Source organism: Paenibacillus arenilitoris, from assembly GCF_014705655.1.
In the GTDB taxonomy this organism is placed as follows: Bacteria; Bacillota; Bacilli; order Paenibacillales; family Paenibacillaceae; genus Pristimantibacillus; species Pristimantibacillus arenilitoris.
This window is the reverse complement of sequence record NZ_JACXIY010000050.1, coordinates 1-43,786: the sequence shown is the minus strand read 5'-3', so window position 1 is coordinate 43,786 and position 43,786 is coordinate 1. Positions and strand designations below refer to the sequence as shown.

Genomic DNA, 43,786 nt, shown 5'->3' with positions numbered 1-43,786 from the left:
ACGGAGACTTGGTGAGAAAGAAAGAGCCGGCGGAAGAGTAACCGTCGGCTAGCACGTTAAGTCACCGTTAGGTGATTTTGTTCTTGCGCCTTCGGTCCATCGCCTTGAACAGCGCTCCTTGAGCGCGGGGGGACCAGGATTAATAGGGCGAAGGCCAATGCGACGGAGAAACGAACGGCGGCGTGACTGGCGATTGGCAATCGTTCTGGCGTTGTCATCCTTTCATTTTGAACGATCTTGAAAGAAGGACAAGAGGACTAGGGAAGGCCGGTTCGGCGAAATATGCTAGGATGGTAAAGTCGAATACGAACCCGAGGCGGCGCGTAAGGTAGTCTGGATCGCGGATCATGCGCCGCTATACGAAGAAGCGAGGCGCAGAGCGGCAGCGGAGTAACGAACGGGATAGACGGATTTTGCGGTTTTTTGTCGGCAGTGGAATCGGGAAGCGAATTACACCAGTTATTGAGGCTTAAGCGGCCTCAATAACTGGTGTTTTTTTACGCCCGCGCCATTGAACGGTCAAAATTAGTCATTGACTTCTTACGGGTTGTGCGGTATTTTGGTTTTACAAACCACATAAAACCATATGTAAGCGTTTGCTATTCAGGACAAGTAAAAAGTTGTGTGTGGAGTGATGTGGTTTATAAAAAGCTGGGAGGTCGAATCAGAATGAAAGCAAAGAATCGTTTACTTATGCTTTTGTCGGTTATGTTGACCATGAGCTTGCTGTTGGCGGCTTGCTCGGGAGGAAGCGGCGGCAACGCGACGAACCCGCCGTCCGCCTCGCCGGGCGACGCGGAGGCAAGCGGGGAGCCCGAGGCGCCGGCGGAAAAGATCGAACTCGATTTCTGGACGTTCTGGGGATCCGAGACGCGCCGTCCGATCATCGAGAAGATGATCGCCGATTTCAACAGCTCGCAGGATCGGATAATCGTGAAGCATACGTATTTGCCTTGGGGCGACATCTGGACGAAAAACCTGGCGGCCATCGCGGCGGGCAATCCGCCGGACGTTATTATCAACGATATTAATACGATAGCGCAGCGCGCGAGCAGCAAGCAGGTCGTCAATCTGTCCGAGTTTCTGGCGAAGGACGACATTAAAGGCCGCTTCTTCCCGGAATTATGGAATACGGTGGAATATAACGGGGAGGCGTACGCCCTTCCGTTCAATACGGATACAAGATTCCTCTTCTACAATAAAGACGCGTTCGCCGAAGTCGGGCTGGATCCCGAAACGCCTCCGAAAACATGGGAGGAGCTGGAGCAATTCGCGATCAAGCTGGACAAGAAAAACGGCAGCCGCTACGAGCGCGTCGGCTTCTATCCGAACGGCTGGGGCAACTGGGGCTGGGACAGCTGGATGTACAACGCGGACAAAGGCATCGGCTTCGTCGATAAGGGAGGGAACGTTACGATCCATACGCCGGACAAAGTGGAAGCGCTTAAATGGATCAACAAGTGGACCGAGCGGCTCGGCGAAAGCACGGTTAACGCGTTCAAGGCGGAGTTCGGCAGCCAGCAGGCGGATCCGTTCATCTCCGGCAAGGTCGCGATGATCAACCAGACGGCCACCTTCTATACGCAGCTTCGCGACTACGGCAAGAACGTCAACTTCGGCATCGCGCCGATTCCCGAATACAAGCCGGGCTCGGGCCATATCAGCTCCGGAGGCGGCTTCGTCATCGAAATGCCGTACGGCGCCAAACATCCGGAAGCGTCGTGGGAATTCATGAAGTATATGACCGACGTGCAGGCGCAGGAATATTGGGCGATCAAAAACTTCGACAACGTCGCCAATATCGAAGCGTCGGAAAAGGCGGCGACGAACGCGGAGCTTGATGAAAAAGGGAAGCTGGTATACGGCGAGGCGGTCAAAAACTTGAAGGATACGAAAATCTTCCCGATTCCGGCGTTCGCGCCCGACTTCCGCAGCCTGCTTAACCCGCTGGCGGAGGCTGCCCTGCTCGGGCAGAAAACAGCCGAAGAAGCGCTCGAGCAAGCGCAGAAAGAAGTGGAAGCATTGGTGAAAGCGAACAAATGACAGGCGCGAGCACGACGGGCGGAGTGGCGGCTGGACGCTTGCCGCTCCTTTCCGTTTGATAGGAAAGGAGAGAAGCCGGTATGAATGAACTGCCGACCAAAACCGCGGCCGCGCGGCCTATGAAGCGGAGACGGCTGACGATGGAGAGAAGGGAAGCGCTGCAGGGGTACGTGTTCGTCTCCCCGTGGCTGATCGGCTTCCTGTTCATTACGCTGGGGCCGATGCTGTTCTCGCTTTACGCGAGCTTTACGAATTATAACATCACGTCGAGGATGGATTTTATCGGACTGGGCAATTTCGTCCGCATGTTCACGGCCGACAGCCTGTTCTGGAAGTCGCTGGGCAACACGCTGTACTACGTGGCGTTTATGGTGCCTCTCACGACGGTGTTCGCGGTGCTCCTTGCCGTCATGCTGAACCAGGGCATTCCGGGCATGCGAATCTTTCGCACGATCTTTTACTTGCCCGCCGTTTTGTCCGGCGTCGGCGTTTATATTTTGTGGATGCAGCTGCTTAGCCCTTCGACGGGCCTCATCAACACGGTGCTCGATTTCGTCGGCATCGCGGGGCCCGCGTGGCTGTTCGATCCGGACTGGACGAAGCCGTCGCTGATCATCATGAAGCTGTGGAGCGTCGGGGGCGGGATGCTGCTCTATCTGGCCAGCCTGCAAGGCGTGCCGAAGCAGTTGTACGAAGCGGCCGAAATCGACGGCGCCGGCTTGTTCAGACGGTTCCGCACCATTACGCTGCCGATGATCACGCCGATTATTTTTTTCGATATCGTCACGAGCACGATCGGCGGCTTTCAAGTGTTTCAAGAGGCCTACGTCATGTCGGAAAGCGGCGAGGGCGGGCCGATGAATTCGATGGTGTTCTACAACCTGCATATGTGGAACAAAGCTTTCGAAGTGTTCGATATGGGTTATGCGACCGGAATGGCCTGGGTGCTCTTCCTGATCGTCATGGCGTTGACCGTCGTGAATTTGATTTTGGCCAAGAAATGGGTGTATTACGAGGGAGGTGACCGCTAATGGGCGCGAAGGCGCAGACGGCAAAGCGGCGCTATTACAAAGGCTTGGCCTTCCAGGAAGGGCTTCGGAAAACCGTCGTCGCGATTCTGCTGATCGGCGGAAGCGTCATTATCCTGTCGCCGATCTGGTGGATGATCTCGACGTCGCTGAAGCCGATGGAGGAAATCATGCAATACCCCCCGACCTTCTTTCCGAAAGAAATCCATTGGGACAATTACGTGCGCGCATGGACTTCGCCAGCGGCCCATTTCTCCCGGTGGTTAATGAATACGGCTCTGATTACGGTATGCGTCGTTCTGGCGAGCGTGTTCTCGAACGCCTTCATCGCTTACGGCTTCGCGAAAATCAAGTTCCCGGGCCGGAGCTTCCTGTTCGCCGTCGTGCTGGCGACGATGATGATCCCCGGCTTCGTCACGATGATACCGCAATATATTTTGTTCGCCAAGCTGGGCTGGATGAACACGTATTGGCCGCTCATCGTTCCGTCCTTGTTCGGAAGCGCGTTTTTTATTTTCCTGCTGCGCCAGTTTTTCATGTCCATTCCGAACGAGCTGATCGACGCGGCCAAGATCGACGGAGCGAACCACTTCTATATCTGGCTGCGACTCATGGTGCCGCTCATCAAGCCGGCCGTCGCGACGATCGCCATCTTCTCCTTCAACGGGGCATGGAACGATTTTCTCGGTCCGCTCCTGTACGTGAACGACGAGAAGATGTACACGCTGCAAATCGGGCTTCAGACGTTCAAGGGGACGGAAGCGACGCAGTGGCATTATTTGATGGCCGCATCGCTCATGGTGCTGCTTCCGGTCATCGCGCTGTTCATGTTTTTCCAAAGATACTTCATCGAAGGCATGAATTTGACCGCCGGCACGAAAGGGTAGCAGTGGTCCGATACCAATCAAGAAGGAGAGAGGAACATGGCAAATCGACAAAAATCAAACGGGGTCATGACGCTGAAGCAGGCGCTCGCGGTTGCGGAATCCGGCCGGTTTGCGCTCGGCTCCTTCTCGCCGCGCTATACGCCGCTGATCGAGGCGGTATTGAAGGCGGGCCAGGCGGCGGATTCGCCGCTCATCGTGCAAATATCGGAGAAGGAGCTGATCCGCTACGGCATCACGCCGGAGGAATTCGGCGAGCGGTTCTACGAGCGGATGGCGGGGCTGTCGATTACGGTGCCGGCCGTGCTTCATCTCGACCATACGAAGTCGCTTGACGTGATCGCGGCCGCGATCGACGCCGGCTTCACCTCGGTCATGATCGACGCGTCCGAGAAGCCGCTGGCGGACAATATCGCCGTCACGAGGGAGGTCGTTGAATACGCGCACGCAAGAGGCGTGTCCGTGGAGGCGGAGCTCGGCATGATCGGCACGACCGATTTTATCGAGACGGACAAGGACGAGGAGCTGTATACCGACCCGGCCGAGGCGAAGCAGTTCGTGTTGGCGACCGGCGTCGACGCGCTCGCGGTGTCGTGCGGCACGGCTCACGGCGTATACGCCGTCCGGCAGCCGAAGATCGACTTCGCGCGCCTGCGGGCGATCCGGGCGCTTACGCCGGTCCATCTCGTGCTGCACGGCGGTTCGGGCGTGCCGGCGGAGATGATGGGCGAAGCGATCCGCCTGCCCGGCGGCGGCGTCAGCAAGGTCAATATCGCGACCGACCTTGAGCTTTCCTTCCTGTCTGCGATCGGCCGCGAGGAGCGGATCGCGAATGAAGCGTGCAAGGCGCTGCCGGATGAAACGCTTGCCAAGGGCAGGGAGGCGGTCGAGCGGACCGTCGCGGACAAGATCGGGGCGTTCCTCGGCAGCCGGGGCAAGGCCGGCTTGTACGCCGCTAAATAACGGAACCGCCGGTTCGGTCGAAATGCGCAGCGTCAGGCGAAGTTGCGCATTTTTGCTATCCGTCTAATTCTTATTCCAAAAAATCGGAGGAGACGATTAACCGTGAAAAACAAAAAGCTTCATATGATCGGCAACGCCCATCTCGATCCCGTATGGCTGTGGCAGTGGCAGGAAGGCTTCCAGGAGACGAAGGCGACGTTCCGCTCCGCGCTGGACCGCATGAAGGAATACGGCGACTTCCTGTTTACGTCCAGCTCGGCCGCCAATTACGAATGGGTCGAACGGAACGAGCCGGGCATGTTCGCGGAGATCAAGCAGCGCATCGAGGAAGGGCGCTGGCAAATCGTCGGCGGCTGGTGGATTCAGCCGGATTGCAACATTCCGGGCGGGGAATCGTTCGTCCGCCAAGGCTTGTACGGCCAGCGCTACTTCAAGGAAAAATTCGGCGTCACGGCGAAGGTCGGCTATAACGTCGACAGCTTCGGGCATCACGGCATGCTGCCGCAAATTTTGAAGAAGAGCGGGATGGACTACTATATTATGATGCGGCCGATGCCAAGCGAGAAAGGGCTGCCGGGCAGGCTGTTCCAGTGGGAATCCGACGACGGCTCGCGCGTGCTCGCCTTCCGCATTTTGTTCGAGTACTGCACGTGGGGCAAGGAGCTGAACAAGCACGTGACCCGCTGCGCGGGCGAGCTGAAGGCGCCGTACGACGAGCTGATGTGCTTCTACGGCGTCGGCAATCACGGCGGCGGCCCGACGAAGGAGAATATCGAGAGCATCCGCGCGATGAATGCCGACCCGGCCTACCCGGCGCTGGAATTCAGCACGCCGAACCGGTTTTTCGACGAGATGGAGCGCAAGGGGCTGACCTACCCCGTCGTGCACGACGATCTCCAGCATCACGCCAGCGGCTGTTATGCCGCCCATTCCGGGGTGAAGCAATGGAACCGGCAGGCCGAGAACAAGCTGCTCGCCGCCGAGAAGCTGTCGGTCTTCGCCAATTGGGTAACGGGCCAGCCGTATCCGGGCGATTACGGCCAAGCCTGGAAAAACGTGCTGTTCAACCAGTTCCACGACATCCTGGCCGGCACGAGCATCGAGCCCGCCTACGAAGATGCGCGGAATATGTACGGCGAAGCGATGTCGATCGCAGACAGGGGGTTGAATGACGCGGTGCAATCGCTCTCCTGGAATATCCATATCGCGCAGGAGGAAGGCGTGAAGCCGATTGTCGTCTTTAATCCTCATTCCTGGAACAGCAAGGCGATTGTGGAGCTTGAAATCGGCGGTATGAAGGAGACGTCGCTGCTCGTCGACGATACGGGCAAGCCCGTGCCGCATCAGACCGTGCAATCGCTCGCGACGGCAGGCGGCAGGTTCCGGCTCTGCTTCGTCGCGGATCTGCCGCCGATGGGCTACCGCACATACAGGCTGCTGCCCGAAGCGTCCGGGCCTAGGGCAGAGGCGCAGCCGCTGAAAGCGAGCGATTTCGCGATGGAGAACGACCGGTTCCGGCTCGAATTCGACCCGCAGACGGGGTATATCGCAAGCCTCTTCGACAAGAAGGCGCAAACCGAGGTGTTCCGGGAAGCTGCGGCGAGGCCGGTCGTGTTCGAGGACCGATCGGATACGTGGAGCCATAACGTGTTTCATTTCAATCAAGAGATCGGCGCCTTCAAGGCGGCGAGCGTGAAGCGGGTGGAGCATGGTCCCGTAAAGTCGGTCATTCGGGTAACGAGCGAGTATGAGCGTTCCGTCATCGTGCAGGACTTCAGCATGTACCGCGAGCTGGACCGGATCGACGTCAAGGCGACGGTCGATTGGCGGGAGCCGTTCAAGCTGCTGAAGCTGGTGTTCCCGGTCAATCTGATCTTCACCCGGCAAAGCTATGAAATTCCGTTCGGCTATATCGAACGGGCGCATAACGGGGAGGAGGAGCCGGGGCAGAGCTGGATCGATTATTCGGGCGTGACGCGGGAAGGCGGCGCCGCGTACGGCATAAGCCTGATGAACGACGCCAAGTACAGCTACAGCATCCATAACAAGGAAATGGCGATGACGGTGCTGCGCAGCCCGATCTACGCCCATCACGATCCGCTCGTTCCGGATCCTCGCGGGCACTATTCGTTCATCGACCAAGGCATTCAGCAGTTTCGTTACTCGCTCCTCCCGCATGAAGGCGGCTGGGAGCGGGCAGGCACCGTCAAGCGCGCGGCCGAGATCAATCAAAGGCCGGTCGCGGTGATCGAATCGTTCCACGAAGGCAGCCTTCCGCAGCGGGACAGCTATCTGTCCGTGGAGCAGGACAATATTATCGTCAGCGCGGTCAAGCAAGCGGAGGACAACGACGACATGATTCTGCGCTGCTACGAAACGGCGAAAATCGCGACGGAGGCCGTCATTCGGCTCCCGCAGCGGAACCGGGAAATCCGCGCCCGGTTCGGCCCGTGTGAGATCAAGACATTCCGGATTCCGAAGGACGGTGCCCTGCCGGTGACCGAAACGAACCTGCTCGAGTGGTAGTCCCGCTGCATGCCATTGAAATTTCGGAGCATTTATTGCATAGTTGGGAGTGAAAATAAGGATGTAGGAGACAGGGATATGATCGTAATCCAACGGAGAAACAAAATAAAGGAGCGGCTGTTCGAGCAGCGCAGCGTGAAGGTATCCGACCTGGTGAAGGAATTCAACGTGTCGGAGGAGACGATCCGCCGCGATTTGAACCAGCTGGAGAGCGAAGGGCTGGTCGTCAAAAATTACGGCGGCGCCATCCTGAGCGAAGAAGTGGACAGCTTGCCGATCCCGCCGGTCCAGCAGCGGACGCTGCATTTTTTTGACGAGAAGGATGCCATCGGGAGAAAAGCGGCGGAGCTTGTCGGCGAGAAGCAGATCATTATATTGGATTCGGGCTCGACGACCTGGTGCATGGCCAGGCATTTGAAGCAGAAGGATAGCCTCATGGTCGTGACGAACGGCATGAACGTGGCGGAGGAATGCAGCCAGAACGAGGAGACGTCCATTATCGTGCTCGGCGGCAAGCTGATCAAAAAGTCGATGAGCCTCGTCGGGCCGCAGGCGGAGATGGAGCTTCGGAAGTATAACGCGCATTATTCCTTCCTCGGCGCTTCGGGCATCTCGCTGCGCAAAGGCTTTACGAGCTCCGACATTTACGAGGCGGAGATCAAGCGGGCGATGATCGCGGCCGGCCAGAAGGTCGTGCTTCTCGCCGACCATAGCAAGTTCATGAAGCAGGGGCTCGTGGCGTTCAGCAGCTTCGCGGACGTGGACATGCTCATTACGAGCGATTTGGCCGATCCGGACATGCTGAAGCAGATCGAGGATACCGGCGTCGAAGTCGTCGTATGTCCGGTGAAATGAGGGAGAGAGCCGTCTCCAAGGTCATGAGGCGACCAGGGAGGACGGCTTCTCATGGCATCCGCCTCACGAGATGGCGATGCGATCTTTATAACGGCGGCTCAGCGACAAATCAGAGCTGAAATTTAGCTCTGATGCGCAAATGCATCTCGAAGTGGCGAATCAGGTCTAGAAATCAGACTTGATTCTCTTGGAACGGCGCGAATGAGCTCATGCTTCGGCTGAGTGACAAATCAGATCCGGCTCCGAAACGTGGTAAGGTTCGTTGCCGGTTCGGAGAATGGTCATAACCACGAATTGGCGGTGCCGGGAACGTCCCGTGGCACCGCCGTTTCGTGTTAATCCATGTTTGTCGTCATGCGAAGCGGATCATGCCCCGGCCTACGGACGGACGGCGGTGCCGTCGGGCAGCCTTGCCAGCGTCCAGGCCGGCAGATCGTTATGGCACGGATACTTGGCGGCCTGCTTCTCGTCGATGTCGACGCCAAGCCCCGGTTTATCGTTGACATAAGCAAAGCCGCCGCGCACTTCGGGACTTCCGGGGAACACTTCCCGCATCCGTTCGGAGAACGGGCTCCATTCCTGCACGCCGAGATTCGGGCTGCTCAGGTCCAAGTGGAGGTTGGCCGCTTGCCCGATCGGCGACAGATCGTTCGGTCCGTGCCAGGCGGTGCGCACGCCGAACGCCTCGCAAAGCGACGCAAGCTTGCGGGCGGGGGTCAAGCCGCCGATCGCGCTGACATGGCAGCGGATGAAGTCGATCAGCCGCTCCGCGATAAGCGGCATCCATTCCGCGCTATGCACGAACAGCTCGCCCATGGCGAGCGGCGTCGCGCTTTGCTGTCTGACGATGCGGAACCAGTCCAGCTGCTCGGGCGGGAGGGCGTCCTCGAGAAAAAAAAGCCGGTATGGCTCCAGCTCCTTCGCCAGCCGTACCGCTTCGATCGGCACGACCCGCTCGTGCACGTCGTGAAGCAGCTCGACCTCGAAGCCGATCGCGCTTCGCAAATGGTCGAACAGCCTCGGGACCGATCGCGCGTACGCGTCCGGGTCGTAGTAAGCGCCGGGCAGCGGCTGCTCGGGCGAGTGAAGCAGGTGGTCGCGGCCGCCGTAACCGCCCATCTGGCAGCGCAAATATTTGTAGCCCTGCTCCATGAATTTGCGCACGTTGTCCTCGACTTCATGCGGGTCGCGGCCGTCCATATGACGGTATACCGGCGCCGCCTCGCGGCATTTGCCGCCGAACAGCTCATAGACCGGGAGATTCGCCAGCTTGCCCTTGATGTCCCATAACGCCATGTCGACGCCGGCGATCGCGTTGTTCATGATCGGTCCGTTGCGCCAATAGCCGCTTACCATGGATGACTGCCAAATGTCCTCGATCCGCCGAGGATCCTTGCCGATCAGGAACGGCTTCAAATAATCCTCGACGGCGGAGCGCACCGACAGATGCCGCTGCGTGAACGTGGCGCAGCCGACCCCGTACAGCCCCGGCTCGGTCGTCTCGACTTTGACGACGATGAGATTGACGCCGTCCGGTGCCGTCAGCAGCGCCTTGACATTCGCAATTTGCAAAGGATTCATTGTCCTTCTCCTCTCCAGTCCGATTCCTCGTTTAATCCTACCGACTCCGGCATGCCGGGCAAAATCAATCCGCCGTCCAGCCGGAGCGTCGTTCCGGTTATATACGAAGCCTGATCGGAAGCCAGCCACGCGACCGCGCGCCCGACATCCGCGGGATAACCCGGCCGGCCGAGCGGAATTTTGCGGCCGAGCGCCCGGTAATACGGCTCCCGTTCCGCGATCGTAGCGATGGCGCCCGGCGCGACGCAATTAACCCGGATGCCGGAGGGCGCATAATCAAGCGCCGCCGATTGAACGGCCCGGCTTAGACCGGCCTTGACGCCGCCGTACGCCGAGTCGCCGGGATAGGCGCGCTCGGCGCGGGTGGACGTAATGTTGACGATATTGCCCCGGATTTGCTTCTCGGTCATATGGCGGCCGACATGCCGCATCATGAGGAGCGGGGCGCGGAGGTTGAGGCGCAGCAGCTTGTCGATGCTCTCCGGCTCCATCGTCCTAAAGTCGCCGAACAACGTAATGCCCGCATTGTTGACGAGCAGATCGATATGCCCGAGCGCGTCGACGGATTGCCGGGTAAGGCGTTCCGGTTCGGCGGCGTCCTCCAAATTGCCGTTGAAGACATAGCATAGAGCGCCGCAGCCTTCCCTGATTTCCTCCGCGGTCTTCTCCGCCTCTTCCTGATCGTTCCAGTGGCTGAATGCGACGTCGTATCCTTCGGAGGCAAGCGTCAGCGCAATGCCGCGCCCGATGCCGCGGCTGCCGCCGGTGACGAGCGCCTTGCGCTTGCGGATGGCTTGATCCATGCGATTCACCTCACGATGATGAATTTCGGCTCGCAACGGCCGCAGACGCCAGCTGCCATACCGTAAGCGACGGGAGGGAAGCGCCGCCGCCCTCGCAGAAGAGCGACAAGCCGAGGCTGCCGCCGTCCGGATAAATCCGGCTCGTCATGACCGCCTCGCCGTCGCCGGCGAACACTTCCAAGGAGGAGCGATCCAGAAATACGCGCAGGCTTAGCCTTCCGTCCGGATCCGGACCGACCGGGCACGGCTTGGGGCTGGCGGTAACCTGGCCCGCGCGGGAGCGGTCGACGGTCAGCTCGCGGCGATAGCGGTCGTAGAGGACGGCCGTCTCTTCGGCGCCGTTCGCGGATTGCCGGACCTTCAAGCCGAAGCGGCCGGCATCCGAAGCGGCGACATCGAAGACCAGCTCGATCTCGAGCATGGCGCCGTCGGCGCCAGCGATTCGCTTGGAGCCGGACGTAAGCGAGTGCGACGAGTGATGCAGCCTTTTCTCTCGCAGCGATTCAAGCTCCGCCAGCGGCCGGTAGCCGAGCTTGCCATCCGGGCGAAGGATTACCTCGCGCGGGAGCGTCATTGCCCCGGCCCAGCCGTACGCCTTGGTCGGCATCGGATTGAACCACATGTCCATCCAGCCGAGCAGAATGACGCGTCCGTTGCCGTCGATCAGCGTCTGCGGCGCATAGAAATCGTCGCCGAAGTCGATGTCGCCGTCCGTTTCCGGTTCGAAGACGCCCGTCTCGTAATCCATTCGCCCGATATAATACATCGTCTTGCGGACTTCCTTCAAGTTGCCGGGCCAGACGGCGGGCGAGACGACCAGTACATCTTTGCCGCCGATGGAGAAGAAGTCCGGGCAGTTCCAGACGACGCCTTCGCCCGGCGCCTTGCTTCGCGCCATAATGCCGACGTAGGCCCAGCTCCGAAGATCGTCCGAGGTATAGAGCGGGGCGCAGGCGACGCCGTCCTTCCCCGAGCCGACGGCCATGTACCAGACGCCGTCGTGCTTCCACACCTTCGGATCGCGAAAATCGGGAGAAGCGTCCGCGGGATAGCGTCCGACGACCGGATTGCCGTCGTGCTTCACGAACCGTATGCCGTCCCCGCTTACGGCGATGCACTGGGTTTGTTTCTTGACGCCGTTCTCCACGGCGTTGCCGGTATAGATCAAGGTGAATACGCCGTCGTCGTCGACGGCGGTGCCGGAGAAGCAGCCGCCGCGCTCGTAATCCTCGACCGGGGCGAGAGCAAGCGGCAGATGCTCCCAATGCACCATGTCGGCGCTCTTCGCGTGGCCCCAGTGCTTCGGGCCGTTATCCGCGCTATAAGGATGGATTTGATAGAACATATGGTATTCGCCTTTGAAGTAAATCATGCCGTTCGGATCGTTCATCCACGCGGCAGGCGCCATGAAGTGGTAGCCGAGCCGGTGCGGATCTTTCGTTGTATGCGCTTCCAAAACAGACAAAGCTTCCGTCGCTTGGGCAATGGCGTGCCGATCGGCTTCATCGCGTTCGACTTCGGTCTTCATGAAAAACACCTCATTTCAATTGATCCTTACAAGATTGATAGTAGAATCAAAACCCGTAATAGTCAATGATAAAGTGTGATGTTTTGTGGTTTTATTTTGATATTTCCGAGGTTTTATGAGGTTTTAAACCACCGGGATTAGGAAGGAGGCGTCTGCATTTCGTTGAATTCATAGCGAGCCGCCGCGCTCCATGAGCCGCCTCAGCTTCGACTCCGTCGACGATTCGGGGGCCGGGGTATAGACGCTGCAGCGCAGGTCGGCACCGCCCTGCACCTGGAACGACGTCAGGTGGAATAGCATTTTGCCCGCTTTGGCATGGCGGAACTCGAGCAGCACGTCCGGGGCCGAGCTGACCTGGCTCTGCTCCCATAAGTACCGGAACTCCGGGTGCCGCGCCGACATGCCCTCGATAAACTGCCCATACCACTCGTCCTGGACGTATTGGCCGTAATAGGCGCGGAAGATCGCGAGGAAGCCGCCGACGAAGTGTTCCCAGTTGCCCGCGAGCCTGCGAAATTCCTGCCGCTCGAACGGCAGCTGGATCAGATTGCGGCGCTCGGCCGGAATTTGGTCGAAATCCATGAAGACGTAGGAGGCGGCCTGGTTCCATCCGACGATCTGGCAGCGGCGGTCGGAGACGATCGTCGGGCAGAAGCGCAGCTCCTGTATGATATGCTTCAGAGAAGGCGTTATTTCGGACAGCTCTTCCTTCAAGGGGAGGGACCCGTGCCCGGCGTCGGCGGCCAAGGCGTACAAATATTTGCGCTCATCCTCATTCAGGCGCAGCGCGGCCGCGACGCAGTCGAGCACCGAGGACGAGACCTGAATGTCGCGGCCCTGCTCGAGCCACGTGTACCAGGTCGGACTGACCCCGGCTAGCTGGGCGACTTCTTCGCGTCTGAGACCGGGCGTTCTTCTGCGTGTTCCGGCGGGCAGCCCGGCGGACTCCGGCGTTATTTTGGCGCGCTTCGCCTTAAGGAAGGTCGATAAAGCTTGCAGCCGCGTCTCGCGGTTCATGGCGGATTCCTCCCGTTCCATCGTCTAAGGTGGTATTCATTATACTATAATAAACGGCAACTTGTAATAGGATAAAGGTTATGACAAACTACTATCCAATAAGAGCTTTCCGAAGGAGGAACTTTCGATGGAGCGTGTCGTAATTACGGGTATGGGGATCATTTCGCCGCTCGGCAACGACGTGGAGTCGTTTTGGAATCGGCTGGTCAAGGGGGAGTCGGGCATCGGGCTCATCGACGCTTTCGATACGTCGAGGCATAAGGCGAAAATCGCCGGTCTCGTGCGGGATTTCGACGCGGAGGCGCTGTTCGGGCGGAAGGAAGCGAGACGCATGGACCGCTTCTGCCAATTCGCGATTGCGGCCGCCGAGCAGGCGCTCGCGGATTCGGGCCTGCAGCTGGATACGATCGACCGGGAAAGAATGGGCGTTTACGTCGGCTCGGGCATCGGAGGCATTCAGACGCTGCTCGATCAGGCGGAAGTGCTTAGGGAGAGGGGGCCTGAGCGGGTCAGCCCGACGCTGGTGCCGATGATGATCGCGAACATGGCGGCGGCGATGATCAGCATCCGAATCGGGGCGCAGGGCCCGACGCTGTCTCCGGTTACCGCCTGCTCGATCGGCAATACCGCGATCGGGGAAGCGTGGCGGCTTATCCGCGCGGGGGGCGCCGACGCGGTGCTCGCGGGCGGGACGGAGGCGGCGATTACCGACATTTCGCTCGCGAGCTTCGGCAATTCGACTTCGATCTCGACGCGGTCCGACGAGCCGGCGAAGGCGAGCAGGCCGTTCGACGCGGGGAGGGACGGCTTCGTCATGGCCGAAGGCGCAGGCATCGTCATGCTGGAATCGCTGTCGCACGCGAGGCGGAGGGGGGCGCGGATTTACGCCGAAGTAATCGGCTACGGCAACAGCTCCGACGCTTACCATATGGTCGCCACCCATCCGGAAGGCATCGGGGCGTTCCAGGCGATGAGGCAGGCGCTTCGCGAGGCCGGACTGCAGCCGGACGGGATCGACGTCATCAGCGCGCACGCGACGAGCACCGACATCGGCGACCGCTCGGAGACGGCAGCGATCAAGCGTTTGTTCGGCGAGCATGCGTACCGGGTACCCGTCACCGCCAACAAATCGATGACCGGCCACATGCTCGGCGCGGCAGGCGGGGCGGAAGCGATCGCGCTGGCGATGAGCTTGCGGGAGGGCATCATTCCGCCGACCATCAACCAAGAGGAACGCGATCCGACATGCGACCTGGACTATGTGCCGAATACCGCCCGCGAAGCGAGGCTGGAGATCGGCATGTCCAATTCCTTCGGCTTCGGAGGCCATAACGCGGTCATCGTGCTGAAGAAATACCGCGCGTAGCCGCGTGAACCCGGATTTGATGTATGCTGACTTCTTACGGACCGGCAGGCTCTTATTTCGATGAGTCGGCCTTCTTTTCATTTTTAACGGACAGGAGAGACGCTATCGGCTCTATATTTCACCTTTAACGTTTCCGTTGGCCGAAATAAGGTCACTCAAGTCCGTTACGACTTCAAAAAGGAAAATTTCGGTCAAATAACGACTTTTAAGTCCGTAAGAATCGGACAGAGCGAAAAAAGGGATCAAGTCATGCGTGTTTGCGCCGCGGCTAGATCCTTTTTTTTCTTATTAAGCTTTTACAGCATCAGATCGAGATGCTCGAGCGGCCTCGTCAAGTTTTGCTTCATTAAAGAGGCGGTCAGCGGCCCGTCGCCTACCTCGAGCGCGGCGACGATCGCCTCGTGGTCCTCGCCCGCCGTCTTCGATTCCCAGATCGGCCGTTTCAGAAATATATATTTGTAGCGCCGGATATGCAGCTGCAGAGAGGCGCTGAAGGAGACGATGTACGGATTGCCCGCGATTTGCAAAATCGTCTCGTGAAACTTCTCGTCGAATTCCATCGCTTCATAGAGCCGATCGCTAGCGAACGCGTACTTGAAGCGATCGTTCAGCTCCCGCAGCTCGATTAGCTGTTCATGCCGCGCGTTCCCCGCGGCGAGCTCGGCCGCCAGCGCATGCAGCGCGGTCAGCGGAGCGTACAGCTGCACGATATCTTCCTTCGCCAGCGGCATGACCTTCGTTTCTTTGCCTGGAAAGGTTTGAATCAGTCCTTGCGCCTCGAGCAACTGGAACGCTTCCCGAACCGGGGTGCGACTGACGCCAAGCGCGCCGGCCAGCTCGGCGTCGTTCAGCTTCTCGCCGGGCTGCAGCGTTCCGTCTATAATCCACTTCTGGAGCTGACTGAGCGTCCGTTCCTTGGCGGATAGTCTGACGGGAATCTCGTAATCGGACGGAATGGGCATCGCGGTCCCTCCTTGATTGATTCGTCGGTCAACGATGCGATCGATCGTATGACTAACCGGTATTTAATATATCGCATATGGCTATCGTATTGCAAACCGGCGACCGCATGGAAGGACGGCATGATTGCCGCCAAGACGTGCCGACCGAATGCGCGCAGGGAAGAAAGGTATTGCATTCGCGGAAGGGCTGACCTATAATCTGCAATATATCGCATATTTCATATCACACATGCGCATCTTGAGGAGGAATCGCCTTGTCCAGTCCAGCCGCAACCGTCGCATCGCCGCCCGCAGCGGTCCGAACGATATTTCCGTTATTGTTCGCGATCAGCTTCGTCCATCTGATCAACGATACGATCCAATCGGTCGTGCCGGCCTTATTTCCTATTCTAAAAGACTCGCTCGCGCTCAGCTTCTCCCAGATCGGCCTCATTTCGCTCGTCATTAATGTGACGGCCGCCGTGCTGCAGCCGGTCGTCGGCATCTTCTCTGACACGCATCCGAGACCGATGCTTCTTCCGATCGGCATGCTTTTCACGATGGGGGGCGTCGCAGCCCTTGCCTACGCGCCCGATTTCTGGGTCGTCCTGCTGGCCGTCATGCTCATCGGCGTCGGCTCGGCCGTGTTTCATCCCGCCAGCGCGCGCGTATCGTACATGGCGGCGGGCGCGAGGAAGGGGACCGGACAGTCCATCTTTCAGTTCGGGGGCAATATCGGCCAATCGCTGGCGCCGGTCATGACCGCGGCCATCTTCGTGCATACCGGGCAGCGCGGCGTCATCTGGTTCGCCCTTGCGGTCACGATCGGAATCGTCATTCAATATATCGTGGCCAAATGGTACGGCACGCAGCTCGCGCTCGCTCCGCGCGGCGCCGGCAAAGCCGCCGCGAAGCCGGAAGCTGCAACCCGGCTGCCGATCGGCAAAATCGTGTTCGCCCTTGCGATATTGATGCTGCTCGTCTTCTCCAAAAACGTGTACATCGCGGCGATCAGCAGCTATTATTCGTTCTACGCGATCGAGCATTTCGGCTTGTCGGTCGGCTCCGCGCAATTGGTTCTCTTCGTCTTCCTGATCGCCAACGTCATCGGGCTGCTGCTCGGCGGCGTGCTTGCCGACAAATTCAGCAGGCGGAGCCTGATCTGGTTCTCCATACTGGGCACCGCCCCGTTCGCCCTGCTGCTGCCGTACGCGAACCTGGCGTTTTCGGTCGTCCTTATTTTTTTCGCGGGTCTCATACTGGCGTCCGCCTTCTCGGTCATTCTCGTGTACGCGAACGAGCTGCTGCCGGGCAAGGTCGGGCTGGTGTCGGGGGTATTTTTCGGAATGGCGTTCGGACTCGGCGGGATCGGCTCCGCGGTGCTCGGCAATTTGGCGGATTCGATGGGCATCGCGTTCGTGATCCGCTGCACCTCGTACCTGCCGCTGCTCGGCATGCTGACGATCCTGCTGCCGCGCGACCGGGAGAAGACGCGCCAACCCTGATGGCATTCGGGCCAGCACGAGCGCATATGGATTATTGATGAGAGGGAAGGCTGCTCTTCGCGCCAATACGCCTTGAGACGATTTTTCTCATTCGGACAATTTCCGCGTTGTCCCTGTGCACATACAATAATGGTGTATAGCCCAATCAGGTGCTGGAAGGAGAGTAGCGATGTGAGTAAGCGGACATTAATGATCGTATCGCTTGTCATTTACGTATTGCTGGCCATCCTGTTTGTCATCCTATCCGTCTTCCAATGAACACATAACCGAAGGAAGGGCTCCCCTTGCCGGCCGGCGCGCCGGCGGAGGGAAGCCCTTCTTTCCGTTCGGCTCCGGTCAGGACGGAACGTCCTGCCTCGAGAGCTTCATCTTCCGGTAATCCTTCGGCACGACGCCCTTCGTCTCGCGGAAGATGCGGGAGAACGTTTTGTAGGAGCCGTAGCCGACCTCCAGCGCGATCTCCGCCACGCTCATATCGGTGGTGGCGAGCAGGCTGCATGCATGCCGCAGGCGCAGGTCGTGCAGGAAATGAACGAACGTTTGGCCGGTCGTCAGCTTGATGACCTCGCTGATCCTGGAGGCGCTGAGCGAGAAGCGGTTCGCCAGATCGGACAAGGCGAGATCGTCCCGATAATGGAGATGGATATGCTGAATGATCGGCCAGACGGATGGCTTGGGTTTGGCGGCGGGAGGGAACGCGGCCAGCGCCGGGGCGTCCTTCCGGCGGTAACGGTCGAAGCAGGCCAATATTTCCTTCAGACGCACCTGCAGCATCGTCCTCCGCCAGGGTTCCTGTCCGATGTATTCGCGGTACATATCTTCAACCAAATAGCGCATCCTCTCCATGTCCCCGCCGTCCAGCTGCGCGAACGATGGCAGCGTGTTCCGGTCGATCAGCTCCAGCAGGCCGTCCTCCCGGCCGGGCTCCATGAGCAGGTCCATGCTGAACATGCAGTTATAGAGAACCAAGGTGCTCCCCGGCTCCGTGAACAGCTCATGGACCTGGTAAGGCAGCACGAACGTAAACGTCCCGGGCAGCATCTGGTGCCGGGCTTCGTTAATGGACTCGGAGCCTCGCCCCTCCACGACGAACGAAAATTCGAGAAAATCGTGACGGTGCGGCCGGAAGCCGTGGTACAACCGGTTCAGGCTGATGTGGAGCGGCGACGAGGTATTCATGTTTGGATACGTTTTCAGATAATCCGGGATATACGTCATGAAATTATGGCATCCTCCGAAAAAATGAGACTTATTTCGAAAAACCAGCACGCTTTCTGTCCTCATTTATTCTAACATAAATAACGTGGTTTGAGATTTCGAAGGAGGAATTCGAACGATGGCTAACGATAAAATCAGAATCGGCATCATCGGCGCCGGCAATATCGGCGGGGTGCATGCGAGGGAGTTTTCCAAACTGGCGGAATTGTGCGAGATTACGGCGATTTCGGACGCGTATATGCCGCTCGCGAAGGAGAAGGCGGAGCAGTTCGGCATCGGCAGCGTCGCGGCGTCGCCGGAGGAGCTGATCCAGCGCGCGGACGTCGACGCCGTCGTGATCGGCGTGCCGAACCAGTTCCACGCGCCGCTCGCCATCCAGGCGATCGAAGCGGGCAAGCACGTTCTGCTGGAGAAGCCGATGGGCATCAATTCCGATGCGGCCAGGCAAATTTTGAAGGCGAGCCAAAAGTCGGACAGCGTCGTCATGGTCGGCCATCAAATGCGCTGGGAGTCCGTTCCGATGCAAATCAAGGAGCAGGTCGAGCGCGGCGAGCTCGGCAAAATCTATACGGCGAAGACCGGCTGGTACCGCCGCAAAGGCATTCCGGGCTGGGGCACGTGGTTTACGCAAATGAACCAATCCGGCGGCGGCCCGCTGATCGATATCGGCGTACATATGCTGGACCTTGCCTTGTACCTGATGGGCAATCCGAAGCCGGTTTCCGTATACGGCGCCACGTACGCGGAATTCGGTCCGAAGCGCAAAGGCATCGGCACTTGGGGCAGGCCGAATTGGAACGGCACGTACGACGTGGAGGATCTTGCAACCGCGTTGATCAAAATGGAGGACGGCAGCACGCTGTCGCTCGAGGTCAGCTGGGCCGTCCACATGGACACGGACAATACGCCGTTCATTCACCTCATGGGGTCCGAAGGCGGCGCAAGCTACCGCGGCGCGCAGGGCAAGCTGCTGACGGAGAAGTTCGACCGCCCGATCGAGACCGAGCTTCGGAAAGCGGACAACGACGAAGGCGAACGAGCGCGCCTCAGCCGCCATTTCCTCGAATGCATCCGCGAAGGCAAGCAGCCGATCACGTCGGCGCTCACCGGATTTACGAACAACCTCGTGCTCGACGCGATCTACGAATCGTCCCGCACGGGCAGCGAAGTGAAGCTGGACTGGAATCTGTAATCGTTCCTATAAAAAACAAGAGAGGTGCATCCCGCATGCTTAGAGGATTAACCGGGGCAGGGCTCGGCCGTATCGAAAGCGACGAGCGTTTCATCGAATTGGCGGCCGCGCACGGCTTCCAGGCGGTCGATTTGGACGCCGCATCGCTAATCGCGCGGCACGGCGTTGAGAAGGCGCGCGACCTTCTGGAGTCGAACGGCCTCGTCATCGGCTCGATCGGCCTTCCGGTCGAATGGAGAACGACGGAGGAAGCGTTCCTGGAAGGCGTGCAGAAGCTGGCCGCTGCGGCCGCTGCGGCCCAGGCGCTGGGCTGTACGAGCTGCTGTACGTACATTCTGCCTTCGACCGATTGGAAGGCGGCGCACTTCATGGCGGTGGCAACCCGCCGCCTGCGCACATGCGCGCAAATTCTCGGCGCGTACGGCATCCGGCTCGGCCTCGAGTTCGTCGGTCCGCATCACCTTCGGACGCGCTGGGCCAATCCGTTCATATGGACGGTGGAGGAGACGCTGGACTGGATCGGCGCGATCGGCGAGAGCAACGTCGGCCTGCTGTTCGACGCTTACCACTGGTATACGAACGGCCTGACGGTCGCGGACATCGAAGCGCTGCGCGCCGACCAGATCGTGCATGTGCATATTAACGACGCGCCGGACGTGCCGGTGGAGGAAGCGCTCGACAACGGCCGCATTTATCCGGGCGAGGGCGTCATCGATTTGGCCGGCTTCCTGAAGGCGCTTCACAAGATCGGCTACAAAGGCGCCGTCTCGCAAGAAATATTGACGGCGGAGCCGCCGAATCAAACGCCGGAAGAGCTGTTCAAACGGTCGCAGGCCGGCTTTGACAAAGTATTCGGTGCGGCAGGCTTGTAAACAAGCGGCTTCATAGGCTGTCCGAAAGGGTTTTCTCCCTTCGGACGGCCTTATTGCGTTTAGGCGAGCGCTAATTTACATATGATTTTAAGCATAATCTTATGGGTACTGTACGGGGAGCCGATTCCGTTATGATGAATAATGACCGTTATCTATCCGAAAATATGAAAACGATAACAGGAGACCGAAACATGGAGCATAAATCGATGCAGGATTGGACGCTATGGTACGCGCAGCCGGCCTCCAAATGGGAGGAAGCGCTGCCGGTCGGCAACGGCCGGCTCGGCGGCATGGTGTTCGGAGGCGCGAAGAAGGAACGCGTTCAATTAAATGAAGATACGCTTTGGTCGGGCTTTCCTCGCGACACGAACAACTACGAGGCGCTGCGTTATTTGAAGCGCGCCCGCGAGCTGATCGCGGCGAAGCGGTTCGCGGAAGCGGAGAAGCTGGTCGGGGACAGCATGCTCGGCACGAATACGGAATCGTATCAGCCGATGGGGGACTTGTTAATCGAGCTGCACGCGGAACCGGACGCGGAGCGCGAGAGCTACGTCCGCCGGCTGGACATCGACGCGGGAATCGCGTCCGCAAGGTATAAGATCGGCCGGACTTCGTACCTGCGGGAGACGTTCGCGAGCGCCGCCGATCAAGTTCTGGTCGCGAGATACGAAGCGGACGGCGAAGAGCGGCTGTCGCTCACGGCATCGCTTGTCTCCGATCTGCGGTTCGAGCTCTCGTCCGAGGGGGACGGCGTCATCGCGCTGCATGGACGGTGCCCGAGCCACGTCGCGGACAATTATAGAGGCGACCATCCGAGGTCCGTACTGTACGAGGCGGATCGGGGGATGACGTTCCAAATTCGCCTGAAGGCGATAGCGGAAGGCGGCACGGTGGAAGTCGATGCGGACAATCGGCTTAAGGTGGAGGGCGCGAAGGCCGTCACCTTCGTACTGAGCGCCGCGACGAGCTTCGCCGGCTTCGACCGACCTCCGGTCAGGAGCCGCGCGGAGCTGGGCGAGCTGAGCGGACGCGACTTGGCTTCGGCAGCCGCGCACCGCTACGAGGAGCTGCGCGAGCGGCATGCGAGCGATCACCGCGCCTTGTTCCGCCGCGTCGATCTGGATCTCGGCCGGTCGCCGAACGGACAACGGCCGACGGACGTCCGGCTCGAAGCTTACAGGAGTGGCGAGCGGGATCCGCAGCTCGAGGCGTTGTACTTCCAATACGGGCGGTATTTGCTCATGGCATGCTCGCGGCCGGGTACGCAGCCGGCCAATCTGCAAGGGATATGGAACGACCGCGTTCAGCCGCCTTGGAACAGCGATTACACGACGAACATCAATACGCAGATGAATTATTGGCCCGCGGAGACCGGCAACTTGAGCGAATGCCACGAGCCGTTGTTTCGCATGATCGAGGAACTGAGCGCGAACGGCGCGCGTACGGCAGCTATCCATTACGGCTGCGAGGGCTGGGTCGCGCATCATAACGTCGACCTGTGGCGCGCTTCGACGCCGACGGCCGGCCATCCGAGCTGGGCGTTCTGGCCGCTTGGCGGCGTATGGCTGACGCAGCATTTGTGGGAGCATTATCTGTTCAATCCGAGCGACGCCTATCTGAGGGACCGGGCATACCCGATCATGCGGGGGGCCGCGTTATTTTGCCTGGACTGGCTGCAAGAGAACGAGGACGGGCAGCTCGGGACGTCGCCGTCGACGTCTCCCGAGAACAAATTCGTCACGGCAGACGGCGAGGTAAGCAGCGTAGCGGCGTCGTCGGCGATGGACGTGACGCTGATCCGCGAGCTCCTCGGACATTGCCTGCAGGCCGCGGCGATCCTGGGGCTTGACGAGCCGATTGCCGGACGGATGAAGGAAGCGCTCGAGAAGCTTCCTCCGCTGCGCATATCGCCGGAAGGGCTGCTGCAGGAATGGGACGAGCCGTTCCGGGAGCATGAGCCGGGTCACCGTCATGTATCGCATTTGTACGGCTTGTACCCGGGAACGTCGATCAATCCGGACCATTCGCCGAAGCTGGTCGAAGCGGCGAGATTGTCGCTCGAAAGCCGGATACGGAACGGCGGCGGACATACGGGCTGGAGCTGCGCATGGCTCATCAACTTGTACGCGCGGCTCGCGGACGCCGAGACGGCATACAAGTTCGTCCATACGCTGCTCGCGCGCTCGACGCATCCGAATTTGTTCGACGATCATCCGCCGTTCCAAATCGACGGCAACTTCGGCGGCGCGGCGGGCATCGCGGAGCTGCTGCTGCAAAGCCATCTGGATAGGCTCGAGCTGCTTCCCGCGCTGCCTGCCGCTTGGCCGGACGGGCATGTAACGGGATTGAAGGCGAGAGGCGGATTTCTCGTCGATATCGAGTGGAAGGCCGGCAAGCTGAAATCCGCCCGCATCCTATCGACGCACGGCTCCCCTTGCCGCATCGTCTGCAAGGAAGCCGTCGCGATCAGGACGTCGGACGGAGCCGCGCTCGATGCGGCGATTCCTTTCGACACGGTCAAGGACGCATGGTACGACATTACACCGACTGGATAGGAGAGGGACAACTTTCATGACGACGAATATACGGTTTCCGTTCGAAAATATACAATTGCCGCTCGAGGAGCGGGTAACCGACCTCGTGTCGCGCTTCACATTAGACGAAAAAATCGAATCGATGGTCCAGTATCAGCCGGCGATCGAGCGGCTTGGCGTCAAAGCGTACAAGCACGGCACGGAAGCGGCGCACGGCATGGCATGGCTCGGCGAAGCGACGACGTTCCCGCAGCCGATCGGGCTCGGGTGCACGTGGAATCCGGAGCTCATGAAGGAGATCGGCTCGGTTATCGGCGACGAGGCGCGCGTCTTTTACCAGCGCAACCCGGCCGTCAACGGCCTGACGCTGTGGGCGCCGACGGTCGATATGGAGCGCGACCCGCGCTGGGGACGCACGGAGGAAGCCTACGGCGAAGACCCGAAGCTGACCGGCGAGCTGACCGCCGCGCTCGTGCAGGGCATTCAAGGCGATCACCCGCATTATTTCAAAGCGGTGGCGACGCTGAAGCATTTTATCGGGAACAATAATGAAATCAACCGCGGCAGCTGCTCGGCCAGCATCGATCCGCGCAACATGAAGGAGTATTACCAAGCGGCGTTCAAGCCTGCCTTCGTGAAGGGCGGCGCGCATTCGATGATGACCTCATACAATTCCGTCAACGGCACCCCGACGATTCTGCACGAGGACGTGAATAAGGTCGTGAAGGGCGAGTGGGGCATGAACGGCTTCGTCGTGAGCGACGCGGGCGATCTGCTCGGCATCGTGAACGACCACAAGTATTACGATTCGTACAAGGATGCCGTGGCGCACGCGATTAAGGCCGGCATCGACAGCATTACGGACGACAAGGAGAAGTCGTGCGCCGCGATCCGGGAGGCGCTCGCGGAAGGACTGCTGACCGAAGCGGACCTGGACAAGGCGCTGATCAATACGTTCCGCGTGCGCTTCCGGCTCGGGGAATTCGATCCCGCGGATCGCGTGCCGTACGCCGACGTCCCGGATGCGAAGCTGTGCGCGCCGGAGCATGCGCAGCTATCGCTTCGGGCGGCGCGCGAATCGGTCGTGCTGCTGAAGAACGAAGGCGGCGCGCTGCCGCTGGACAAGGAGAAGCTAAGCAGCGTCGCCGTGATCGGGCCGCTTGCGGACGTCGTCTACCGGGACTGGTACTCCGGCACGCTGCCGTACAAGGTTACGCCGCTGGGCGGCATTAAGCGCAAGCTGGAAGGCAAAGTGGTGACGTACTGCAGCGGGGGCGACCGCATCGTCCTGCGTTCGGCGGCCAGCGGTCGGGCGCTTCGGGCGTCCGTTTCAGACGGAGGCAAGCTGAGCGCCGCAGACGAGGGAGCCGAAGGCGATCTGTTCGAATTGACCGACTGGGGCTGGGGCAGCTATACGCTGGAGAGCAAGGCGAGCGGCAAGCTGCTGACAAGCGCGGACGACGTGAACGTCGCGGCGGCAGCGGACGAGGCGTTCGGCTGGTTCGTCAAGGAAGTGTTCAAGCTCGACGGGCAAGACGACGGCCGGTTCGCCATCCGGACATGGAACGGCAAGCCGGTGACGGTTGCCGAAGGCGGAACCGGTTCTCTTCAAGTGAAGAATGACGGGGCGATCGGCGAGGGCGAGCTGTTCATGAAGGATGTTGTCGCAAGCGGCATCGCGGAAGCGGTCGCGGCCGCGAAGGCGTCCGAGGCGGCGATCGTCGTCGTCGGCAACAACCCGCTCATCAACGGCAAAGAGGAGATCGACCGTCCGGGTCTTGCGCTTGCGGCCTCGCAGAACGAATTGATCCGCGCCGTGCACGCGGCGAACCCGAATACGGTCGTCGTCGTCGTCGGCAGCTATCCGTTCGCGCTGAACGAAGCGAACCGGAACATTCCGGCGATCGTGTACTTGTCGCATGCCGGACAGGAGCTGGGCAACGCGGTGGCCGACGTGCTGTTCGGCGACTATTCGCCTGCGGGACGGCTTAATATGACATGGTATCAATCCGAGGAGCAGCTGACCGATCTGATGGATTACGATATATTGAAAGGGAAGAGGACGTATCTGTACTTCGACGGCGAGCCGCTTTACCCGTTCGGCCACGGGCTCAGCTACGGCGCGTTCCGGTACGGCGAGCTCGAACTCGCGAACGAGGCGCGCGGCATCGGCGGCAGCGTGACGGCTCGTCTGCAAGTGACGAACGAATCCGCCGTGGCGGCCGACGAGGTCGTCCAGCTCTACGTCCGCGCGGAAGGGTCCAGAGTTCGGCGGCCGCTGAAGAAGCTGGTCGGCTTTGCGCGCATCGGCCTGCTGCCGGGCGAGACGAAGCAAGTGGAGCTTGCCGTGCCGGCTGAGGAGCTGGCGATTTGGGACGTGACGCGCGACCGGTTCTGCCTGGAGACGGCGTCCTATACGTTCACGGCCGGAGGCTCTTCCGCCGACGCGAAGGCATCCGCCACGATCGCGATCGAGGGCGAGAGAATTCCGGCACGCGACCTGTCGGTACGGACGCGCGCCGAGAACTACGACGATTACGCCGGCGTTTACTTGGACGAGAGCAAGGAAGGCGGCACCTGCGTTCGTCCGACCGGCACCGAGGGCTGGATCGCCTTCGCGGACGCGGACTGGTCGAACGGCTCCTCGGTGCTTGAGGCTCGCGTAAGCGGAGGCGCCGAAGGCGGATCGCTGACGGTCCGCATCGGCGGCGAGCTTGCCGGTTCCGCCGAGATCGCGGCGGGCGGCGAGCAAGAATGGCGAACGATCCGAATCGAGCTGTCGCCGATTGCGAGCCTTGCCGGCGATTTGGTCATCGCGCTTAAAGGCGACGTGAGGCTTAGCGCCTTCAACGTACGCTAACACTAATCAAGCCTCTCACGGGCCGCTAAGGCGCCACGGGAGAGGCTTGATTTGTTTGCGCTATTGTGGATGCGGCACTTTCCATTGCGCGGTATCGTGACATTTTGCCTGGATAAAATCCAACCAAAAGCGCTCCAGAGCTCCGTATGCGGCCATTTGATTGGATAAATTCCAGTCAAAAGGGCATTTCAAGTGTGAATAGAGGCCGATTCGCTCGATCAGACTGGATAAAATCCAACCAAACGCGTTCCTGAGCAGTGTATGCAGCCGTTTGATTGAACAAATTCCAGTCAATGCATGGGTAATCAGGCAGTTACAGGTGAGCGGAGGCGGACATCTTCATGCCTCGCGCGAAAGTGCCGGGTAAAGGATCGCGATAGATGGAAGGCAGTTGCCGGGTTGGTGAAAGCGATGCGGACTTAAGCGCTAGTGCCGGATTAGTGGGAAGTGACGTGTTCGAAAGGTAGGGCTTACCGACGGGGGATAGCATTGCAAGAGCGGTAAGTGTTCGAACTAGCGTAATCGTGCCGGTTTGGCGGAAAGTACCTGATAAGCGTCATCCTCCACGGTTGCATTTTCCGGCATGCGGCTTTATTCTATAGGTTAACGGAAACGAAGGAAAGAGGCCGCGAACGATCATGACGAATATTACGATTGCCTTATACAGAGATTGGATCGATACGGTTAAGGAAGTGTTTCGCGGATCGGGGCGCCCTTTGCCGGTACAAATTAGCGACGGCGATGCGGCGCTTGCATACTTCCTGCAAACCGCGGCGTCGGAAGATGAGGCCGGGCGGCTGCGGGACGAGAACGAGGAGCGGCTCGCGCGGTACGAGCGCATTATTTTGGACAATTTCGAAACCGTCATATTGCCGGACATCCGCAGCAGAACCGGCTACGAAGGCGATCGTTTTTCCTTCAAGTGGGTGTACAATATGGGCGAGCATATTATCGAGGAGCATTCCTCTTACCGCATTCCGCTCTGAGCAGAGCGGTTTTCTTTTGCGCCAACGTCTGATTTCCATATGAGGAATGGACGAATTATGCATGTATGAATCGAGGCGCCGCCGCTTTATAATATAGGGTGCTTTATGTTTTCGCCTGAAATGGCAACGCTTTCCTATCGAAGGAGGAGGCCGCCGGTATGAAGCGGTATATGAGAGACGCCGCGCGACGGATGAACAATATCCGGATCAAAAACAAACTTATTTTTTCCTTTATATTGGTCGTGTTCGTTCCCGTGCTCATCGTCGGCATCTTCCTGACGGTCGCCTTCCGCCAGAACGTCCTGGATCAGGCGACTCAGCAGGTAACGAACAACGTCGAGCGGATCAAGAAGCAGACGACGGACATTATCCGGATGCCGATCGAAATATCGGACAAGCTGCTCGTCGACAGCCGCTTGACGGACGTGGTGAACACGAATTACAAATCGACGTTCGAAGTGGTCAAGGCGTTCTGGGATTACCGGGATTTCCGCGATTACGTTCATCTGTACAGCGAAATTTACAACATCCGCTTCTACACGACGAACATGTCGATTCTCGAGAACTGGGAATTTCTGAAGGTAACCCCGCCGATTATGGAAAAAAGCTGGTATAAGGCGGCGATGGAGGAGGACGGGATCCATTGGGCGTACATTAGCGACGAGACGAAAGAAAACCGCTATTTTTTAAGCCTCGTGCGCAAAATCTCGTTTCCGACCTACCGGACGAGCGGCATGCTCGTTATCGGGGTGAACCAGAACGAATTGAACGCCATGATCAGCCAGGAGCCGTTCGATACGATGATCATCGATGACAGCGGCTACATGATCGCGGCCAAAAATCCCGAATGGGTCGGGAAAAACATTTCGGACCTCGATTTCGCCGCCCAATTGACCGATCTGGCGAACGGCACGTACGAAATGAAGTTCGACGGCATGCCGTCGAAAATCGTCGTCGAGGAGCTGCTGCCCGACTCGAGCCGGAACGGGCTGAAGATTATCTCGGTCTTCACGATCGACAGCATCGTCAGCGGCGCGAACCGAATCAGCCTGCTCGGCTTCGGCATCATTATGATCAGCCTGGTCATCGCGTTTATTCTGATCTATATCTTCTCGGCGATTCTCGCCAAGCGGATGCTCGTGCTGAACAAGGATTTGAACAAGGTGGCCATGGGCGATCTGAACGTCATCTCGAACGTGTCGGGCAACGACGAGATCGGCATTCTGTCCAAGCAGTTCAACAACATGGTCGTCAGCATCCGCGGCTTGATGGACGAGGTGACCGAATCGCAGAAGCAGAAGGCGCAGCTGGAGCTGCGGCAGAAGGAAATCAAGCTGAAAATGATGGCGAGCCAGATCAACCCGCATTTTCTGTTCAACGCGCTGGAGTCGATCCGGATGAAGGCCCATATTAAGGGCGAAGCGGAAATTTCGGGCATCGTCCGCATGCTCGGCAAGATGATCCGCCGCAACCTCGAGGTCGGGACCCGAAAAATCGCGCTGAAGGACGAGCTCGAAATCGTACGCTGCTATTTGGAGATCCAGAAGTTCAGGTACGGGGACGAGCGGCTCGCGTTTCGCCTCGGCATCGACGAAAAGGGCAGGGATACGGAAATTCCGCCGCTGATCATTCAGCCTTTGGTCGAAAACGCGGTCGTTCACGGTCTCGAGAACGTTGCGGAAGGCGGGTTCGTCTCTCTGACGACGACCTTCGGCGAACGATCGCTTAAGATCGAGGTGGCCGATAACGGCGTAGGAATAAGCGAGGAGAAGAAAAAAGAGATCATCGAATCGCTGCACGACATGGAAGAAGAGGAAGAATACCGGATCGGGCTGCGCAACGTGCACCAGAGGCTCGTCATGATCTACGGGGAAGAATACGGATTAACGATTCACAGCAAGCCGGGAGAGGGCACGCGAATTTCGTTCGAAATTCCAATCGGGGGGTCAACACTATGAATAAGGTGCTAATCGTCGACGACGAGCCGATGATTCGCGAAGGACTGCAATCGATCGTCGATTGGGGGAAACGGGGCTTCCTCGTCGCCGGTACCGCTTCGAACGGAAGGGAAGCGGTAGAGAAGCATAAGGAGCTCCGGCCGGATTTGATTCTGATCGATATCCGCATGCCGGGCATGGACGGGCTGCAGGCGATCGAAGAAATCCGAAAGACGGACACCGTCTGCCGCATTCTGATCTTGAGCGGATATGCCGATTTCAATTATGCGAAGCAGGCGATCGCGCACAGCGTGGACGGCTATATCCTGAAGCCGATCGACGAGGACGAGCTGGATGCTTACGTGGAGCGAATCGGCGAGCAGCTCAAGCTGAGCAGCGCGAAGCAGGAGAGCACGGAGCAGACGACCGCGCTGCTGCGCGAGGAGCTGCTGCAGCAGCTGGCGTCGGGCAAGCCGTCTGCCGCTTACGCGGACGGCGAGGAGCTGAAGCGCCTCCTCGGAACGCCCGCGAAGTATTACCAGCTGCTGTTGATCGAGCTGTACAGCAGGGAGCATTCGCTGACGATGAATGCGACGGTGCGCAAGAAGCTGGCCGATCTCGTCGAGCAGAAGCAGATCGGCTGGGTATTCTCGGCGGAGCCGTTCGTCGGCGTGCTTCTCAAAGATTATTTGCTGCAGAACGGCTCGCGGGAGGAGATGCGGCAATGGATCGAGGAAAGCTGCGGGGAGAGAATCCGCTTCACGGCGGCCGCGAGCATGCCGGTCCGGGAGCTTCGGGAGCTGGAGGATTGGACCGGTGCCGTGCGCGGGCTGCTGAAGCGCCGGTTCATGCAGAGCGGCCGACAGATCCATATCGCCTCGATCGAAGAGGCGGCCAATCCGATCGAAGAGCGGCCGTCCGAGCCCGATATGAACGCTCTTGCCGAGAAGCTGTTCTACATGCTCGATATCGGCAGCAAGGACGGCGTGGAGAAGACGCTGCAGGAAGCTTCCGACCGCATATGCGCGCATGACTCGTCCGAGCAGTCCGTGAAGTCGGGCTGGGCGCAGCTGCTGACGATCGTGCTGAACAAGGCGGCGACGTCGAATCCGCAGCTGTCGCTGCAGGAGGATTTGAATATGGTAACCGCCTTGTACCTCGCCCATCACTACGACGAGATGCTGGCGCAGCTGCGGGAGCGGCTGTCGGAATTGGCTGCGAAGATCGGGAAATCGGACAATTCGTCCGTCATGAAGAAGATGACCGATTTCATCGAACGCCACTACAGCGAGAACATCAAGCTGGAGACGCTTGCCGAGCTGTTCAATTACAACAGCGGGTACTTGGGCAAAATGTTCAAAAACCATACGGGCGAGCACTTCAACACGTACCTGGACCGGGTTCGAATCCAGCACGCGATCGAGCTGCTGCAGGAAGGACTCAAGGTGCATCAAGTGTCGGAGCGGGTCGGCTACGCGAACGTCGACTATTTTCACAGCAAGTTCAAAAAATATAAAGGGGTTTCTCCATCCTCCTTCAAGGGCGCCGGCGGCAAGGGCGCCACGGAATAAGGGACGGGGAGCCGTATGGCCGGATCTCGCTGCAGACGCCGCGGCCGCTATGTTTCCGACGGAAACAAGCGGCCGCGGCGTCTTTTTGCGCTCCCTATGACCTGGAAATCAACCGCAATGAAAGCGTTTGAAAGTGCTTATTTTGATATGATTTTACGTCTAATTTGTCGGGTGCACCGGAGCGGGCCGCTTCGTTTATGATTAGTACAGTTAGGAGAGGGTAAGCTACACAGACGAGAAACAAGCTTGCCCGAAGCCGCAGACGCGGACCGCAATAACAGTAGGAGGAGCGCAGATGAAACCGCTAACAGAGAGTGCCCCGCAGACGGGGACGACGCAGAGGAAGAACCGGTTCTGGTTCAAAGCTTTCCAGCAGCGATATTTGTACTTGATGTCGCTACCGTTCGTCATATGGATCGTTATATTCAGTTACGTGCCCGTATGGGGCTGGCTGACCGCCTTTCAAAACTACAAACCGAAAGATTCGATCTTCAATCAGAATTGGGTCGGTCTCGATAATTTCATCGAATTGTTCCAGGATGAACGCTTCTACATCGTTCTGCGCAACACGCTGGCGATGAGCACGATGGGTCTAATCGTCGGTTTTACCGTTCCCGTTATTTTTGCCTTATTATTGAACGAAATGAGAGGCCAGTTTTTCAAGCGCTCGGTACAAACGATCTCGTATTTGCCTCACTTCGTCTCGTGGGTCGTCGTAGCGGGCATCGTATCGAAGATGCTGTCGACGGACGGAGGCGCCGTGAACCAGCTGCTCATGTGGCTTGGCATCATCGACGCGCCGATCCAGTTCATGGCCAAGGGCGAAATGTTCTGGGGCATCGTCACCTTATCGGATCTGTGGAAGGAGATGGGCTGGAACTCGATCATCTTCCTGGCCGCCATGGCCGGCATCGATCCGGAGCTGTACGAAGCTTCGACCGTCGACGGGGCGGGACGCTTCCGCAAAATGTGGCATATTACGCTGCCGGGCATCCGCACGACGTTCATGGTGCTGTTCATCCTGTCGATCGGACATTTGATCAGCATCGGCTACGAGAAGCAGTTCCTGCTGGGCAACCCTCTAGTATCGGATTACTCCGAGGTGCTTGACCTGTATGCGCTCAAATACGGAATCCAGATGGGCCGATATTCGTACGGCACGGCCATCGGCATCTTCAACTCCGTTGTCAGCATCCTGCTCGTGTTCGTCGCGAACGGCATATACAAGCGGGTCACCAAAGAATCGATCATATAGGAGGCGCGGCACATGCAAGGCGTTGCAAGCAAAACGTTCGGCGACAAAGCGTTCGATATTTTCATCTACGTGTTCATGGCGATCGTCACGATCGTTACCTTATATCCGTTCCTTAACGTACTCGCCATCTCGTTCAACGATTCGGTCGATACGGTAAGAGGGGGACTTACGATTTACCCCCGCGAGTTTACGATGAAAAACTACGAAACGATCTTCGGTTTCGAAGGTCTGCTTACCGGCTTTAAAAATTCCGTCATCCGGACGGTGCTCGGCACCGCGATCGGGGTCATCTCGGCGTCGATGATGGCTTACACGCTAAGCCGCCCCGACTTCCAGGCGAGAAGATGGATGTCGGTGCTGTTCGCCCTCACGATGTATTTCTCGGGCGGCCTCATTCCAGGCTTCCTTCTTATGAAAAATCTCGGCTTGATCAGCACGTTCGCGGTCTATATCATCCCCGCGCTGCTGAGCGTCTGGAACGTCTTCGTCATCCGTTCGTATATCGACGGGCTGCCGTACGCGCTTCAGGAATCGGCGAAGATCGACGGCGCGAACGACTGGACGATTTTCTGGAAGGTCATTCTTCCGCTTTGCCAGCCCGTTCTCGCGACGATCGCGCTGTTCATCGCCGTCGGCCACTGGAATTCCTGGTTCGATACGTACCTGTACAACAACCGGAGCCCGGAGAACACGACGCTGCAATACGAGCTGATGAAGGTGCTCCTGTCTACGCAAACGGGCAGCAATTATCGCGACCCGAATGCCCAGCAAGCGATTTCGTCCGTATCGCCGGAGTCTATCAAAATGGCGATTACCATCGTCGTAACGGTGCCGATCTTGCTCGTGTATCCGTTCCTGCAAAAGTATTTCGTCAAAGGCATGACGCTCGGCGCCGTAAAAAGCTGATCCGCGGTAATAGCAGGATTCCTGTTGTTATAGAAGCATTCACGCACACAAAAAGGGAGGCAGTACAGCAATGAAGAGAAAGACGCAAATGTTCCTCAGCCTGCTGCTCGCACTCGTATTCGTATTCGTCACGGCATGCGGCAATTCGAACAACGAAGGCGGCGCGAACGCCGGAGCGAACAACGGAGGGGCAAACGAAGGCGAGTCGCTCGAGCCGATAACCGTCCGTCTCGCGTCCGGCGACAACAACCCGAACTGGGACGACATGCAATCGGAAGTCGGCAAAGCGATCCAAGAAAAAACGGGCATTACGCTGAAGCAGGAATTTCCGGTCGGCGGCTCCGATGCGGATATGTTCTCGCTCATGGTAGCGAGCGACGAGTATCCGGACCTCGTTATGGCGAAGGGAAATTCAGGCAAGCTGGTTGACGCCGGCGCGTTAGTCGATCTTCGTCCCCTGATCGAAGAGCATGGCCCCAACATCAAGAAGGTATACGGGGAATATTTCAACCGTCTTGCCTGGAGCGCGGATGACGATGCGATCTACGTCCTGCCGCAAGCAGGCGTAAATCAAACGTACTTCGAAGCGGGCGGCGGCTTCCAATTGCAGCACCAAGTGCTTGAAGCAGCCGGTTATCCGGAAATCAAAACGGTTCAAGACTACGAAAATGCAATCAAAGCCTATATCGAGAAAAATCCGAAGACGGCTGACGGCCAACCGACGATCGGCCTGTCGCTCAACGGCGGCGAATGGCAAATTTTGATTTCCGTTACGAATCCGGCGTTCTACGCAACCGGCGCGCCGGACGACGGCGAATTTTATATCGATCAGGAGACGCACGAAGCAATTATGCACTACCAGCGCCCGGAAGAAAGAGAGTACTTCCGCTGGCTGAACCATATGAACGACATCGGCCTGCTTGACAAAGAAAGCTTCGTTCAAAAATACGATCAATACAAAGCGAAAATCGCATCCGGCCGCGTTCTTGGCCTGATCGACCAGGATTGGGATTATGCCGACGCGCAAAACGCCTTGAAAGCCGAAGGCAAATTCGGCGCGACCTACGCTCGCTTCCCGGTTACGCTGAACGAATCGTACCAGGATCATTCCTTCCAAGGAACGGGTTACCTCGGAGGCTTCGGCATCAGCATTACGAAGGACGCTCAGGATCCGGTTCGCTTAATCAAATTCCTGGACTTCCTGGCTTCCGACGAAGGCCAAGTGCTCGTCAACTGGGGGATCGAAGGCAAGCATTACAACGTAGTCGACGGCAAGCGCGTCATTCCCGAAGACGTTCAAGCGATGAAATCGAACGACAACAATACGTTCAAGAAAACGACCGGCATCGGCAACTACCTGCTGTCCGCCCGTTACGGCGACGGCGTGAAGGATCCGTCCGGCAACTACTACACGACGACGTTCCCTGAACAAATTCAAACCGCGTATTCCGAAGAAGACAAAAAGACGCTTGCGGCATACGGCGCAACGACGTACAAGGATCTGTGGCCAGCCGACGACGCGTTCCCTGAACGCAAATACGGCGCCGCTTGGACGCTTCCGTTCGAGACAGGCTCCCAAGCGAACGTTATTTTCCAGAAGACGCAGGATATTATGAAGAAGCGCATCCCGGAAGCGATTCTCGCGAAACCGGCCGACTTCGACAAAATTTACGACGCGTTCCTGAAAGACCTCGAGGACGCGGGCGTGGCGAAGCTGAACGAAGAGTTCACGAAGATGGTTCAAGACCGCGTCGAGCTATGGTCGAAATAAGATCGGAATAGGCAAGGAAAGGGGAGAGCCCGTCGCGATGGGCTCTCTTCTTCGTTCGGCTCGGCGCCCTGGCGTCATGATAATGGAAGGATATGGATGGTTTTCTGGATTGCCCGGGCATTGCTGCCGCTCCCGGGCAATCCTTTTTTTTGCTGGAATATTGATTCCTGCGATTACAAATAATGAAGCAGAACAAAGGAAAGCGGCTAAGGGACCGGGGATTCGGTTATTTTAGCGGCCGTAACAGATAAGGAGAGTGCAGCTGTGGCTACCAAAAGCAAGGGCGCGCAAAGATTCAAAAAAATGTCGATGTCGCCGAAGGAATACCAGTCGTTTGCGAAAACCAAGGAACCCCCGCGCTCGATCTTCGCGAACTGCGTGAAAGCATTCGTGGTCGGCGGAGCGATCTGCGTCCTTGGGCAAGCCATTCAAGAGCTGTTCGTCCATCTCATGGGGATGAGCAACGAGCAGGCAAGCAATCCGACGGTCGCCGTGCTTATATTGCTTTCCGTTATTTTAACGAGCCTTGGCGTATACGACAAGCTTGCGCAATGGGCAGGCGCAGGCTCGGCCGTGCCGGTCACGGGATTCGCGAACTCGATGTGCTCCGCCGCGCTGGAGCACCGGAGCGAAGGACTTGTGCTCGGGGTCGGCGGCAACATGTTCAAGCTCGCCGGAGCCGTTATCGTCTACGGCACGGTCGCGGCGTTCTTCGTCGGCATCGTTCATCTTATATTGGGTACTGGGGGGCAGTGACATGCTGCGAGGAAAACAGTCTTGGTGGTTCGAGAAGCGCCCCGTCATTATCGGCGAAGCGACCGTCGTAGGCCCGGACGAGGGCAACGGGCCGCTTGCGGCGGACTTTGACCTTGTTCACCCGGAGCTCGACATGCAGCAAAAAAGCTGGGAGAAGGCGGAGCGCCTGCTGCTCGAGCAGGCGTCCGAATTCGCCATCCAGAATGCCCGCATCGACAGGGGCCAGGTCCAATATTACGTCGGCGGCGATCTGATGAACCAGATCATCAGCAACAGCTTCGCGGCCAGATCGCTCGGCGTGCCGTACATCGGCGTCTTCGGCGCCTGCTCGACGTCGATGGAGACGCTCGCGCTGGCATCGCTTATCGTGAACTCCGGGTCGGGCAGCCATGTGCTGGCCGGCACTTGCAGCCACAACTGCACCGCGGAGAAGCAGTTCCGCTATCCGACCGAATACGGATCGCAGAAGCCTCCGACCGCACAATATACCGTGACGGGAGCCGGCGCCGCCGTCGTCGCCGCCGAAGGGGAAGGACCGGTTGTCGAATGCGCGACGATCGGCAAAATCGTCGATTTGGGCATCAAGGACCCGTTCAATATGGGAGCGGCCATGGCCCCCGCGGCCGTCGACACGATTCAGGCGCATTTCAACGATACGGGCCGCTCGCCCGGCGATTACGACCTGATCGTAACGGGCGACTTGGCGGGCGTCGGCCATCCGATCGCGAAGGATTTGCTGCTGCAAAACAACGTGCCGATGAACGATACGGTGTTCGGCGACTGCGGGCTCATGGTATACGACGTCGAGAAGCAGAAGGTGCAGGCAGGCGGCAGCGGCTGCGCTTGTTCGGCCGTCGTGACGTACGGCCATCTGCTCAAGCGCGTGAAGAAGGGCGAGCTGAACCGGATACTGGTCGTCGCCACTGGCGCATTGCTGTCCCCGCTGTCGTACCAGCAGGGCGAGAGCATTCCGTGCATCGCGCATGCCGTAGCGATTAGCGCAGGAAAGGAGTAGGCGGATATGATTTTTTTGTGGGCTTTTCTTGTCGGCGGCGCGATTTGCGTGCTCGGGCAATTGATGTTTGACGTCATGAAGCTGACCCCGGCTCATACGATGGCCACGCTCGTCGTAATCGGCGCCATCGTGGACGGGTTCGACCTGTATGAGCCGCTCGTCAAATTCGCCGGGGCGGGCGCAACCGTGCCGATTACGAGCTTCGGCAACGCGCTCGTGCACGGCGCGCTGACCGAGCTGCACAGCCAAGGCTGGATCGGCGTCATCTCCGGCATCTTCAAAGTGACGAGCGCCGGGATATCGGCCGCGATCATCTTCTCGTTCTTGGCCGCGCTGGTCGTGCGGCCAAAAGGATGAAGCTAGCTTTCCTTGCATTGGAAGATCCCTGTGGGATCTTCCAATTTTTTTTGGAGCGAAAACGTTTGTGTACCGGAAAGGAAGTACTGTAAAATAGTAGTATTAATCATTTTATTACTAGCATACGATCCGGGAGGTCATCAAATGGATATTCGTCCTGCAGACATGCAATTATGTGCTTCCATTCTCCGTAACTTAGAATCTTGTATCCTTGGCAAACAGGAGGAAATCCAAAGACTGCTCATCGCCGTTATCGCGGGCGGACACGTGCTTCTCGAAGACGTTCCCGGCACAGGCAAAACGCAGCTTGTAAAAGCGCTCGCCAAATCGATCGGCGGCCAATTCCGCCGGATTCAGTGCAATCCCGATCTGCTCCCGACCGACATTACGGGCGTTTCCATTTATCATCCGAAGCAGGAAACGTTTTTATTCCGTCCGGGTCCGGTCATGTCCAATATATTGCTCGCCGACGAGATTAACAGGGCGACGACGAAAACCCAATCCGCTCTTCTCGAAGCGATGGAGGAGGGGCATGTGACGGTGGACGGCGACACGTATGAGCTGCCGCGCCCGTTCGTGCTGCTGGCGACGCAAAACCCGATCGAGTTCGAGGGCACCTACACGCTGCCCGAGGCGCAGCTCGACCGGTTCATGATGAAGCTGTCGCTCGGTTATCCGAGCGAAGCCGACGAGCATCGCATGGTCATGTCCAATGAAGGCATCCACCCGTCGGAGAGGATCGAGCCGATGATGGGCATCGAAGACATGCTCCATATCCAGGAGCAGGTGCTCGGCGTGCACATCGACGACGCCGTCGGCAAATATTTGGTCAGCTTGATCCGCGGCACGAGGGAGCACGCGAGCGTTCTGCTCGGCGCAAGCCCGCGGGCGGCGCTGGCGCTCGCGAGGGCGTCGAAGGCAAGCGCGTATATCCGGCAGCGGAGCTTCGTTACGCCGGACGACGTGAAGGAGCTGGCGCCTTACGTGCTGTCGCATCGACTGCTGCTCCGCACCGAAGCGAGAATGAACGGCGTGAGGGCGGAGGATATCGTCGCGCAGGTCATTCAATCCACGAAAGTGCCGGTCAGGCTAGAGCGCTAGTCCGATGGCGGCGGCGAAATCTTCGAAGCTGCGCTGGCAGCTGGTAGCAGTCATTTATACGGCCAGTCTGTTTTATTTTTTGTTCCAAGGCGGCAAGACCGCTTTCATGCTCTTTATGATATTGAATTTGCTTTTGCTATATTTAGTGCTCGGAAGATGGAGCGGCATCCATCGCGTGAACGGCAGCCGGGTATACGCGAGCTCGGGGGGCGCGGCGATGGATCACTCGCTGTCGGCTGGCAGCTCGCTGGACGTCAGCCTGAACGTGAAAATCCCGGGCTATTACCCGCTTCCTTACGTCATCGTCAGAGATCGGCTGCAGCGCCATAACGGGCAGAAGCTCGCTTTCGAAACGTCCTTCGTCCCGAACTGGAAGCGATCCGGGCAGGTGACGTATCAGACGCCGCCGCTTCAGCGGGGGGAGTACCGGTTTACGCATACGGAATGCCTTTCATACGACGTATTCGGCTTGTTCGAGCATGCCGGCCAGTTCGGCTCGGAGACCGTGTTCAGCGTGCTTCCCCAGACGGTGCCGCTCCGGCAATGGCACGGGGTTCAGCGCGGCATCCGCGGCCCGTATTCGCACGCGATCGCGTCGCGCTCCGCGAAGGAAACGACGCAAATCAACGGCGTGCGCGAATATTTGTACGGCGACCGCTTGTCGCGCGTCCATTGGAACGCGACGGCCAAAACCGGCGAATGGAAGTCGAAGGCGTTCGAGCGGGAATCGCTGCCGCGCACGCTCGTCGTCCTCGACCGGCATCAGGCGGCATACGGGGAAGATGCGGCCGGCCGTTTCGAGCTTGCCGTATCCGCCGCCGCCTCCTTGCTGGAGAACGGCCTGAAGGAGGACACGGCAATGGGGCTGCTCTCCGTCGGCGAGACGATGACGATGATCGCGCCGAAGTCCGGCATCGAGCAGCGCAATATGACCATGAAGCACTTGACCTTCGTCGATGCCGACGCCGCCCGTCCGCTGTATGCCTCGCTGCAGCTCGCCGACTCGATGCTGGAGCCCGGCTGCTTCGCGATCGTCATCTCGCCGGATACGGGCGCGGACACGATACGCAGCATGGAATGGTTGTCGCGCAAAGGCATTTTGCCGTGTCTGCTCCACATTTCTACGCCTGCCGACAAGCCGGGCCATCAGCCGGCCTGGAGGAAAGCCATGCGCGAGCGAGGCTGGCCGGTGTTCGAAATCCGTCAGCTTCAGGAGCTTCCGGTCGTATTGGAAGGAGGAGGAATCGCATGAAGCGGACTTTGAAGCCGCTTGCGGCATACCTGGCTAATCATTGGTATACGAAGCTTATCTTTATTTTCGTTGCCGTCATCCTGACGAATACGATCGCGATATTCGAAGATTATTGGTGGGAAGAGACATACCGCGTCGCCTATTGCACGATCTTCGCCGCTCTGGCGGTCGACCTGCTGCTCCCGCTGCGGTGGCGGCTTGCGAAGCTGCTTGTTCAAGCGGCGGCGGCCGTCTACATCACGACGCGGTTCTCCGGGATGGAATGGCTCATTTCGAGACCGGAGCGTTGGCAGGAATGGATTTGGTGGCTGCAGGCGCATACCGCGCAGCTGCACCCGTTCATCTGGATCAGCTGCTTCCTGCTGCTGATCTACGCGTTATTCGCCTCGTGGACGACGACGCGGGTCAGGATGTTCGGCCTCATCGGCGTCAGCTTGCTGACGCTCACGATAGCCGATTCGTTCACCCCGATCTGGCTGTGGGACGAAGTGGGGATGGTCGTCTTCATCGGACTGCTGTGGCTCGTGGCCGCCCATCTCTCCAAGCTGCAGCGAGAACATCCGAGCAGCTGGAAGGAGCTGCTGGAATATCCGCTTCAATTAATCGTGCCGATCGCGCTCGTCTTGACCGTATTAATGGCAGTCGGATTGAACATGCCGTCCTTGTCTCCGCTCCTGCAGGATCCTTATACGCTATGGAAGCAATCGAAGGGCGAGTCCGTACAGGTGTTTCTCGGAGACAAGGGGACGGAAGCCGCGGCGCCCGGCAGCACGGGGGACGCGAGCTCCGGTTACAGCCGAAGCGACGAGCAGCTGGGCGGCGGCTTCGAATACGATTATTCGCCGATGATGACCATATCGACCTCGCACCGCAGCTACTGGCGCGGCGAGTCGAAGGCATTCTACTCCGGCGCTGGATGGACGGACGACGGCGACATGGAGAACGCGTCCATCATGGGCGTCGGGAAAGGCGCGAAGCTGCCGACCGGGGCGGACGATCCGGTCGCCGGCACGATCGAGGTCAATCAGATCGTCACGATGATCCGCAAGGACGTCTATCCGGTGCTGTTCGCCGCCGCGCCGGTGACGAGAGTCAATTGGATCGGCTCGGAAGAGGCGAACTTCCCGAGCGACCTGGCGTGGGCTCCGGATTCGTGGGAGCTTCGGCTTCTGAATTGGTCGATGCAGAGGAAGAGATATCCCGAATCCTATTCCGTGACCTCGACCGTGGCGCTGCTCGACGAAGAGAAGCTTCGGGCGGCGAACGCCGGCTGGAGCGACAGGGCGGACGCCGTCCGCAACGCTTATTATTTGCAGCTGCCGGATTCGCTGCCGCAGCGGGTCAGGGACCTGGCCGAGGAAGCGACGGCGGAGGGGACGAACGACTATGACAAGGCGAGACTGCTCGAATCTTACCTCAGGCTGAATTTCACTTACAATAACAAGCCGGATTTGACGAAGCTGACTGGCGACTCCGGCGATTTCGTCGATCAATTCCTGTTCGAGCTGAAGGAAGGCTACTGCGATTATTTCTCCACCTCGATGGCGGTCATGGCGCGCAGCCTCGGTCTGCCGGCAAGATGGGTGAAGGGGTTCGCTCCGGGAACGCTGCCGGTCAATACCTACGGCCCTCCCGGCGATTATTTGGAGGAGGACATCAATCCGGCGGGCGCCGGCACCTATACGGTCCGGAACTCGGACGCCCACTCGTGGGTCGAAATTTATTTCGAAGGCTTCGGATGGGTTCCGTTCGAGGCGACGGCCGGCTTCACCTTCCCGAACACGTTCGCCGAAGAAGAACCGGAAGTCCTGCCCGAGACGGAAGAAACCGTGACGGAGGCGGCCGATCCCGTCGCGATCGAGCGCGAATCGAACGCCGGCTTCTGGTTGTGGAGCTCGGCCGCTCTCCTGGCGGCCGCGGCAGCTTACCTGTTGTTCGTTCGCCGCAAACAAATCGTCTTCTTCTGGCGCAAGCTTCGTCACGGCTCGTATACGAACAACGACCGGATGGTGATCGAGACGCAGAAGCTGCTTCGCATCTGTAGGAAACGCGGCCTCGAGCGGTCCGATCACGAGACGCTCCGGGAAGCGGTGCTACGCTGGTCGCAAAGCCGGAAACGGCTGCGGGACGATTTCAGAGCGGTGCTGGACGGCTTCGAGCAGGCGAAATACGGCCGGTCCGTCGCGACCGCCGAGGAAGCCGACCGCTTCGTCGTGAAGGTCCGATCGCTGATCGATCAGCTGCGATAACGGCCGCGAAGCGGCGGCCTTACGGGCCGCGCCGAATGTAATAACGGGAATACCGCCTGACCATCCTAATGGGGGCGGTATTTTTTTGCAACAAATTTGGTTTGTATGGTATAGTTTCGTAAGATAGCAGGCAGAAAGCAGAGGGATATCGATTATGTTTGAACGGCTGTTGCCGCATATGCGCGTGAATTCGGTCTATGAAATCAATTTGGATGAGCTGGAGTCGCGGGGGGTCCGCGGCATCATAACGGATTTGGACAATACGCTTGTCGGCGCGAAGGAGGCGCTCGCGACGCCCGAGCTCGTGCTTTGGCTCGACGCCGTGCGCGCGCGCGGCTTCCATGTCGTAATCGTATCCAACAACAACGATTCGCGCGTGGGGCGATTCGCCTCGCCGCTCAATATTCCTTATATTCACGCCGCGCGCAAGCCGGCGGCGAAAGCGTTCCGCAAGGCGCTTCAATTGCTTGGACTAGGACCCGAGCAGACCGTCGTCATCGGCGATCAAATGATGACGGACGTGCTTGGCGGCAACCGGATGGGACTATATACGATTCTGGTCACGCCGATCGCTCCGGCGGACGAAGGCGTCATGACGCGGGTGAACCGGATGATCGAGCGGGTCGCGCTGATCCGCCTGCGGAAAAAAGGGTTATGGTACGAGGGGGATACGAAGTGAACGAACAACACCAAAGTCAGACATCGTCGTGCGCGGGCTGCGGCGTCCAGCTTCAGACGGAGCAGCCGGAGAGGCCCGGCTATTTGCCGGTCGCGGCCATGGGGCGCGATCCGGTTATTTGCCAGCGATGCTTCCGCATCCGCAATTATAATGAAGCTTCGTCGATCGCGGTCGATCAGGACGACTTCTTGAGGCTGCTTGGCAGCATCGGCAGCACGGACAGCCTTGTCGTCCATATCGTCGACCTGTACGATTTCGAAGGCAGCCTCATATCCGGCTTGCAGCGGTTCGTCGGCAACAATCCGGTACTGCTCGTTGTAAACAAGATCGATCTGCTGCCGAAATCGATGAACGTGAACCGGCTGCGGAATTGGGTGCAGAAGCAAGCGAAGGCGGAGGGGCTGCGCACCGTCGACGTCGTGCTGTGCAGCGCGAAGCGGAACATCGGGTTCGAGCATGTCATCGACGCGCTCGACCGGTACAGGAACGGGCGCGACGTTTACGTGGTCGGCGCCACGAACGTCGGCAAGTCGACGCTCATCAACCGGCTCATCCGGGATTACAGCGACATGGAGCGGGAGCTTACGACGTCCCGTTATCCGGGAACGACGCTCGATGCCGTGCATATCCCGCTCGACGACGGCAAAGCGATCATCGACACGCCCGGCATCGTCTACGAATCGCGCATGACCGAGATCGTGCCTCGCAGCTTTCTCGGCGCGCTGCTGCCGGACAAGCCGATCAAGCCGCTCGTCTACCAGCTCAATTCCGGGCAGACGCTGTTTATCGGAAGTCTGGTGCGGTTCGACTTCGTCGAGGGCGACCGCCAATCGTTCACGCTCTACATCTCCAATGCGCTTAACGTGCATCGGACGAAGCTCGAGCGCGCTGACGAGCTGTACGCGGATCACCGCGGCGAGCTGCTCGGCGGGCCTACGCTTGCGGAGCTGGAGAGCATTCCCGCATGGACGAGGCATTCGCTCCGCGTGAAGCGTGGATTCGGCAAGGACGTGTTCATTTCGGGGCTGGGCTGGATCCAAGTGAACGGCACGGGCGGAGCGCAGCTTGATATCTACGCGCCAAAGGGCGTTAAAGTCATGCTCCGCGACTCGATGATTTAACGCATTGCTGCGAGAAGTCTCCCATCCTCTTCAGGTGGCGAGATGAATCGCAGCCCGCTTTGATCAAAACTTTCAAACAGCATCTCATTCATCACTTTCCAATAAGAACATATGTTTGGTATAATTGCTGTAACTCCTTGGAAAAATCCGAGAGATTCGGGTACCAACCATTCGATTATCGAAAGAGGGTGAAACGGTTGATACGGGTCCACAAAACGACCTTCAGCACGAGCAAAGCGGATGTAGATCGCCTGCTTGCGTGCAATCGTATTTCGGCAGATGTTTGGAACGACTGTCTAGAGATTGCGCGCGCCTATCATCAGGAACACGGCAAGTGGATCAATCAGACCCAGCTTCAGAAAGCTACGAAAAGAAAGTATTCGTTACATAGCCAGAGCATCCAGGCGGTCTGTCATAAATATTTGTGGGCCAGGGAGAATGCCAAAAGAGCAAAACGGCAAGGCTTCGACCACATCCGCTATCCGTACAGGCAGAAAAAGCATTTTTCGACGAAGTGGGCGACTCAGAGCTTTACTTTGCATGAGAACGGGAAGATTCATCTCAGCCTGGGCCTTCATCAAGGGAAGCGGCAGAAGCCGATTGTCGTTTTCATCTCTCGCATGCCGGTCGGGAGGGTAAAGGAAATCGAACTCATCTATGATCGCGGATTGCAGCTTGCCATTACCTATGACGATGGCGTCGCCGCCGAGCCGGCAAGCGGGAACCAGATCGCTGCCGTCGATCCGGGGGAAGTTCACGCGATTGCCGCCGTCACGGAAGACGGGCATGCGGTGATCATCACCGGACGAAAGCTCCGCAGCATCAAGCGCCTTCGGAACAAGAAAATCAAGGAAATGTACCGTCATATGGCAAGGTGCAAAAAAGGCAGCCGCCAATGGAAGAAGTACCGCCGGGCGCTCCAATTCGTCCTTTCGAGGAGCGAGCGTCAAATTCGGGATGCTCTGCACAAGACGACGCGCGCCTTTGTGGATTGGTGCTTGGAGCATCAGGTGAAAGAGGTCGCGGTGGGCGATGTCGAAGGCGTCCAGCGCAATCGTTCCGGCCGAAAACGTCGCATGAACGGAAGACGCGTGCGTTCCCGGAGGCACAATCA

General features: G+C 58.8%; 33 protein-coding genes. 27 read left to right on the top strand and 6 right to left on the bottom strand.

Annotated features, from left to right (window positions below):
• The first annotated feature begins 669 nt into the window (after positions 1–669).
• The 6 genes from IDH41_RS28530 to IDH41_RS28505 all read left to right on the top strand — a co-directional run bounded on the left by IDH41_RS28530 (position 670) and on the right by IDH41_RS28505 (position 8,299).
• Positions 670–2,043, top strand: a complete 1,374-nt coding sequence (locus IDH41_RS28530; RefSeq protein WP_190867303.1) for an ABC transporter substrate-binding protein — start codon at positions 670–672, stop codon at positions 2,041–2,043.
• An 80-nt stretch (positions 2,044–2,123) separates the two neighbouring features.
• Entirely contained in the window at positions 2,124–3,074 is a 951-nt protein-coding gene (locus IDH41_RS28525) for a carbohydrate ABC transporter permease (protein ID WP_223830146.1), read from the top strand.
• On the top strand, positions 3,074–3,958 hold the full coding sequence (locus IDH41_RS28520; RefSeq protein WP_190867301.1) for a carbohydrate ABC transporter permease: 885 nt from the start codon (positions 3,074–3,076) through the stop codon (positions 3,956–3,958). The genes IDH41_RS28525 and IDH41_RS28520 overlap by 1 nt, the downstream gene beginning before the upstream one ends.
• Positions 3,959–3,994: 36 nt before the next feature.
• Complete coding sequence (locus tag IDH41_RS28515) at positions 3,995–4,918, top strand: class II fructose-bisphosphate aldolase (protein ID WP_190867299.1); 924 nt, start codon at positions 3,995–3,997, stop codon at positions 4,916–4,918.
• A 102-nt stretch (positions 4,919–5,020) separates the two neighbouring features.
• Complete coding sequence (locus tag IDH41_RS28510; protein WP_317890834.1) at positions 5,021–7,444, top strand: alpha-mannosidase; 2,424 nt, start codon at positions 5,021–5,023, stop codon at positions 7,442–7,444.
• A gap of 78 nt (positions 7,445–7,522) precedes the next feature.
• Positions 7,523–8,299, top strand: coding sequence for a DeoR/GlpR family DNA-binding transcription regulator (locus IDH41_RS28505; protein ID WP_190867297.1), 777 nt, complete (start codon positions 7,523–7,525; stop codon positions 8,297–8,299).
• 378 nt (positions 8,300–8,677) lie between these two features.
• Here the strand turns inward: IDH41_RS28505 and IDH41_RS28500 are convergent, their stop codons facing one another.
• From IDH41_RS28500 to IDH41_RS28485, 4 genes are all read right to left on the bottom strand, one after another.
• Positions 8,678–9,880 (bottom strand): enolase C-terminal domain-like protein, encoded by a 1,203-nt coding sequence (locus IDH41_RS28500; protein WP_190867295.1) that lies wholly within the window; start codon positions 9,878–9,880, stop codon positions 8,678–8,680.
• Complete coding sequence (locus IDH41_RS28495) at positions 9,877–10,683, bottom strand: SDR family NAD(P)-dependent oxidoreductase (protein WP_190867294.1); 807 nt, start codon at positions 10,681–10,683, stop codon at positions 9,877–9,879. The genes IDH41_RS28500 and IDH41_RS28495 overlap by 4 nt, the downstream gene beginning before the upstream one ends.
• Before the next feature lie 10 nt (positions 10,684–10,693).
• Positions 10,694–12,211 (bottom strand): glycoside hydrolase family 32 protein, encoded by a 1,518-nt coding sequence (locus IDH41_RS28490; RefSeq protein WP_190867292.1) that lies wholly within the window; start codon positions 12,209–12,211, stop codon positions 10,694–10,696.
• A 168-nt stretch (positions 12,212–12,379) separates the two neighbouring features.
• Positions 12,380–13,228 (bottom strand): helix-turn-helix transcriptional regulator, encoded by an 849-nt coding sequence (locus tag IDH41_RS28485; RefSeq protein ID WP_190867290.1) that lies wholly within the window; start codon positions 13,226–13,228, stop codon positions 12,380–12,382.
• 127 nt (positions 13,229–13,355) lie between these two features.
• Here IDH41_RS28485 and fabF point away from each other — a divergent pair, with 127 nt between their 5' ends.
• On the top strand, positions 13,356–14,594 hold the full coding sequence (fabF, locus tag IDH41_RS28480) for a beta-ketoacyl-ACP synthase II (RefSeq protein WP_190867288.1): 1,239 nt from the start codon (positions 13,356–13,358) through the stop codon (positions 14,592–14,594).
• Between the two features lie 296 nt (positions 14,595–14,890).
• On the opposite strand, the gene IDH41_RS28475 is transcribed toward fabF, so the two are convergent.
• Positions 14,891–15,556, bottom strand: coding sequence for a GntR family transcriptional regulator (locus tag IDH41_RS28475; protein ID WP_190867286.1), 666 nt, complete (start codon positions 15,554–15,556; stop codon positions 14,891–14,893).
• Between the two features lie 254 nt (positions 15,557–15,810).
• On the opposite strand from IDH41_RS28475, the gene IDH41_RS28470 reads away from it, so the two are divergent.
• Complete coding sequence (locus tag IDH41_RS28470) at positions 15,811–17,040, top strand: MFS transporter (RefSeq protein ID WP_190867284.1); 1,230 nt, start codon at positions 15,811–15,813, stop codon at positions 17,038–17,040.
• A gap of 336 nt (positions 17,041–17,376) precedes the next feature.
• Here the strand turns inward: IDH41_RS28470 and IDH41_RS28465 are convergent, their stop codons facing one another.
• A complete protein-coding gene (locus tag IDH41_RS28465) occupies positions 17,377–18,258 on the bottom strand; it encodes an AraC family transcriptional regulator (protein ID WP_190867282.1) in 882 nt (293 codons plus the stop codon).
• 118 nt (positions 18,259–18,376) lie between these two features.
• Here IDH41_RS28465 and IDH41_RS28460 point away from each other — a divergent pair, with 118 nt between their 5' ends.
• From IDH41_RS28460 to IDH41_RS31620, 19 genes are all read left to right on the top strand, one after another.
• Positions 18,377–19,450, top strand: a complete 1,074-nt coding sequence (locus IDH41_RS28460) for a Gfo/Idh/MocA family protein (RefSeq protein WP_190867280.1) — start codon at positions 18,377–18,379, stop codon at positions 19,448–19,450.
• Positions 19,451–19,485: 35 nt separating this feature from the next.
• Entirely contained in the window at positions 19,486–20,322 is an 837-nt protein-coding gene (locus IDH41_RS28455) for a sugar phosphate isomerase/epimerase family protein (protein WP_190867278.1), read from the top strand.
• A gap of 191 nt (positions 20,323–20,513) precedes the next feature.
• The gene (locus tag IDH41_RS28450; RefSeq protein ID WP_190867276.1) at positions 20,514–22,877 is read left to right on the top strand and encodes a glycoside hydrolase family 95 protein; all 2,364 of its coding nucleotides are present in this window, start codon (positions 20,514–20,516) and stop codon (positions 22,875–22,877) included.
• Positions 22,878–22,893: 16 nt separating this feature from the next.
• Entirely contained in the window at positions 22,894–25,716 is a 2,823-nt protein-coding gene (locus tag IDH41_RS28445) for a glycoside hydrolase family 3 C-terminal domain-containing protein (RefSeq protein ID WP_190867274.1), read from the top strand.
• A gap of 638 nt (positions 25,717–26,354) precedes the next feature.
• Complete coding sequence (locus tag IDH41_RS28440; RefSeq protein WP_190867272.1) at positions 26,355–26,702, top strand: hypothetical protein; 348 nt, start codon at positions 26,355–26,357, stop codon at positions 26,700–26,702.
• 158 nt (positions 26,703–26,860) lie between these two features.
• The gene (locus tag IDH41_RS28435; protein ID WP_223830145.1) at positions 26,861–28,660 is read left to right on the top strand and encodes a sensor histidine kinase; all 1,800 of its coding nucleotides are present in this window, start codon (positions 26,861–26,863) and stop codon (positions 28,658–28,660) included.
• The gene (locus IDH41_RS28430; protein ID WP_190867270.1) at positions 28,657–30,210 is read left to right on the top strand and encodes a response regulator transcription factor; all 1,554 of its coding nucleotides are present in this window, start codon (positions 28,657–28,659) and stop codon (positions 30,208–30,210) included. The genes IDH41_RS28435 and IDH41_RS28430 overlap by 4 nt, the downstream gene beginning before the upstream one ends.
• Positions 30,211–30,505: 295 nt before the next feature.
• Positions 30,506–31,465, top strand: coding sequence for an ABC transporter permease (locus IDH41_RS28425; protein ID WP_190867268.1), 960 nt, complete (start codon positions 30,506–30,508; stop codon positions 31,463–31,465).
• Between the two features lie 12 nt (positions 31,466–31,477).
• Positions 31,478–32,371, top strand: a complete 894-nt coding sequence (locus IDH41_RS28420) for a carbohydrate ABC transporter permease (RefSeq protein WP_190867266.1) — start codon at positions 31,478–31,480, stop codon at positions 32,369–32,371.
• Between the two features lie 70 nt (positions 32,372–32,441).
• Positions 32,442–34,142, top strand: a complete 1,701-nt coding sequence (locus tag IDH41_RS28415) for an ABC transporter substrate-binding protein (protein ID WP_190867264.1) — start codon at positions 32,442–32,444, stop codon at positions 34,140–34,142.
• A 264-nt stretch (positions 34,143–34,406) separates the two neighbouring features.
• Entirely contained in the window at positions 34,407–34,898 is a 492-nt protein-coding gene (spoVAC, locus tag IDH41_RS28410) for a stage V sporulation protein AC (protein ID WP_397328732.1), read from the top strand.
• A 1-nt stretch (position 34,899) separates the two neighbouring features.
• Positions 34,900–35,913: a stage V sporulation protein AD gene (gene spoVAD / locus IDH41_RS28405; RefSeq protein WP_190867263.1), complete on the top strand. Its 1,014-nt coding sequence runs from the start codon at positions 34,900–34,902 to the stop codon at positions 35,911–35,913.
• 6 nt (positions 35,914–35,919) lie between these two features.
• Positions 35,920–36,270, top strand: coding sequence for a stage V sporulation protein AE (gene spoVAE / locus IDH41_RS28400; RefSeq protein ID WP_190867261.1), 351 nt, complete (start codon positions 35,920–35,922; stop codon positions 36,268–36,270).
• 144 nt (positions 36,271–36,414) lie between these two features.
• Positions 36,415–37,371 (top strand): AAA family ATPase, encoded by a 957-nt coding sequence (locus tag IDH41_RS28395; protein ID WP_190867259.1) that lies wholly within the window; start codon positions 36,415–36,417, stop codon positions 37,369–37,371.
• Between the two features lie 4 nt (positions 37,372–37,375).
• Entirely contained in the window at positions 37,376–38,623 is a 1,248-nt protein-coding gene (locus tag IDH41_RS28390; RefSeq protein ID WP_190867257.1) for a DUF58 domain-containing protein, read from the top strand.
• Positions 38,620–40,872: a DUF4129 domain-containing transglutaminase family protein gene (locus tag IDH41_RS28385; protein ID WP_190867255.1), complete on the top strand. Its 2,253-nt coding sequence runs from the start codon at positions 38,620–38,622 to the stop codon at positions 40,870–40,872. Before IDH41_RS28390 ends, IDH41_RS28385 begins: the two co-directional genes overlap by 4 nt.
• Before the next feature lie 154 nt (positions 40,873–41,026).
• Positions 41,027–41,551, top strand: coding sequence for a YqeG family HAD IIIA-type phosphatase (locus IDH41_RS28380; RefSeq protein WP_190867253.1), 525 nt, complete (start codon positions 41,027–41,029; stop codon positions 41,549–41,551).
• Positions 41,548–42,672 carry a ribosome biogenesis GTPase YqeH gene (yqeH, locus tag IDH41_RS28375; protein WP_317890833.1) on the top strand — a complete coding sequence of 375 codons (1,125 nt, stop codon included), beginning with the start codon at positions 41,548–41,550 and terminating at the stop codon, positions 42,670–42,672. Before IDH41_RS28380 ends, yqeH begins: the two co-directional genes overlap by 4 nt.
• Before the next feature lie 620 nt (positions 42,673–43,292).
• On the top strand, positions 43,293–43,786 hold a 494-nt coding region (locus IDH41_RS31620), incomplete at its 3' end, for a transposase (RefSeq protein WP_223830147.1).

What these genes read in the sequence shown, in the direction of transcription:
- IDH41_RS28415 (WP_190867264.1), top strand. Translation starts at nt 32,442, where the DNA reads ATGAAGAGAAAGACGCAAATGTTCCTCAGCCTGCTGCTCGCACTCGTA.
- IDH41_RS28525 (WP_223830146.1), top strand. Translation starts at nt 2,124, where the DNA reads ATGAATGAACTGCCGACCAAAACCGCGGCCGCGCGGCCTATGAAGCGG.
- fabF (WP_190867288.1), top strand. Translation starts at nt 13,356, where the DNA reads ATGGAGCGTGTCGTAATTACGGGTATGGGGATCATTTCGCCGCTCGGC.
- spoVAD (WP_190867263.1), top strand. Translation starts at nt 34,900, where the DNA reads ATGCTGCGAGGAAAACAGTCTTGGTGGTTCGAGAAGCGCCCCGTCATT.
- IDH41_RS28445 (WP_190867274.1), top strand. Translation starts at nt 22,894, where the DNA reads ATGACGACGAATATACGGTTTCCGTTCGAAAATATACAATTGCCGCTC.
- IDH41_RS28390 (WP_190867257.1), top strand. Translation starts at nt 37,376, where the DNA reads ATGGCGGCGGCGAAATCTTCGAAGCTGCGCTGGCAGCTGGTAGCAGTC.
- IDH41_RS28450 (WP_190867276.1), top strand. Translation starts at nt 20,514, where the DNA reads ATGGAGCATAAATCGATGCAGGATTGGACGCTATGGTACGCGCAGCCG.
- IDH41_RS28440 (WP_190867272.1), top strand. Translation starts at nt 26,355, where the DNA reads ATGACGAATATTACGATTGCCTTATACAGAGATTGGATCGATACGGTT.
- IDH41_RS28420 (WP_190867266.1), top strand. Translation starts at nt 31,478, where the DNA reads ATGCAAGGCGTTGCAAGCAAAACGTTCGGCGACAAAGCGTTCGATATT.
- IDH41_RS28430 (WP_190867270.1), top strand. Translation starts at nt 28,657, where the DNA reads ATGAATAAGGTGCTAATCGTCGACGACGAGCCGATGATTCGCGAAGGA.
- IDH41_RS28475 (WP_190867286.1), bottom strand. Translation starts at nt 15,556, where the DNA reads ATGCCCATTCCGTCCGATTACGAGATTCCCGTCAGACTATCCGCCAAG.
- IDH41_RS28460 (WP_190867280.1), top strand. Translation starts at nt 18,377, where the DNA reads ATGGCTAACGATAAAATCAGAATCGGCATCATCGGCGCCGGCAATATC.
- IDH41_RS28505 (WP_190867297.1), top strand. Translation starts at nt 7,523, where the DNA reads ATGATCGTAATCCAACGGAGAAACAAAATAAAGGAGCGGCTGTTCGAG.
- IDH41_RS28495 (WP_190867294.1), bottom strand. Translation starts at nt 10,683, where the DNA reads ATGGATCAAGCCATCCGCAAGCGCAAGGCGCTCGTCACCGGCGGCAGC.
- IDH41_RS28490 (WP_190867292.1), bottom strand. Translation starts at nt 12,211, where the DNA reads ATGAAGACCGAAGTCGAACGCGATGAAGCCGATCGGCACGCCATTGCC.
- IDH41_RS28385 (WP_190867255.1), top strand. Translation starts at nt 38,620, where the DNA reads ATGAAGCGGACTTTGAAGCCGCTTGCGGCATACCTGGCTAATCATTGG.
- IDH41_RS28455 (WP_190867278.1), top strand. Translation starts at nt 19,486, where the DNA reads ATGCTTAGAGGATTAACCGGGGCAGGGCTCGGCCGTATCGAAAGCGAC.
- IDH41_RS28395 (WP_190867259.1), top strand. Translation starts at nt 36,415, where the DNA reads ATGGATATTCGTCCTGCAGACATGCAATTATGTGCTTCCATTCTCCGT.
- IDH41_RS28500 (WP_190867295.1), bottom strand. Translation starts at nt 9,880, where the DNA reads ATGAATCCTTTGCAAATTGCGAATGTCAAGGCGCTGCTGACGGCACCG.
- IDH41_RS28425 (WP_190867268.1), top strand. Translation starts at nt 30,506, where the DNA reads ATGAAACCGCTAACAGAGAGTGCCCCGCAGACGGGGACGACGCAGAGG.
- IDH41_RS28530 (WP_190867303.1), top strand. Translation starts at nt 670, where the DNA reads ATGAAAGCAAAGAATCGTTTACTTATGCTTTTGTCGGTTATGTTGACC.
- IDH41_RS28515 (WP_190867299.1), top strand. Translation starts at nt 3,995, where the DNA reads ATGGCAAATCGACAAAAATCAAACGGGGTCATGACGCTGAAGCAGGCG.
- IDH41_RS28380 (WP_190867253.1), top strand. Translation starts at nt 41,027, where the DNA reads ATGTTTGAACGGCTGTTGCCGCATATGCGCGTGAATTCGGTCTATGAA.
- IDH41_RS28520 (WP_190867301.1), top strand. Translation starts at nt 3,074, where the DNA reads ATGGGCGCGAAGGCGCAGACGGCAAAGCGGCGCTATTACAAAGGCTTG.
- IDH41_RS28485 (WP_190867290.1), bottom strand. Translation starts at nt 13,228, where the DNA reads ATGAACCGCGAGACGCGGCTGCAAGCTTTATCGACCTTCCTTAAGGCG.
- IDH41_RS28465 (WP_190867282.1), bottom strand. Translation starts at nt 18,258, where the DNA reads ATGACGTATATCCCGGATTATCTGAAAACGTATCCAAACATGAATACC.
- spoVAE (WP_190867261.1), top strand. Translation starts at nt 35,920, where the DNA reads ATGATTTTTTTGTGGGCTTTTCTTGTCGGCGGCGCGATTTGCGTGCTC.
- IDH41_RS28435 (WP_223830145.1), top strand. Translation starts at nt 26,861, where the DNA reads ATGAAGCGGTATATGAGAGACGCCGCGCGACGGATGAACAATATCCGG.